This window comes from Methylobacterium sp. W2, from assembly GCF_020662345.1.
Classification (GTDB): Bacteria; Pseudomonadota; Alphaproteobacteria; order Rhizobiales; family Beijerinckiaceae; genus Methylobacterium.
In genome coordinates this window covers 1-45,832 of the sequence record NZ_VMOA01000043.1, presented here as the reverse complement: position 1 = coordinate 45,832, position 45,832 = coordinate 1, and the positions used below count along the sequence as shown (strand labels likewise).

General features: G+C 65.0%; 29 protein-coding genes and 5 pseudogenes. 20 read left to right on the top strand and 14 right to left on the bottom strand.

Annotation, left to right across the window (positions count from 1 at the left end; all coding sequences use genetic code 11):
- Positions 1 to 903 precede the first annotated feature (903 nt).
- On the top strand, positions 904 to 2,352 hold the full coding sequence (locus FPV16_RS20435; RefSeq protein WP_227440190.1) for an IS1182 family transposase: 1,449 nt from the start codon (positions 904 to 906) through the stop codon (positions 2,350 to 2,352).
- 312 nt (positions 2,353 to 2,664) lie between these two features.
- Here the strand turns inward: FPV16_RS20435 and FPV16_RS20430 are convergent, their stop codons facing one another.
- A complete protein-coding gene (locus FPV16_RS20430; RefSeq protein ID WP_227440189.1) occupies positions 2,665 to 4,140 on the bottom strand; it encodes a protein adenylyltransferase SelO in 1,476 nt (491 codons plus the stop codon).
- A 256-nt stretch (positions 4,141 to 4,396) separates the two neighbouring features.
- Here FPV16_RS20430 and FPV16_RS20425 point away from each other — a divergent pair, with 256 nt between their 5' ends.
- Positions 4,397 to 4,966, top strand: a complete 570-nt coding sequence (locus FPV16_RS20425) for a tyrosine-type recombinase/integrase (RefSeq protein WP_227440194.1) — start codon at positions 4,397 to 4,399, stop codon at positions 4,964 to 4,966.
- 149 nt (positions 4,967 to 5,115) lie between these two features.
- Here the strand turns inward: FPV16_RS20425 and FPV16_RS20420 are convergent, their stop codons facing one another.
- The 7 genes from FPV16_RS20420 to FPV16_RS20390 form a co-directional block, all read right to left on the bottom strand.
- Positions 5,116 to 5,802 (bottom strand): zinc metallopeptidase, encoded by a 687-nt coding sequence (locus FPV16_RS20420; RefSeq protein ID WP_227440188.1) that lies wholly within the window; start codon positions 5,800 to 5,802, stop codon positions 5,116 to 5,118.
- Positions 5,803 to 6,376: 574 nt separating this feature from the next.
- Positions 6,377 to 7,783 carry an amidase family protein gene (locus tag FPV16_RS20415; protein WP_227440193.1) on the bottom strand — a complete coding sequence of 469 codons (1,407 nt, stop codon included), beginning with the start codon at positions 7,781 to 7,783 and terminating at the stop codon, positions 6,377 to 6,379.
- Between the two features lie 94 nt (positions 7,784 to 7,877).
- Positions 7,878 to 8,579, bottom strand: coding sequence for a cyclase family protein (locus FPV16_RS20410; protein ID WP_227440187.1), 702 nt, complete (start codon positions 8,577 to 8,579; stop codon positions 7,878 to 7,880).
- Between the two features lie 98 nt (positions 8,580 to 8,677).
- Positions 8,678 to 9,418, bottom strand: coding sequence for an ABC transporter ATP-binding protein (locus tag FPV16_RS20405; RefSeq protein ID WP_227440186.1), 741 nt, complete (start codon positions 9,416 to 9,418; stop codon positions 8,678 to 8,680).
- Positions 9,415 to 11,205 carry an ABC transporter permease subunit gene (locus tag FPV16_RS20400; RefSeq protein ID WP_227440185.1) on the bottom strand — a complete coding sequence of 597 codons (1,791 nt, stop codon included), beginning with the start codon at positions 11,203 to 11,205 and terminating at the stop codon, positions 9,415 to 9,417. The genes FPV16_RS20405 and FPV16_RS20400 overlap by 4 nt, the downstream gene beginning before the upstream one ends.
- The gene (locus FPV16_RS20395) at positions 11,202 to 12,077 is read right to left on the bottom strand and encodes a branched-chain amino acid ABC transporter permease (RefSeq protein ID WP_056452627.1); all 876 of its coding nucleotides are present in this window, start codon (positions 12,075 to 12,077) and stop codon (positions 11,202 to 11,204) included. Before FPV16_RS20395 ends, FPV16_RS20400 begins: the two co-directional genes overlap by 4 nt.
- Positions 12,078 to 12,140: 63 nt before the next feature.
- Positions 12,141 to 13,334: an ABC transporter substrate-binding protein gene (locus FPV16_RS20390; RefSeq protein WP_147831429.1), complete on the bottom strand. Its 1,194-nt coding sequence runs from the start codon at positions 13,332 to 13,334 to the stop codon at positions 12,141 to 12,143.
- A gap of 298 nt (positions 13,335 to 13,632) precedes the next feature.
- Here FPV16_RS20390 and FPV16_RS20385 point away from each other — a divergent pair, with 298 nt between their 5' ends.
- From FPV16_RS20385 to FPV16_RS20375, 3 genes are all read left to right on the top strand, one after another.
- The gene (locus FPV16_RS20385; protein WP_227440184.1) at positions 13,633 to 14,586 is read left to right on the top strand and encodes a LysR family transcriptional regulator; all 954 of its coding nucleotides are present in this window, start codon (positions 13,633 to 13,635) and stop codon (positions 14,584 to 14,586) included.
- A 490-nt stretch (positions 14,587 to 15,076) separates the two neighbouring features.
- Positions 15,077 to 17,266, top strand: coding sequence for a TonB-dependent siderophore receptor (locus FPV16_RS20380; RefSeq protein ID WP_227440183.1), 2,190 nt, complete (start codon positions 15,077 to 15,079; stop codon positions 17,264 to 17,266).
- Positions 17,267 to 17,392: 126 nt separating this feature from the next.
- The gene (locus FPV16_RS20375; protein WP_413629327.1) at positions 17,393 to 18,286 is read left to right on the top strand and encodes an alpha/beta hydrolase; all 894 of its coding nucleotides are present in this window, start codon (positions 17,393 to 17,395) and stop codon (positions 18,284 to 18,286) included.
- 425 nt (positions 18,287 to 18,711) lie between these two features.
- On the opposite strand, the gene FPV16_RS20370 is transcribed toward FPV16_RS20375, so the two are convergent.
- Positions 18,712 to 20,151 (bottom strand): IS1182 family transposase, encoded by a 1,440-nt coding sequence (locus FPV16_RS20370; protein ID WP_227440182.1) that lies wholly within the window; start codon positions 20,149 to 20,151, stop codon positions 18,712 to 18,714.
- A 580-nt stretch (positions 20,152 to 20,731) separates the two neighbouring features.
- Between FPV16_RS20370 and FPV16_RS20365 the strand changes: the two genes are divergently transcribed.
- Both FPV16_RS20365 and FPV16_RS20360 read left to right on the top strand, forming a co-directional pair.
- Positions 20,732 to 21,721, top strand: a complete 990-nt coding sequence (locus tag FPV16_RS20365; protein ID WP_227440181.1) for an SDR family oxidoreductase — start codon at positions 20,732 to 20,734, stop codon at positions 21,719 to 21,721.
- Between the two features lie 551 nt (positions 21,722 to 22,272).
- A complete protein-coding gene (locus FPV16_RS20360; RefSeq protein WP_227440180.1) occupies positions 22,273 to 22,437 on the top strand; it encodes a helix-turn-helix domain-containing protein in 165 nt (54 codons plus the stop codon).
- Positions 22,438 to 23,465: 1,028 nt separating this feature from the next.
- Here FPV16_RS20360 and FPV16_RS20355 read toward each other — a convergent pair.
- A complete protein-coding gene (locus FPV16_RS20355; protein WP_227440179.1) occupies positions 23,466 to 23,765 on the bottom strand; it encodes a hypothetical protein in 300 nt (99 codons plus the stop codon).
- Positions 23,766 to 23,920: 155 nt separating this feature from the next.
- Between FPV16_RS20355 and FPV16_RS20350 the strand changes: the two genes are divergently transcribed.
- The 5 genes and pseudogenes from FPV16_RS20350 to FPV16_RS20330 all read left to right on the top strand — a co-directional run.
- Positions 23,921 to 24,124, top strand: a complete 204-nt coding sequence (locus tag FPV16_RS20350) for a hypothetical protein (RefSeq protein ID WP_227440178.1) — start codon at positions 23,921 to 23,923, stop codon at positions 24,122 to 24,124.
- Between the two features lie 515 nt (positions 24,125 to 24,639).
- Positions 24,640 to 26,121: a DUF2252 domain-containing protein gene (locus FPV16_RS20345; protein ID WP_227440177.1), complete on the top strand. Its 1,482-nt coding sequence runs from the start codon at positions 24,640 to 24,642 to the stop codon at positions 26,119 to 26,121.
- Between the two features lie 347 nt (positions 26,122 to 26,468).
- Positions 26,469 to 26,870: pseudogene (locus FPV16_RS20340) on the top strand (IS21 family transposase); the annotation flags it as partial.
- Between the two features lie 96 nt (positions 26,871 to 26,966).
- Positions 26,967 to 27,191 (top strand): annotated as a pseudogene (locus FPV16_RS20335) (ATP-binding protein); the annotation flags it as partial.
- A 154-nt stretch (positions 27,192 to 27,345) separates the two neighbouring features.
- Positions 27,346 to 27,777 (top strand): annotated as a pseudogene (locus tag FPV16_RS20330) (IS630 family transposase); the annotation flags it as partial.
- A gap of 33 nt (positions 27,778 to 27,810) precedes the next feature.
- Here FPV16_RS20330 and FPV16_RS20325 read toward each other — a convergent pair.
- The 3 genes from FPV16_RS20325 to FPV16_RS20315 all read right to left on the bottom strand — a co-directional run bounded on the left by FPV16_RS20325 (position 27,811) and on the right by FPV16_RS20315 (position 32,282).
- Positions 27,811 to 30,381 carry a TonB-dependent siderophore receptor gene (locus FPV16_RS20325; RefSeq protein WP_227440176.1) on the bottom strand — a complete coding sequence of 857 codons (2,571 nt, stop codon included), beginning with the start codon at positions 30,379 to 30,381 and terminating at the stop codon, positions 27,811 to 27,813.
- Between the two features lie 83 nt (positions 30,382 to 30,464).
- Entirely contained in the window at positions 30,465 to 31,472 is a 1,008-nt protein-coding gene (locus FPV16_RS20320; protein WP_227440175.1) for a FecR family protein, read from the bottom strand.
- 207 nt (positions 31,473 to 31,679) lie between these two features.
- Positions 31,680 to 32,282 (bottom strand): RNA polymerase sigma factor, encoded by a 603-nt coding sequence (locus FPV16_RS20315; RefSeq protein ID WP_227440174.1) that lies wholly within the window; start codon positions 32,280 to 32,282, stop codon positions 31,680 to 31,682.
- Between the two features lie 971 nt (positions 32,283 to 33,253).
- Here FPV16_RS20315 and FPV16_RS20310 point away from each other — a divergent pair.
- Positions 33,254 to 34,780 (top strand): site-specific integrase, encoded by a 1,527-nt coding sequence (locus tag FPV16_RS20310; RefSeq protein WP_227440173.1) that lies wholly within the window; start codon positions 33,254 to 33,256, stop codon positions 34,778 to 34,780.
- A gap of 184 nt (positions 34,781 to 34,964) precedes the next feature.
- On the opposite strand, the gene FPV16_RS20305 is transcribed toward FPV16_RS20310, so the two are convergent.
- A complete protein-coding gene (locus tag FPV16_RS20305; RefSeq protein WP_227440172.1) occupies positions 34,965 to 35,273 on the bottom strand; it encodes an ATP-binding protein in 309 nt (102 codons plus the stop codon).
- On the opposite strand from FPV16_RS20305, the gene istA reads away from it, so the two are divergent.
- The 7 genes and pseudogenes from istA to bcsA form a co-directional block, all read left to right on the top strand.
- The gene (gene istA / locus FPV16_RS20300) at positions 35,223 to 36,554 is read left to right on the top strand and encodes an IS21 family transposase (RefSeq protein ID WP_227440171.1); all 1,332 of its coding nucleotides are present in this window, start codon (positions 35,223 to 35,225) and stop codon (positions 36,552 to 36,554) included. The genes FPV16_RS20305 and istA overlap by 51 nt on opposite strands.
- Positions 36,551 to 37,442 (top strand): annotated as a pseudogene (gene istB / locus FPV16_RS20295) (IS21-like element helper ATPase IstB). Before istA ends, istB begins: the two are co-directional and overlap by 4 nt.
- A 313-nt stretch (positions 37,443 to 37,755) precedes the next feature.
- A pseudogene (locus FPV16_RS20290) lies at positions 37,756 to 38,074 on the top strand (transposase); the annotation flags it as partial.
- A 181-nt stretch (positions 38,075 to 38,255) separates the two neighbouring features.
- Positions 38,256 to 39,314: a zinc ribbon domain-containing protein gene (locus FPV16_RS20285; RefSeq protein WP_227440170.1), complete on the top strand. Its 1,059-nt coding sequence runs from the start codon at positions 38,256 to 38,258 to the stop codon at positions 39,312 to 39,314.
- Between the two features lie 210 nt (positions 39,315 to 39,524).
- Positions 39,525 to 42,086 carry a response regulator gene (locus FPV16_RS20280; RefSeq protein ID WP_227440169.1) on the top strand — a complete coding sequence of 854 codons (2,562 nt, stop codon included), beginning with the start codon at positions 39,525 to 39,527 and terminating at the stop codon, positions 42,084 to 42,086.
- 449 nt (positions 42,087 to 42,535) lie between these two features.
- Positions 42,536 to 43,285 (top strand): cellulose biosynthesis protein BcsS, encoded by a 750-nt coding sequence (gene bcsS / locus FPV16_RS20275; RefSeq protein ID WP_413629326.1) that lies wholly within the window; start codon positions 42,536 to 42,538, stop codon positions 43,283 to 43,285.
- Positions 43,286 to 43,573: 288 nt separating this feature from the next.
- Positions 43,574 to 45,832, top strand: a 2,259-nt coding sequence (gene bcsA, locus FPV16_RS20270) for a UDP-forming cellulose synthase catalytic subunit (RefSeq protein WP_227440168.1), incomplete at its 3' end; no start/stop codon positions are given.

The following is a 45,832-nucleotide window of genomic DNA, read 5'->3' as shown; positions in this document are numbered from 1 at the left end:
CCGAGACAATCACTCTTGTCAGCGCCGTGGGAGAACTAGCGATAATGATTCGGGAACTCTCCAAGGCCGGCTACTCGTACGAGCAAATCGCGACGTGCATCAAGCTCGGCGGCATTCAGATGGACGCACCAAAGCTGAGACGCTACCTCGCCACTTGCGACAAAAAGCTGACAACGAAGGCGAGGGGCAAGAAGGTAGTCCCGACTATGGAGCGGACGCCGAAGCAGACGGAGCAAACGCAACAGACAGTAGTCCAGGGTACCACGCCGACGTCGGCCGCCCCCCAAACTAAACCAACACCCGGCCCATCAGCGGTCCCTACAGCACCGGCTGTCGTACTCCCAACCTTCCGACCAGCGACCGCCGTTAATGCAAATCCTCCAACACCGTCCGCTCTGGCGCTGAACGTGACTTCGACCTATCCACACCGCAACGTTCCACCCGCATCCGCTACAAATCAGACAGTCACTACGCCATCGATAAGCAGGCCCCAGAACGCAGCATCGCCTGGCGCATCTGCATCTTCGTCGGCTCCAAAGACGAGCGATGGGAGTGGACGCTCTGCCTCGGAGGGCCGCGCCAGCGATCCGTCAAGGACAGCACAGAAGCTGGAAGAGATGGTGCTCCAACGGCAAGCCTCAATCGCCTTACGTGAACAAGCTTCAGCATCAGCGTCGGCGGCACAGGCCAAATCACAGACCGAAGGCAGTGCCCCGAAAAATCCCGGCACACTGTTCTGAGCAGATAGGGCTCGTCGATCCGAGCACAGCGCCATAGCGCCGTGCACAAGCCCTATGCCGCAAATAGTGCTCGTTTGCGCCATCGGCGGAAGTCGGTCACCTACCCAGGCTGTGTGAAAACGTGCTGATCTGGTAGAGTAATTTCCGATCTGAGGAGGTTGGGATGAAGCGCTTCATCGCAGGCGAGGATCGTCAGCAGATCACGCTCCTTCCCGACTGCCTGGACGACTACATCACTGCCGACAACCCGGTTCGCCTCGTCGAAGTGTTCGTCGATGAACTCGATCTGAGCGCGCTGGGCTTCTCGGGCGCGGTGCCGGAGGCCACGGGTCGTCCGGCCTACCATCCGGCAACGCTGCTCAAGATCTATCTCTACGGCTACCTCAACCGCGTGCCGTCGAGCCGCCGGCTCGAACGCGAGAGCCAGCGCAACATCGAGCTGATCTGGCTCACCGGCCGGCTGATGCCCGACTTCAAGACGCTGGCCGACTTCCGTAAGGACAACGGCCCGGCCATCCAGGCCGCCTGCGCGCAGTTCGTGGTGCTGTGCCGCCGGCTGAACCTGTTCAGCAAGGCCGTCGTCGCGGTCGACGGCAGCAAGTTCAAGGCGGTCAAAAACCGCGACAAGAACTTCACTGCCGCCAAGGTCGAAGCCCGGCTGGCGCAGGTCGAGGCGAGCATCGGCCGCTACCTCGCGGCACTGGATCGGGCCGACCGCGAGCCGAGCGACATCGCCGAGGCGCGCACGACGCGGCTCAACGAGAAGATCGCGGGCCTGCGCGAGCAGATGCAGGCTCTGCAGGCGATGGGCCGGCAAGTCGAGGCCGCCCCCGACGGCCAGGTCTCGCTGACCGATCCCGACGCACGCTCCATGGCGACCAGCGGCAAGGGCACCGGCATGGTCGGCTACAACGTCCAGGCCGCGGTCGATGCCGAGCATCACCTGATCGTGGCCCACGCCGTGACCAACGTCGGCAGCGACCGGGCGCAACTCGCACCGATGGGACTCCTGGCGCAAGAGGCGACGGGATGCGCCACGCTCACGGTGCTGGCCGACCGGGGCTACCTCAGCGGGGAGCCGGTGCTGGCCTGCGAAGGCACCGGCGTGCTGCCCTGTGTGCCCAAGACCCTGACCTCGGGCCATGCCAAGCGTGGCCTCTTCACGGGACAGGACTTCGTCTACGACGCCAAACAGGATCACTACACTTGTCCCGCCGGCCAGCACCTGACCAAGGGGCCGGCCCGGTCCGATCGCCGGGCCGAGGGCGACGCGATGGATCACTACCGCAACCTGACGGCCTGTCTCGATTGCGCGCTCAGGCCCCGCTGCACGCCGACGGAGACGCGGCGTGTCAAACGCTGGGTGCACGAGGGCGTCCTCGACGCGATGCAGGCACGGCTCGACCGGATGCCGGACGCGATGAAGATCCGTCGCCAGACCGTCGAGCACCCGTTCGGCACGCTGAAGGCCTGGATGGGAGCGACCCACTTCCTGACCCGGACCTTGGCCAAGGTCAGAACAGAGATGAGCCTGCAGGTTCTGGCCTACAACATGAAGCGGATGATCCAGATCTTCGGGGTCGGTCCGCTGATGGAGGCGATCCGGGCCTGAGGCTCGCCAGTTCGACCTGCCCCGCGGCTCCCAACGGACGACTCAAGCCTAAGCGGTCGGCGTTCTCACACGGCCTCTACCCAAAACAGACGTTCCGCATGCGACCCGACTTGATCGTTCAGGCTTCCGACCCTGAATCCCTGAAGCAGACATTCTCACTCGGTCAAGCGGACACATGGCGCGCGGGTAGTGGCGCCGCCGGTCGGCAAAGTCCGTCTTGAGCACCGGGTCCCGCCGGGCTTCCACAGGAGCTGGCTTCCGAAACATAGGGTCGGGTGACGATCGTGGGGTGATTCGGAGGCCGGCGGGCGTTTAGGTGCCGCAGAACGTGCGGTAGTCCGCTCCACCGCTCTCGGGCACCTCAGCGTAGCGGGCGTGGGCGGGCTGGTCGTCGTAGGGTCGCGACAGTACCGCCAACAGCTCCTCGAAGGGGCCGAAGTCGCTTCGCTCGACCGCCGCCGCGATCATTGCCTCGACGTGGTGGTTGCGCGGGATGAACGCCGGGTTGACCGCGCGCATCGCCGTCGCCGTCGCCGCGGGGTTTCGTCCCTCGTTGGCCAGCCGCTCCCGCCAACGCACGGCCCAGGCGTCGTACTTGGTGGGGTCAACGAAAAGGTCACGCACCCCCGCGTCCGCCTGCGGCCGCTCGGCCGCATCGCACAGGCGGCGGAAGGTCAGGGTGAAGTCCGCTCTATTCGCCGCCATCTGCGCGAGCAGATCATCCGTGAGCGCGGCGTCGCCGTCCCGGTATGCGGGAAGCCCCAGCTTGCGCGCGAGACCACCGTGATACGCCGCCTCGAAGCCTGGACCGAACCTGGCGAGCGCCGCCTCGGCCGCCTCGACCGCCGCTTCTTCGTCCTCGGCGAGCAGCGGCAGAAGGGTCTCGGCCAGACGGGTCAGGTTCCACAGGGCGATCCCCGGCTGCTGGCCGTAGGCGTAGCGCCCGTGCGCGTCGATCGAGCTGAAGGTCGTGTGCGGGTCGTAGGCGTCGAGGAAGGCGCAGGGGCCGTAGTCGATCGTCTCGCCGGCCACCGACATGTTGTCGGTGTTCATCACCCCGTGGACGAAGCCGACGAGGAGCCAGGCCGCCACGAGGTCGGCTTGGCGGGCAACGACGCCGTCGAGCAGCGCCCGGTACGGGTGCTCGACGGAGGAGGCCTCAGGATAGTGCCGGGCGAGGACGTGGTCGGCGAGCGCCCGCACCGCCTCGACGTCGCCCCGGGCGGCGAAGTATTGGAAGGTTCCGACCCGGATGTGGCTGGCCGCCACGCGTGCGAGCACGGCCCCGGGCAGCCGGGTCTCGCGCACGACGCGCTCGCCGGTAGCGACCGCCGCCAGCGCCCGGGTGGTGGGGATGCCGAGCGCGGCCATGGCCTCGCTCACGAGATACTCGCGCAGCACCGGCCCGAGCGCCGCCCGGCCGTCGCCGCGGCGGGAGAACGGGGTCGGGCCCGCGCCCTTGAGCTGGATGTCACGGCGCTGCCCGTCACGGTGGATGACCTCTCCGAGCAGGACGGCGCGCCCGTCACCGAGCTTCGGCACGAAGTTTCCGAACTGGTGCCCGGCGTAAGCCGCTGCGATCGGATCGGCGCCTTCCGGGACGCTGTTACCGGCGAGCATTTCCACCCCGGCGGGGCCAGCGAGCCAATCCGGGTCGACGCCGAGGTTCGCCGCCAGATCGCCATTCATGTGGATCAGGCGCGGGGCTGCGACGGGTGTTGGGGCGCGGCGGGCGAAGAAGCGGTCCGGCAAGCGGACGTAGCTGTTGTCGAACGGGATCGCAGTCATGATCAGGAGCTATGGGCGATCGCGCTAGCGGACAAGGGCATTCCGGGGAGCAGTGGGTGACAGTGCGCGAGAAGACGCGCGGTCGCGCCGCCGTGTCTTCTGCCAGGATGTTGCTAGCCTGGTTCGAGCGACAGCTATAGGCGCGAAGCTGCGGTGTAGCCGGATCGCAGTGAGATGCTGATGGCTCCTCAAACGGAGTTCCATCATGCCTTCGACCAACGACACCACCCGCCAACCCTAGAACCTTGGCCGCCTCATCGGTCCCAAACCGCCGTTCAAGCCAAAGCATATCTGGGCGATCCGCACCCGGCTGCAGCACGAGGGCCGCACTCGCGACCTTGCCTTGTTCAATACTGCCATCGACAGCAAGCTACGTGGCTGCGACCTCGTCCGCTTGCGCGTGGCAGACGTCCATCTTGGCGACGGCGTCCGCCTGCGCACCACCATCGTCCAGCAAAAAACTGGACGACCCGTCCCGTTCGAGCTGACCGAAACCACCCGTGAGACGCTGACTGCCTGGCTCAAGCTGCGGGGGCTTCGTGCGAGTGATTGGCTGTTCCCAAGTCGCAGCCGCCCGGGCGAGCACCTGACGACGCGCCAGTATGGTCGGCTCGTCGACGAATGGGTAACCCTGATCGGCCTCGACCCGGCGGGGTACGGTACGCACAGCCTGCGTCGGACGAAGGTCGCGCTAATCTACCGGCGGACGGGCAACCTTCGTGCCTGTCAGCTGCTGCTCGGCCACACCAAGCTGGAGAGCACGGTGCGCTACCTCGGTATCGAGGCAGACGACGCGCTGCTTATGTCCGAGCAGACTGACATCTAACCAACATCGCGGCGGCCTACTGCAGGCCGCCGCACCCAGTTCCCCACCGTCCTATAAGGGCGCCAAGCAGCGGATTGGGTCTGACCGGAAAGAGATGGTGCGCTTCCAAGTAAGCGCGGCAGAGAAATCAGACGCTCGCCTCGGAGGTTTTAGAACGGGAGGAGCCGCCGAAAGCGGGCAATGTTCACGAGCGCAACGAGTGATGAGGCCACGTATGTGAGGGCGGCGGCGCGCAGTACGGTGCGGGCACCAGGCATGTCGCTGGCGTCAAGGAAGCGACCCGTCTCCAGGATGGGCAGGGCCCGGCGGAAGCTCGCATCGAGTTCGACAGGTAGCGTCAGGAAGTGGAAGAGGAGGCGGACGCCAAGGAGCGCCATGCCGATACCCACCTGCAGGACGAGCAGGACAGGCGAATGAACGAAGGCGAGCACCACGGGCGCGGTCATCATCACCACGGCCGCGGCGAACTCGAAGCCCTGCACAACCGGGGCGAACCTCACCCGCGCTGCGAGAAGTCGGTCCCCCGCCGCGTGCTGCAGCGCATGGGCAACCTCGTGTGCCGCGACCGCGACCGCCGTGATCGAGCGGCCATCATGGTTTTCCGGCGATAGCCGCACAACGTTCGCGACCGGATCGTAGTGGTCGGCTGGCGCGATCTCGACGAGGACGTGCTCCAGCCGCGCCAGATCGAGGAGATGGCGGGCGAGTTCGCCGCCGGTTCCAGGCAAATCCGGCCGCTCGGTGGCGTGTTGCTGCATCGCCCGGCGCACCCACCATTGGGGGCCGAATACCAGAACGAACAGGAGGATAGCGCTAAGCGCTAGGAGGACGGGCACAAGGACAATGTAGGCACGCGTTCGTATCCGTGAAAGCGCGGCGCCCGATCCGAGATGTTCCCCCGTCCGACAATCGCACGACAAGCGTCAAAGACCGGACTGGGTGGGAAGCAGGCTTTAGCTCTCTGCCGGGAAGCGGACGGACGGCTCGCGACCCATGCCAGCCATCCGCACCGCCCTCGGAGATTCTCCAAAGCGGCCGTTCCTGAGCCCTCCGCCAACTTCGGCTCGGAGTGGGAAGCAGACCACGACCCATTGTACAGGTGTAGACGTTCCGCCTCCGAACCAACTCAGGATACAGAAGATCGATGTGGCTTACCAAAAATGGTCATTGGTCGGCCGCCGTTCAGAGTTGGCTCGAAATTGGAAACTGACAGGATGCACCAAAGCTGCTGACACCACGGTGCCAACAGCTTCGCTATAAAGGGGGGCACGGAACAACCGGTGGAAGTCGATCGGCTCCATTGCATCAATCCTCGAGGCGTTCGGCGGACAAGGCTGCAGTGCGCACGCAAGATTGCGGGACATTCCGCAGGGAGGCGGCTCCCTGATCGGGGCTACCGACACGGCTTGATCAGACGACCGGCTGCTTGAGGTTGTAGCCCCGAGGCTTGGTACGCTCGATCGCCGCCGCCGCCCGGACCACGTCCATCTCACCGAGGCTGCGGCCGACGATCTGGAGACCCACCGGCATTCCGTCCGCGTCCAGGCCCGCGCAGACCGAGGCGGCCGGCTGTCCCGTGAGATTGAACGGATAGGTATAGAACACCCAGGTGACGAGGCTGCGGTCCGACAACCGTGCCGGCAGATCGCATCCGGCCGCGAGCGACGAGATCGGCACGGTCGGCGAGAGCAGCACGTCGTAGCGGTCGAAGAAGCGAACCATAGCATCGCGAAGCGCGTAGCGCCGGAACACGCTCTCGTAATAGGCCCGCATCTCCTGCGCGAGGGCGGCATCGAGCACGTCCGCCACGGCCGGGTCGAGGAGATCGCGCTGCTTCTCCAGGACGCCGCGCAGGCGCGTGCCGACGCCGGCATAGAACTCAGCCGTCCAAAGATTGCCAGGATCGCCGTCGAACACGGTCTCGACCTCCTCGACGACGGCGCCTTGGTCGGCCAGCGCCATCGCGGCAGCGCGGGCGATCTCGACCACGTTCCGGTCCGGCCGGGCGTAGCCGAGCGTCGGGCTCCAGGCGATGCGAAGGCCGGCGACGGAAGACTGGACCGCTCCGAGGAGATCCGGAACCGGGCCGGCGACTGAGAACGGGTCCCGTGGGTCGTGGCCGGCCACGGCCGTGGTGAGCAGCGCCGCATCCCCGACGGACCGGGCCAGCGCGCCGACATGGGCGAGCGTCGGGGTTGCGGAGGTCGGCCAGACGGGGACGCGTCCGAACTGCGCCTTGAGACCGACGAGACCCGTGAGCGCGGCGGGGATCCGGAGCGAGCCCCCACCGTCGGTGCCGAGCGCGAATGGGGTGATGCCGGCCGCGACCGACGCCGCGGCCCCGGCGCTCGATCCGCCGGGGGTTTTGGCGAGATCCCAGGGGTGACGGGTGATCCCGGTCAGGGGCGAGTCCCCAACCGGCTTGCAGCCGAACTCGCTGGTCGTGGTCTTGCCGATGATGACGGCCCCGTGCCGCCTCAGGCGCTCCACCGAAGGGGCATCGACAGCGGCGACATTGCCCGCCATCGCCCGGGAGCCCGAGGCGAAGGGTTGGCCCGCGATGGCGATCAGGTCCTTCACCGACACCGGCAGACCGTGCAGCAGGCCGAGCGCTCCCCCCTGCATCACCGCCGCCTCCGCCTGCCGGGCGGCGGCGCGGGCTTCCTCCGGCATCAGCACGAAGAAGGCGTTCAGGCTGGACTGGGTGGCCTCGGCCCGGCTCAGGGCCCGCTCGGTCAGCTCGACCGGTGAGACCTGCCGGGTCGCCACGAGGCGCCTCATGTCCAGCGCGCTCATGAAGTCGAAATCGCTCATCACGATTCTCCGGGCGAGGTAGCTGCGGAACGGCGCCTCGGTTCGAAAACCGATGCCGGGGCCGAAGCCCACGAAATTCGTGGCTCCGGCGGCGGGATCAGGCGTCGAGGATCGCGAAGGCCCGCACCGGCGAGCCGGAGCCGCCCTTGAACTTCAGCGGAACCCCGAAGAACTGCACCACGCCCTGTCCGACGAGTTCCTCGAGGTTCACCAGCCATTCCCAATGGCTCATGCCGAGTTCGCGACAGAGCCGGTGCTGGGCGAAGATGTCGTCGCTCGGCTTGTCCGTCGAGGGACCCTCGACGCCGTGCATCTTCGAGCCGCGCGCGTGAAGCCATCGCGTGGCGTCCGCCGTCAGCAGCGGGTTCTTCCAGACGGAATCCAGGCTCGGGTAGTTGCGCGCGTGGAAACCGGTGCAGAGCAGCACGATGTGACCGTCGACCCTGACGCCGCATCGTTCCTCGGCCGCCTCCATGTCGGCCACCGTGATGTCGCCGAGATCCGGGATGTGGCGCAGGTCGAAGCACACCGCCTTGCCCATGAACATTTCGAGCGGCATCTCGTCCACGGCCGCACCGTTCGGGTTCACGTGGCGAAACGCGTCCACGTGGGTGCCGACGTGGTCGAGCATCGCGATGAAGTTGGTCTGGAACGTCATCGCGTCGCCGGGGACGCCGAGGTTGAGCGCCTTCGAACTCTCATGGCTCATATGTGTCGTGATGACCGGCCGCTGAAACAGCTTGTGGGCCGGCATGTTATCCTCGATCAGGAGGCTCAGGTCGACGACGCGTTGGGGCATGGCTTGTCCTCCGAATGGGACGTGGGGGATCTTTCGCGCTCTGATGCGGACCGGAGCGCGTCTCTGTCGACCGTATCGCGGGGCTGGCCGCCCCGGGATCAGGCTGCTTTCTTCTTGCCGAGGAACGCCGCCATGACATCCGGGTCCCGCACCAGGACGGCGCTGGGCCCTTCGCGCTCGACATTCCCATGCGCCACCACGTAGGCGTAGTCCGCGATGGCGAGGGCGTACGAGGCAAGCTGCTCGACGAGAAGAATGCTGAGGCCCTGGCGGTTGAGATCGCGCAGGATGCCGATGAGCTGTTCGACGATCTTCGGCGCGAGGCCGAGGGAGAGTTCGTCGATGACGAGGAGGTCCGGCTCCGTCATCAGGCCGCGGGCGATGGCGAGCATCTGCTGCTCGCCGCCCGACATGCTGCCGGCCGGTTGCTGAAGGCGCTCGCGCAGGCGCGGAAACAGGGTCAGGGACCGTTCCAGGTTGCGTTTGGCCTCGGGCCGCTTCAACCCGCCGTGGACGTAGGCCCCGAGGATCAGATTGTCTTCGACGCTCTGGTCGGGAAACAGCATCCGGCCCTCGGGCACCATCACGAGCCCGCGCGCGACCTTGGCGTGGGCGGCCAGGCGCGTCGTGTCCTCGCCCTTGAACATCACCCGCCCGGCGGCAGGCCGGACGAGGCCGGTGAGGCCACGCATCAGCGAGGTCTTTCCGGCACCGTTGTTGCCGATCACCGCGACGAGCTGGCCGGGCCGGACCGAGAGGCTCGCCGCGCGCAGGGCCGTGGCGGCGCCGTAGCGGACCTCGAGACCCTCGACGGAGAGTAGGGGGTCGGGAATGCTCATGCGGCCTCCGTCACGGATGCTTGCACCAGAGGGCTGCCGAAATAGGCCTCGATCACCCGAGGATCGGCCTGGACGACGGAGGGCGATGCGCTGGCGATGATCTGACCGTAATCCAGCACCGTCACGGTGTCGGCCACCGCCATGATCAGGTCAACGTGATGCTCGATCAGCAGGATCGAGACGTCCAGGACGGCAATCTTCCGGATCATGAGCTCCAGGTCGTCGATCTCCCCGCTGGTGAGGCCGGCGGCCGGCTCGTCCAGCAGAAGCAGGCGGGGCCGGGCGGCGAGGGCCCTGGCGATCTCCAGGCGGCGCTGGTGGCCGAACGGCAGGAAGCGCGCGGCTTCGTTGGCGTATTCGGCCAATCCGACGAGGTCCAAGAGGCCGATTGCGGCACGGCGGCATGCGTCCTCCTCGCGCCGGAAGCCGGGGGTCCGCAGGAGGGCGCCGGCCAAGCCGTAGCGCCGGCGTTGCTCGACCCCGACCATGACGTTCTCAAGCACGCTCATCTCGCCGAACAGCTCGGTGTTCTGGAAGGTGCGGGCGAGGCCGAGCCGGGCGATCCGATGCGGCTTGCGGCCCGCGAGCGGGATGCCATCGAGGCTGAACGAACCTTCGGTCGGACCGTAGAAGCCCGAGATCGTGTTGACGAAGGTCGACTTGCCGGCACCGTTCGGACCGATGAGGGCATGGATCTCACCGGGTCCGACTCGGACCGAGGCCGCCGACAGCGCCGTCAACCCGCCGAAGCGCACGGTCAGACCGTCCGTCACCAGTTCGGCCGATCCACGCGCACCGTCCCGCAGGAACTCGGCTGCCGGGGTTCCCTCACGCGGATCGATGCCGCGCGCCACCGGCCGCAGACGGCCCGACAGCTTGCTCAAGGTGCCGAGAATGCCTCGCGGCAGGCCGAACATCACGAGGAGGAGGAGCGCCCCGTAGGCGAATTTCTGCCACTCGGCGAATTGCTGCAGCAGCTCCGGAAGGTAGGTCAAGACGGCCGCGCCGATGACGGGACCGAACGTCGAGGCTGCACCGCCGAGGATGACCATCAGCAGGAAGCGGATCGAATCCGAGAAGGTGAAGATGTCCGGCGAGATGTAGGCGTTGAGGAACGCATAGAAGCTGCCGGCGATTCCGGCGGTCATGGCTGCCACCACGAAGGCCAGGGTGCGGATCGCCGTCACGTTGACGCCGAGGCTGCGCGCCGCGGTCTCGCTCTGGGAAACCGCCAGCATGGCGCGGCCATAGGCCGACCACTTGAGGTGATGGGCAAGCAGGGTGACGGCGAACAGGGTGACGGCGAGAACCCCGTAGAAGGCGTAGCCCGTCAGCGGGAAACCGAGGATGTTGGGGCCCGGGATGCCGCTCAGGCCCGTGGTGCCGCCGGTCAGCGACTGCCACTCGATCGCGACGTTCTCGACGATGAGGCCGAAGGCGATGGTCACCACCGCGAGATAGACGCCCCGAACCCGGACCGTGGGATAGGCCAGGAGGACACCGAACAGGCCGGACACCACGGCCGCCCCGAGGCTGGCGAACAGGATGTCGAAGCCGAACCGGGTCGCCAGGATGCCGCCTGTGTAGGCGCCGAGCGCGAACAGGCCGGCCTGACCGAGGGAGACGAGGCCGGTGAGCCCGACGAGTACGTTCAGGCCGACGGCGATGATCCCGTAGATCAGGAAGAGCATGAAGAGCCGGAGCTCGTACTCGTTGCCGGCCGTCAGGGGGACGGCGACTAGGGTCAGCGCGAGGAGCGCGAAGCCGAGGCGGAAGAGTGCGTTCATACCTTGAAGATTTCCCGCTTGCCGAACAGGCCCTGAGGAAAGGCGAGAAGGACGACGATCATCGAACCGAAGCCGACGATCTCGCGGGCCGCCGTCGAGACGTATCCTTCGACGAATTTCTCCATGACGCCGAAGATCAGGCCGGCCACGACGACGCCGGGCGCGCTGGTGATGCCGCCGATGATCGCGACCGCGAAGCCCTTCAGGCCGAGCAGCACGCCCATCGTGGCGGAGACCTGGATGACCGGCGCGACCAGCACCCCGGCCCCGGCGCCGAACAGGGCGGCGAGCCCGAACGACAGCATCACGATGCGGTTGACGTCGATGCCCATGAGGGAGGCTGCCTGTCGGTTGTGCGCCACGGCCTGCATGGCGCGCCCGACCAGGGTCCGCTTCTGAAGCAGGCGGAAGCCGATCATCGCCGCCACGGCGACGACCGGGATCAGGAGTTCCTGCGGATAGATGCCCGCCCCCCAGATTGTGATGGGCTTCGCGACCCCCGGCGAGGGCAGCGGGCGCGAGAAGCCGCCGAACTGCATCGTCGCCAGCGCCTCAATCATGATGCCCACCGCGATGGTGGTGAGCATCCAGCCGATCGAGGCGTTCGTGCCCGTGAAGGGCCGCACCGCGAAGCGCTCCAGCACGACACCGAAGACCCCTCCGGCGGCGATGGCGAGCAGACAGGCGAGCGGCAGGGGCAGACCGGCATCGACGCCGAGCACCGCGAGCACGGCGCCCAGCATCAGGGTGTCGCCATGGGCGAAGTTTACGGCCCTGGCGGCGGACCACATGATATGGAAGCCGAGCGCCACCAGGGCGTAGATCCCGCCGATGGCGAGGCCCGAGAGGGTGTATTGCAGCGCCGTCGTCATGATCCGCTTCCCGCCCATCGCAGCGTGGGTCGACCGGCAACGAAGCGCCGGTCCGCCCCCCGCTCAGTTCGCCTTGCCGTACGGAGTTTGCGCGATCGGCAGCAGCTTGCCGTCGGACCAAACGGTGAGCTTGTAGTCGCGCGGCAGAATTGCGTCCTGGCGCTCGGGGTCCGAGGCGTCGAAGGCCGGGGCATACTTGGCGACCAGCCCGTCATGGCTGACGCCGTACAACCCCTCGCGAACCTTTTTCCAATCGTAGGCGCCGGCCTTCTCGATCGCCTTGGCGACGATGAAGACCGCGTCGTAGGCGTTAGCCACGCCAGAGCCCATCTTGATCTGCGCGGGATCCTTCAAGCCGTACTTGGCCTGGATCTTGTGCCAGAGCGCCTGGCCCTTCGGGTCGAGATCGCCCATGAAGCTGTAGGTCTGCACGACCTCGACGCCGTTGGCGAGCGGCCCGGCAAGCTCACCGAGATTACCGGCGATGCCCCAGGCACCGATGATCGTCGGCTTGTACCCGACCTTGTCCATCGAGCGCAGGATCTGGTTGCCCTCGCGGTCGAGGGCCCAGAATAGAGCCACGTCCGCGCCGGCATCCCGCGCGCGGATTGCCTGCGGGGTCATGTCCTGATCGTTCCAGTTGAAGGTTTCTGTCGCAACGAGTTGCTTGCCGGCCTTCGCGACGGCGTCCTTGACGTCGGGCAGTGCGCCGTTGCCCCAGCCGGTATTCTCGTAGAAGAACGCGATCTTGCCGGTTTTCGAGACCTTCGCAGCCTGCTCGACCAGGAATCGAGCGACCCATTTGTCCTTAGCCGAGACCCGAAACATGTAGTTCGGGCTGCGGCCGTTCTCGATTGCCTGCGTGTTCGCGGCAAGCACGCCGACGAACGGGATACCAAGCGCGTGCACCGGCTCGACCTGCGCGACCGATACGGTAGAGTGATAGCCACCGAGGATTACCACGCACTTGTCCGCCAGGGCGATGCGGCGGGTGTTGTCGACGCCGCGGGGCGGTGCCCCGGCATCGTCGTACTGGACGAAACGCAGCGGCTTACCCAGTACGCCGCCCTTGGCGTTGATCTCTTCGATGGCGATTTCGGCGCCCATCCTGATGGCTTGACCGCCGAAGGCTGCGGGACCCGTGATGGCTGCGGAATTCCCGATGCAGGATTCTTGCTGCGCTAGCACGGACGTCGGCACGCCAAGGGCGATCGGAGCAGCCAGGACGAGGCTGCACAAGTATCTCTGCGCCGTCATGCAAAACTCTCCGATTACCAGATATGCGCCGCTGGATAGCGCTCGCTCCACCCCGAACACCTATGAGATTGGTCACTCGAGGCGGCGATGATCAAAGACCGATTTCCGATACTCACTATAGGAAAAAACTATCGGCACTATCGATAGGCAATAGAAATCGAGGTATATTGGAAATAACCTGTTGAATTAAATACGGAAATATCTTATCTATGCCCATAGGATAGGCATATTGCCTCCTGGCATAGCATTTGACGCGCGCCTCAAAATTTGCGGATCTCTTGCGTGAAAGCGAGCATGCATGGATCTTCGTCAGCTTCGGTACTTCGTGCAGATTGCGGAGAGTGGGAATGTCTCCCGCGCGGCCGAAGTTCTGGGCGTGGCCCAGCCGTCGCTCAGTCAGCAGATTCGAAATCTCGAAAACGAACTTGGCGCTGAGTTGCTCTTCCGCCACGCTCGCGGCGTCACGCCAACCGAACAGGGCCTGACATTCTACGAACATGCCCGCCGCATCCTGCACGAAGTCGAACGGGCAAAGGACACCGTACGCTCCCAGGCGACGAGCCCGAGCGGACGCATCTCCATCGGCCTGCCGACGTCCGCCTGCCGTGGTCTGGCGCTGCCGCTCCACGAGGAAACCGCCAAGGTGCTGCCGAACATCACGCTTCATATCGTCGAGGCGATGAGCGGCACCCTCGACGAATGGATACAGGCCGGTCGCCTCGACGTAGCGCTACTCTACGACCACAAAGCTTTTGAGCATGTGGCCTGGACCGAAATGATGATCGAGGACCTGATGCTCATCATGCCCTCGGGCCACCCGATCGCCTGCCAGGATCAGATCGGGTTCCGGGATGTTTTCCGGCTGCCATTACCGCTCGTGTTGCCTGGACGTCCGAACATCCTTCGCGTTGTAATCGAGCAATTGGCCGCACGCCACGAGGTCACGCCGACGGCAATCGATTGCGAGAGCCTGCCAGCCATCGCGGAGCTCGTGCGGTCGAAAAAGTACGCGGCGATTATGCCGCATTTCGCTTTATCTGCGGAGATCGCGCGAGGCGAGATGGTCGCTATCCCAATCGTAGATCCAACACCTTCTTGGCGGCTATCGGTCGTAGTTTCTCAGCGCACGTTAAACGGTCGCGGGAGCGAGGGGGTCGCGAAGGTACTTGCTTCAGTGATCGGGGAACTAGTCGAGAATAATTCATGGCGAGCAAAACTAAAGAATAATGGAAAGCTACATGTTATTCGCTAAGTTTAGTTTGTAAATTTTCGCTTTACTTTTAAGTATAGTAATTAAATCTAAAATATATTAATATGGTCAATTTTCGAGAGTGCCTCCGGCCATAATCTTCATTCTCAAGCGAACGTCCGTTTCGTAGATCTCGTTTCTTCAAAACGGACTGGCAAAATTCCACCCAACAAGGGCATTCATCATCGCTTCTGTGCGCCATGACCAGAATTTGGCGGCCTACCCAGAAGCGGACGTTCCGCATCCGACACGACTTCGCCGTTGAAGCCAGTTGCCCCACCGTTCAGAGGCGGACATTCGATCATTCGCTGAGGTGGAAACGAAGACGTTGTGAAAGCGCTCTTGCCATAGCAGCCATGCATCAACTTAGAATTACTTTAGATTTGAAGTGCTCTAAGTGTGTGATTTCTATCACGTTTTCGCCTTGCCTTGCAGCGCAACAACAGCAATGGAACTGTCACTGCGCCGCTTGAGGCGCCTACCAGCGTGCTCCATGTCCCATCGCCCCCCGCTCTTCGCTCTGCTCCTTGCCACGACCGCCCTCACGGGACCTGTGACGGCACAGGAAGTGAGCGTGCAGCTCAACCAATTGACGGTCGAGGGTACGGCACCTGCGCCCGTGCTGGGGGGCGGGGCCAATCTCAGCGGTGGGGATGGTGGTACGGCGGCGACCAGCGGCGGCGGGGGCGGCCCTTCCGGGGTCACCGGTTACACCGCCCGCATCAGCCCCACGGCGACCAAGACCAACACGCCGCTGCTCGAGACGCCCCAATCGGTCACGGTGCTCACCCGCGAGGCGCTCAACGACCGCAACGTCCAGACCCTCAACGAGGCCATCGGCTACGTGGCCGGCGTCTCCTCGAACGTCTTTGGCTTCGATCCGCGCTTCGACTCGTTCTTCGTGCGCGGCTTCAGTCTGACCTATGACGGCATCTTCCGCGACGGCTTGCGCCAAGTGGCGTCGGGTCTGACGGTGCCCCGCATCGAGCCCTACGGTATCGAGGCGGCCACGATCCTGCGCGGACCGGCCTCCGGACTCTACGGCCTCGGCTCGCCCGGCGGCATCCTCGACGTCACCACGAAACGGCCGGTCTTCACGCCCTTTGGCGAGGTCCAGCTGCAGGTCGGCAACTACGACCGCTACCAGGGCAATTTCGATATCGGCGGCCCGGTCGAAGGCACCGGTGGCACGCTCGCCTACCGCGTCACGGGCATCAAGCGGCAGTCCGACACCTTCATCCCCGGGGGCTCCGACGATCGGGGCTACATCGCGCCTTCCTTTACCTGGAAGCCCTCGGCCGACACGACCTTCACGTTCCTGAGCGAGTACCAGGAAACCAAGCTTCCGGGATCGACGACGTTCTTCAACCAGAACCTGCGACCGACCCGCACCTATTCGGGCGATCCGGCCTTCAACGACTTCAAGCAACAGCAGGGCCGCGTCGGCTACGCGTTCGAGCACCGCTTCGATCCGGATCTGGTCTTCCGGCAGAACTTCCGCTTCTACGACATCAGCAACGATTATCGCTACGCGTCGATTGCCGGCCTCAGCCCCGACGGCCTGAGCGCGAGCCGGTCGACCGGATATTCCAGGCAGTTCCTCAGCCAGTTCACCCTCGACAACCAGATCGAGGCACATGTCACAACCGGGCCGGTCCAGCACACGCTGGTGGCGGGGCTCGACTACGCGCACTCCGATTTCAATTACCGCTTCGGCTTCGGCGCGGCCCCCGATCTCAACCTCGTCACGCGCAATTACGGTCAGCAACCGATCCTGGCGCCGGTGCTGGGGCCCCGCACCGCGCAGAGCCAGGATCAGGTCGGGCTGTACCTGCAGGAGCAGGCCAAGTTCGACCGTTTCGTGCTCACACTGACCGGCCGCTACGACTGGGTGTCCCAGAGTACAACCACAGCCGCCGCTGCGACCGAGCAGAACGACCAGGCCTTCACTGGCCGCGTCGGTCTCAACTATCTCCTGGCCCCTGGGCTGGTGCCCTATGCCAGCTACGCGACCACCTTCGCGCCGCAGCCGGGCGTCGATGTCGCCGGGCGCGCCTTCAAGCCGGCGACCGGCGATCAGATCGAGGCGGGCATCAAGTACCTGATTCCGGGCACGAACATCCAGGCGGGATTTGCCGGCTTCGACATCGTCCAGAGCAGCGTGCTGCGCACGGACCCGAACAACGTCGCCTTCCAGGTGGCGACGGGCGCCGTCGAGTCGCGAGGCTTCGAGATGGAGGCGATCGCCAACTTCGCGCCCGGCACCAACCTGACCCTCGCCTACACCCATCTCGACCTGCGCTATCTCAGCCAGACCTCGTTCGCGGGCCAGTCCCTGGACGGCAACGCCCTCTCCGGCATTCCGGGAGATACGTTCACCGGCTTCCTGACCTACCTGTTCCCACCGGGCTCGGCTTTGCGCGGACTGACGCTCGGAGGCGGCCTCCGCTTCAACGCCAACAGCTTCGCCAATGACGAGAACACGGTCCGTAACCCGACCGTGACGCTGTTCGACGCGCTGCTCGCCTACGACTTTGCCGCCCTCGATCCCAAGTATAAGGGCTTCCGTGCGCAGGTGAACGCCAACAATGTCCTCGACCGCGACTACTTCACCTGCCAAGCCGGCTTCTGCTATCGGGGCGCACCGGCCACGGTCATCGGCAGCCTGATCTACCGGTGGTAGCGTGAGCTTCCGTGACGCCGTTGCAGGACCCGTGTGAATGATGATCGAGGCTTTCCCGGACCATGTCCGGTGACGACGCTCATCTCGCGGCGTACGCTTGCGGGGCTCCTGGCGGCAGCCTCGCTGATGCTTGAGCAGCGTTCGGTGATGGCAGCCGCCAGCCCGGACGAGCCCGCACGGCTCGTCGGCGCTATCAGCTTCGATCTCGGGGGCGACAAAGGGCAGGCCCCGTGGCGGATCACGCTCTACATCCCACCCGGCGAGCCGCCGGCCGCCGGTTGGCCCGTCCTGTATCTCCTCGACGGCAACGCGGTGACGGCCACCGCGATCGATATCGAGCGCGTGCAGGCCCCTTACCCGGATGCGACGGGGATCGGGTCTCGATTCGTCATCGTGGGAATCGGATACCCTGGCGACGATGCCTATGACAGCCTGCGCCGATCCTGGGATTACACACCTCCGCCGGGCCGGTCCTACCCGACGTCCAGACCAGATGGGCCAGCGCTACGGACAGGGGGCGCCGATGGGTTCCTACGTTTCGTCGTCAATGACCTCAAGCCCGTGATCGCGCAGCGCTGCCGGGTCGACCCGGCACGGCAGGGCTTCTTCGGGCATTCCTTCGGCGGGCTCTTCGTCCTCTACGCTTTGGCCCATATGCCCACACTGTTCTCGCACTGGATCGCGGCGAGCCCATCCATCTATTGGGAGGATCTCGTCTTGCTGAAGAGCATCGAGCGCCTCGAAACCGGTCCCCCCGTCCGCGCCCGTACGCTTCTCCTCGCGGGGGCTTTCGAGGAGGAACTCGCCCCGTTTCAGCGCGAGGCGCACGATCGCGAGGCGCGCCTCGACCGCTTGAAGTCGGCGCGGACGGTCGAGCTTACCCGCGCCATGGCAGACCGGCTTAGTCAGATCCCTGGATTAACCAGCCAGTTCCGGTTGATTTCCGGACGAACGCATATGACCGTTTTGCCCGATGCCGTGAACGAGGCCGTCGCCTTCGTTATGCAACGAGATGGATAGGCCGGTGATAAGGAATGCCGCCATAGAAAAAGCGTGGACCTATCTCGCGTTAGCTGGCCGCAGAGCTGCCGATCGTTTCCACTCGCGCGAATGTCTGCCTTCCTTATTCCGTGCTTTGTAAGCGGTCCGTGTGAAAGCCGTTCCACCAGGCCATTCATCATCGCTGCAGTGCGCCAGGAACGGACATCAGCCCACCGCCCGGCAGCGGACATTCAGTTTCCGGTAAGCGACCGTCCGTTGTCGACCCAGGTCGTGTCAAAACTCTGGGATTGGGACTTTTGCGGTCGGGTGACGTCCCGGTCTCTTGAGAGTGGGCTGTTCATCGTGTCGAACGGGTTTTTGCGGTCGGGAGACGACCCGTTTTTGATGGAAAGCGCCTCCTGGACGGTTTCCCGGCCTCTTCGGCGAGCGATCCAAGCCCCCGCTCAGGTGGGGATCGCCGCCAGGAGCTTCCGGCTTCCCAGGATGTTGAGAGCCCGCGTCAGATTGTAGGCGAGGACATGGAACGCCATCTCGGTCGAGACGCGCGGCAGGGTCTTGGTCAGGAAGTGCGTGGCCCCCATCCGCGCCTTCAGCGTGCCGAAGGGATGCTTGACCGTCTCGCGCCGGACCCGCATGGCCAGCGGATCGGCGTCCAATCGGCGCTGCACCGTCTCCAGCACGTCCTCATGTTCCCAACGCGTCACCCGGCGCTCCTTGCCCGTCGTGCATTCCGCTTTCATCGGGCAGGCCGAGCACACGTTCGTCCAGTACCGATGGAGCGTCAGGCCGTTCTCCACCGTGGTGCAACGGTGGGGCAGCGTTTCGCCCGCCGGGCACAGGTAGGCGTTCTGCTGAGGGCGATAGAGAAAATCCTCCTTGCCGAAGCGGTCGGCGGCCTTGGCGCCCGAGGTTATCGGCCGGGGCAGCGTGACGGAGATGCCGGCGCGTTCGCAGGCCAGAATCTGTTCACCGGAATAATAGCCCCGGTCGGCCACCGCATCGAGCGTGTCCGTCTCCAGAGCCTGCTTGGCCCGTACTGCCATGCCACTGAGCTGTGCCCGGTCCGAACCGGCATTGGTCACCGCGTGCGCCACGATCAGATGATGCTCGGTCTCGACCGCCACCTGGACGTTGTAGCCCACCACGCCCGACCCGCGCCCGCTGGTTACCATCGATCGCGCGTCGGGATTGGTCAGCGAGATCTGCCGGTCGGGCGCCGCCTTCATCTGCTCCTCCAGGCCGGCCAACCGCTCCATCTCCTGCCCGAGGCCGGCGATCTTCTCCTTCAGCCGCACCACCGTGGCGGCCAGTTCGGGTGTGGGATCCTGACGATCGGCCGTGTCGAGCTGCGAGAGGTAGCGCGACACGCTCTCCTCGATCTGCTGGCGGCGCCGGTCGAGCTTGCCTTGCGTGAAGTTGCGGTCGCGGGTGTTGACCGCCTTGAACTTCGAGCCGCCGATCGCAACGCGTGTGCCGGTCAGCAGGCCCATCTCGCGGCACAAACCGACGAAACGGGCACAGACGCGCCAGATGGCCGGTCCGTTCTGACGGCGGAACTCAGCAATGGTCTTGTGATCGGGCGACAGCTGACCCGTCAGCCACATGACCTCGACGTTGCGGCCCGCTTCACGCTCCAGACGCCGGCTCGACGGGACCCGGTTGAGGTATCCGTAGACGTAGAGCTTCAGGAGAGCGGCCGGATGGTAGCCCGGTCGTCCCGTCCGTGCCGCATCGACGCCCGCGAAGCCGAGCGGGCCAAGATCTAGCGCATCCACGAAGGCATCGACAACGCGGACCGGGTTGTCCTCGGCGATCCAGTCGTCAAGACACGGCGGAAACAGCGTCGTCTGATCGCGCTCGGCACCGACAACAAACCGTCCCATGCCAGCCTCCGGTCAACCCGAAGAAAGATACCATCATCGGAATTTTGACACAGCCAGGACCCAAAGCTGGCGCTGACAAAGTCCGCTTTCAAGCCATCCTGCGGGATAGAGAGTATGACCGGGTTGGGCGGGGAGCAACAGATTGCTAGTTGCCAAACGAATGTGTGGGTTGAGAGGAGAAAGCAGGATTTGATTGTGGCCTGCCCCCTGAAAAGTGGCTCTTCGCCAAGTTTGGTGGATTAGGGTCAGCGCGCGCCTGGCTGATCCTCTCAATTAGCCTGGTCCAAGGGCAGCCGGCCAGATCAACGGTGGATGGCTGTGAAACGTTTGCTCCATTTCCCTGTTTATCCTCCAGTCACAGAGCATCTTCAGAGGCCGTATCCGAATTTAAGTGGACGTTTCGACCAGACGCTAACTTTGCTCGCATCGGCCGCAATGGCTTCGGAGCAGGTCACCCAGAGCTCGACTGTGGAACAAGGCGTCGCGCCCGTCGCACAGATCCGTCCTGCTACCTTACGGCACATCCGGCAAGCTCGCTCCCGCGCGTTCCCCCGTGGACATAGATATGGGAGAGACGGGCATGGCGCGGGTAGCAGTCGTGACGGGAGGCAGTGCCGGCATCGGTCTTGCCACTGCAGAAGCTCTGGCCCGCAAAGGGTGGTCGCTTGCGATCGTGGCCCGCGACCCCGAACGATTGAATGGAGCCGCCGACCTCCTCCGGCGCTACGGCGGCAGGGTGCTGACGATCAGTGCTGATGTCGCGGACGCGGCCACGGTCGATGCGGCTGCTGATCAGGTCGAGCGGGATCTAGGGCCCATCGCGGCATGGGTAAACAATGCCATGTCGACCGTGGTGGCGCCGGCCGACCAGATTACCGCCGCTGAGTACGCCCGCGTCACCGCTACGACCTATCTCAGTCAGGTCCACGGTACCCTCGCCGCGTTACGCCACATGAAGCCGCGTGGCCGGGGTGCAATCATCCAGGTCTCTTCTGGCCTCGCCATCCGTGCGGCCCCGCTCCAGGCCGCCTATTGCGGTGCCAAATTCGCCGTAAGCGGCTTTACCGACGCCTTGCGCTCTGAGTTGATCGCCGATCGCGTTGCTGTCTCTCTGTCCGTTGTCTACCTGCCGGCGGTGAACACCCCGCAATTTGGCTGGTCACGGAACCACACCGGGCGTCAGCAGGTCGCCCCAGACCCGGTCTTCGATCCTCGCCTCTGCGCCGACGCGATCGTCCACGCAATCGAGCATCCGTCTCGTGAGGTCTGGGTTGGGCGCAGCACGCTGATGATGACCCTCGCCCAGTCCGTTGCCCCGAGCTACGCGGACAGGAAGGCGAGCGAGATGCGTAACGTCCAACTGGGCGAACCGATTTCCGAAAGGATCGGCAATCTTGATGCGCCGGTGCCGGGCCCGGCTACGATCGATGGACGCGCGACGGACCGGGTCGTCTCGACCCGGACCGAGTTCTTCACCAGCCGACAGCGGGACGCTTTTCTACTCGCCGCAACGGGCGGGGTGGTCGCTTTGTCGGCTCTCCTGCCACGGCTAGGTCGGTTTCGGCGGTAGAAACAGCGCGACAAGCCAACTCCTCATTATTCTCTGTCGACCCGCGCGTCGCTTGGTGACACGGCGCAGCGAGGCATCCCGCAGTTCCTTCGCTGAGCAGATTGGCCTCTACGACGACGGCGGCCGAGGTTTCTCTGGGCCGTTTCTGTTTGGGCTTACAAAAACCCGCTCCCTGCGTGCCCCTCGAAGGCGTTCGCCCGGGAATGTAGCCGACGACTGTCCCAGGATCGCTGCGGCTTGATACGCCCATGATGCGGGTCATGTCGGCAGGGGGCCAGCGTGCGGACCGGAGCCAGTCCGACCGCAACGAGTCGAAGACGATCCTTTCGGGGACCGTCTAGGACGATCGTACGGGTGTCGCCATGAAGGTCCGCACCCTCGCACATAGCAGGGCCTGCCAGCTCCAGCCGCTTCGCTTGGACAGGAGAACGACATGACCGCTTTCGGAAAGCGGCTCATCCAGGCCGCACAGGAAGTTCGCGCCATCGCCAGCGGCGAGGCCGATCCAGCGACTTTCCGCGTTCGCACGCCGGCCGCCGGCCGACATCGATGTGAAGGTCATCCGCACGGGCCAGAAGCTCACGCAGGCCGAGTTTACCGCGCGCTACAGCTTTCCCATTGGCACCCTGCGCGACATCGAGCGAGGCCGGGCAAAGCCCGGCGCCTCGACCCGCGCCTATCTCCTCGTCATCAGCAAGGAGCCGGCGGCAGTATAGCGGGTACTTGAGGCGGCATAATCCCGATCCGAGGCGCTGGCCCGACGCCCGAGTTGTTCGCTTGCTAACCAGCCTTAGCCATCCTCCCGTCAAGCCAAGTTGCGTACCGGCTCAGGGTGAGATGATCGACCTACCCCGCCAACCCCGTGAGCAGATCGGGGGCGGCGGGGCTGAGCGCTTTGACGGCTGGATACGTCTCACCTCGGGACTGAACAACTAGCTTGGGGTGATGCCGAACTAGCTCGGCTGCTCCTCGGTCTTTTCGATCTCTGGATCGTCTTCTTCCGGAATCGAGGGCGGCTTTCGCTCAGGCGGTTGGGACGTGGCTGGCGGATTGTCGATGGGCTGCAAATCGGCGCCTGGCTGCGGTGTATCGGCTGCGGTCACGTGTTCGTTCCCTCATCGTTGCAGGAACCAAAGCATCCCATGATCGGAAGCGTTCCAGAGCGTGACCGAAGCTCGGCCCTGCCCGCTGGAGCATCACGCACATCGTCGAGGAAGTGGCCGGCATCAACACTGCCTTCCGACCGGTCTCGGTACTTCGACACGCCGCACCAGTACCGGTTCGCCCTACAAGCCGATTTCAAGAGTGAGATCTTACTCTCCACAATCGGCCTTGAGTTGGATTGCATCAGGCTGCTGCTGACTTTCGCGATCTAGTCCCGCCATGGAGGAACACCTCAAACCCGCTCCCGTTGAATCCGAAACAGGGAGTGAACCAATGGTCGATGACGTCGCGTCAGGTGAACCCAAAACCACGCCACAGCTCCACCCTGCCGAAAAGGCTAAAGGACCGGATGGCCTTACCGACGCCGGTCCAACAGGGCCGCGCTCTGTAGAGCCTTCGACGGATAAGGGGCCTTCGACAGGGGGGTATGACGACCATTCCTCCAGCAATCACTCAACCAACGAAAAGGGTGGCTACGGCGCGGGCTAGCCCCTGTTCCTCGACCCTGTCTCGAACTTAGCCCCGCGGCCATAGGCGTCGCGGGGCTCTCTCCGTCGTGTTGGTTGGAACGACTAGATCATCAGCAGTCGTCGCTGCCGGGCTTCACGACTTGTCCCTCGGCCGGCTTCTTCTCGCCGGCGGCCGGTTGGGTGTTGGCGCCGACATTGTTCATGGCGCCGACCGTACCGGGCGACTCGGCCTTCGCGCCGGGGGACACCTTGGCGTCGGAGCCGCCGTCTACCTTGGAAGTTTTGTCAGCTGCGGCTTGCTTGTCCTCGCTGTTCGACGTCGTGCCGACGGCGCAAGGGGCTGCGATCGTGGTGGCGGCCGTGAGCGTCAGTATGGCAGTGGCAGCGGCGAGCGAACGGATGATCGTCATGTGTCCTCCTGGATCGTTGTCCAGGCGACCAACCATGTAATGGGTTTGCCTGTTTCTCCACGAAGAAGTCGCACCAAGAAAGCCCTCAAATTCGATGGGCGTAGTGACCCTTTTCAGCGCCGATGCGTTGGCTGCTGCCGAACAAGGAGACCCTCATGGCAGCGAACGACAAGGCCACGACCTACACCCTGAAGCAGGCTCTCGCAGCGAAGGTTGGCGACCATGTCGAGATCGCTGTGGAAGCCGAGGACGGTACCAAGTTCAAGATCGTGGCGACCGCCGAGCAGCTCGATGCTCTCACCGGCGATCTGGAGGGCATCCTCGACGAGGACGACGCCAGAGCCGAGGCTGGGGAGTAGCGGATCAGGGCCCGTCATGGATCGTTAACCAAATGATTCTCACATGAGGATCACGCTGATCGCGACCCACATTGTTTGATCAGGAACGGCCACGATGCCAGGATAGGGTGACGCCGGATGTACGCGCACCTTGCCCCAGCATCCGTGGCCGTTGGCTTTGACTGGGCCTGAAAGCTTTTTTTTAGGGCTTGCGATATCCTTCACATTCTCTCGAACTGCTACTTCCATCGGCGGGCGCGAAGGCAAGCGCCACCGAGCGGTCGCCCCCCTTGAATGCACTTCGTTCACAATCGGTGTTCCACGGTATCCCGATATGGCGACGGTTTTCGATTGCGGCAAAATCGGGGCTCCGGCACCGGTACGCTGACGAGCGATGCGTCCGCCCGCAAAGATCTTGAAGCCTGTTCTCGATGATGTGTTTCGCCGATTGCCGAATTTCTGCGCCCGCCGCCGGCATTGCGTTAATCGCGGTTCGTCTCCCGTTCTAATCCACCGCTTTGAGAAGGATCTGCGACTTGGATCGATCGACGGATATCTCGGATGTCACGCATGTCGAGCCGAGCGAGACTGCGCCGGACGCTGTCCTCGAGCCGCTGGCGGACTTCCCTCATATTGATCTTCGCACCGGCGTAGAGCCCTGGGAAAAACGCCGGGCCGCCGGCAAGACCTTGCGGGCAAAAGTGCCTCATGCAGTCCATGCTTCTCTCAACACGGGCTCTGACCGCCCCGATCCGGTCTCGCTGATCGAGGGCGCGCATGAGGGCAGGCAAACCCATCTGATCCCGCTGAGGATCGCCCGGATGGCGAGCTCTCCCTTCGCATTCCTACGCGGTGCAGCGCATGTGATGGCCTGGGACTTGGCACAGGGCGCACGTGGTGCGATCGACGTCGTCATGAACGGTGACGCGCACATCTCGAATTTCGGGTTGTTCGGGACTCCGCAGGGCGAAGTGGTGTTCGATCTCAACGATTTCGACGAGGTGACGATCGGACCTTGGGAATGGGATCTGAAACGGCTCTGCGCCAGTGTCGAAGTGGCGGCGCGTGACGATGGTGTGCGGGCCTTGGAACGGCGGGAGGCCGTGCTCGCGGCCGTGGCCGGGTATCAACATACCATGGACGATCTGGCGCCCCGCGGCTCCCTTGATGTGTGGCAGCGAGCGGCGCGGGCCGACCAGCTCGAATTTTCGGGTATCGAGATCGACGCGCAATCCCAGACGGTAGTGCGCAAAGCCGTCGAGAAGGCGCGCCGCAAGAACAACAAGAGCCTGCTCGACCGGGTTGGCGAGCGGCGCACGGATGGCAGCTGGCGGTTTCGCGAGGAACCGCCAATCCTGATGCGCGTCGATGAGACTACGCGCCAGAACGTAATCTCGGGCCTCGAACGCTACGCCGAGACCTTACCGCGCGAGCGCCGCTTCATGCTCAACCGCTATCACGTGGTGGACGTGGCCCATCGGGTGGTCGGGGTCGGAAGTGTTGGAACCCGCGCCTACGTGGCCCTGCTCTGCGGCAATTCCGATCAGGATGCGCTCTTCCTTCAGGTCAAGGAGGCGGTTCGACCGGCCCATGCGCCCTATCTCGTCGGCATGCCCGAACCTTATGCGAGCCACGAGGGCGAGCGCGTCATCTACGGGCAGAAGCTCCTGCAGGCGGTGGGAGACCCCCTGCTTGGTTGGACGTCGATCGACGACCGGCCCTTCTATGTCCGTCAGATGAAAAACATGAAGGGGGAGATCCCCATCGCCAGGATGGCAGGGCAACCCCTGCTGTATTTTTCCCACGCCTATGGGGCGCTCCTCGCCCGCGCACATGCCCGCACGGGCGATGCGGCGGCGATTGCTGGCTATTGTGGTCATGACGGACGCGCGGATCTGCGCGAAGCGTTCGCGGATTGGGCACACGCTTACGGGGATCAGAACGAAGCGGACTATCATGCATTTCTGTCCGCGATCTCAGCTGGCAGGCTCAAGGTTGCACAGGACGCCTGCCTTTAACCGATGGGACGGCTACTTCAGTGTCGGACGTCTGAAACCGGCAGGCGCAGTGCCGAATGTGCCCCGCATGCCGTGGCGCGGTCGATTCCTGGCGCGGTCGATCCTAACCCCCTATCCCGTCCGGCCCATCACAACCGCTGAGCCTCATGTCAGCGTCACCAGCCCTCCAGATCGAACCCGGTAGCCCGCAGGCGTGGCGTGAGGCCTTCCTCGGCATGAAGCCGAGCGTGGGTCCTTGCGGAGGGCTGACGGCGAAGAGTTCGTCGGCAGGCCGCCAGCCGCAAGCGCCGCAGGCGGGTCGTGTGGCGGTAATTCATCCACGGTAGAGATGCTCTGACGAAACCCGCCACGAAGCGGGGACCGGAAAAGGGCGGGCGAACTTCGGCGCAAGTTGCGCTGAAACTCGGTTGGCCCGCGGTTCGCCGCTCCGGAACGGCGCATCGTTCAAGGACTGGGTGCTGCCGCCCGCCCTCGACCGGGTCCGAAGCAGGCTCGCTGGCAGTCCCGAAGGTGACCGGCAGACGGTGAAGATCCTTACCACCGTGCTCGGCGACGGGTTGTCGGCTGTCGAGGCGGCCTGTGCCGAGGCGCCGCGCGAGGGCGTCCACTCGGCCGATGTCGTCCTTAACATCCTCGCCCAGCAGCGTGAGCCGACCCCGCCCGTCACCATCCTGACGCGCGGGAGCCTGCGGCGGCGCTACGAGCCAGTCGCCGATTGTGCCCGCTACAACAGTCTAAGGAGCCCCCATGATGGAACGCCAGAACATCCTCGCCACCATGGGCGAGTTGAAGCTTTTCGGCATGAAGGCCACCTACGACTAGATCATCAAGGTCACGCTTAAGCGTACCTGCCGTTCGCGCAGTCGGGCGGCCAGCTCCTGTTCCACCTCATTAGCAAGCTCTACGAGACCACCTCGATCGTGGTCACCACCAACCTCGCCTTCGGGGAATGGCCCAGCGTGTTCGCCGGCGATGCCAAGATGACCGCGGCGCTGCTCGACCGGCTCACCCACCACTGCGAGATGGTCGAGACCGGCAATGAGAGCTGGCGCTTCAAGAACCGCGCCTGAGGCCGACGCACACGTCACGCCTGCTGGACCCCTGATCAGCCCAGCTGCGCCACCCCGACCCGCTTCGCAGGGCTGATCAGGGGCGTCCCGCCATACCCATCAAGGGGGTCAAAGTTCGACGCCGATCCAGGGTCGATGTTCAACGCTGTTTGACAGCCGCCCCTCCGCGCCCAAGGACCAGCGTACCGCCTCCGCCTACATCTTCGGCGCGATCTGCCCCGAGAAGGGCAAGGGGGCCGGCTTGGTCATGCCCCGTTGCGACACCCCGGCAATGAACGAGCATCTCGCCGAGATCAGCCGCGCCGTTGATACGGGGGCGCACGCTGTGCTGATCCTCGATGGCGCGGGCTGGCACATCGCCGGCGACCTCATGGTCCCCGCTAACATCACCTTGGTGCCGCTGCCGTCCCATGCGCCCGAACTCAACCTGGTCGAGACTGTCTGGCAGTTCATGCGCGACAAGTGGCTCGGCGACATGATCTTCACCTCCGACGAGGACTATCTCGATCAATGCTGCGCAGCCTGGAGCAAACTCGTTGCCCAGCTTCGGAAAATCATGTCCCTCGGACTGGGCAACTGGGCTTATAGTTTATGGTCTACGCAGATTGGTATTAGATACTTACCAACGGTAGCGCAACGTCGCCAGCACGGTTTGACGATTGCCGTAGAAGCAGCCGGTTGCGGCGATGCAGGTCGATACGTAGGTCTTATCGAACAGATTCGTCGCATTGACGGCGAGATCTACCCCTTTGAGCGCTGGATAGCGGTAGCCGAAATCATACCGAACGGCCGCGTCGACCAGGGTGACGACCGGGATATGATAGAGGTTGGCGTTGTCCCCCACCGATGCCCCGATGTAGCGCACGCCCGCCCCGAGACCGAGCCCGGCCCAATCGCCGGTTCGGACTGTGTAGTCGAGCCAGGCCGCCGCCTGGTGCTGGGGTACGAAGGGGAGTTCGTTCCCGATGATGCTTGCCCCGGCCGCATTCGCATTCGCCTTGGTGATCTCGCTGTTCATGGTGGCGTAGGAGGCGATCAGGTCGAGGCTCTCGGTCAGGCTGGCCTTGACCTCCAGTTCCACGCCGCGGACGCGGGCCTCACCGGTCTGCGTATTGAACCGGAAATCCGACTGGTCCGGTGTCAGAACGTTCTTCTGAGTCAGATCGAACACCGTTCCCGTCATGAGGAGGTTCGTGCCGGGCGGCTGAAACTTGATACCGCCTTCGATCTGCTCACCCTCCGTCGGTGCGAAGGGCTGACCGGCTCGATCCGTTCCGGCCGTGGGTTGGAACGAGGTCGCGTAGCTGATGTAGGGGGCCAAGCCGCCATCCAGGAGGTAGCTCAGCCCGACGCGGCCCGTGAAAGCGGCGTCATCCTGTTTCACTCGCGTGAGCGTACCGTTCGCGGCATTCGTCGTGCGGGTCACCGCGTCGGCCCAGTCCTGACGCCCGCTGACGGTCAGGCGGAAGCCTCCGAAGCGGATCTCGTCCTGCGCGTAGAGTCCGGTCTGGTTTCGTCCCTGGGTGATCCGCGTACCGAGCGGGGGGCGCGTGACCGTGCCGGCATAGACCGGGGCGAACACGTCGACGGATGGCACGATCCGTAGCTGGGACTCGTCGTACCGGGCGTCTTCGCGCAGGTAGTCCGCACCGAGGAGAAGCGTATGCGCGAAGGGGCCGGTGGAGAAGCGGGCTTCGGCCTGGTTGTCGATGTTGAACAGGTCCGACCGCTCCGGGAAGGCCCAGGCGTAGCGGGAGAGCGTGCTGTTATCAGCACCGAGGCCGATCGCCTGCACACGCTGGGTATTGGCGTCGACATGCGAGTAACGCAGATTCTGCCGGACGGTCCAGACGTCGTTGAAGCGATGCTCGAACGCATATCCAATGAAGCCCTGCTGCAGCTTGAACCGGTCGTAATTCGGTTCTCCGATAAAGCGGTTCGTAGGGATGCGGCCCTTCGGGTTCGCGTAGAGCGTGCCGAGGGCGGGCAGGCCCTGCGGCGCTCCGCCTCCGGGCGAGTCGATGTTGAGATACTGCGACAGGATCGTCAGGGACGTATCGGCATCCGGCCGCAGGGTGAGGCTCGGCGCGATGAAGACGCGGTCTTCCTCGAGATAGTCGAGCTGCGTCCCCGTGGTGCGGGCCAGACCAGTCAGTCGATAGAGGATCTTGCCCTCAGGATCGATCGGCCCGGACAGGTCGAAGGCGGCCTGCGCACGCCCGAAACTGCCGGTCTGGAGTTGGATTTCACGCAGCGGCGTCGCCGTCGGGCGCTTGCTCACGAGGTTGAGCAGGCCCCCCGGGGAATTCTGACCATATAGTCCCGATGACGGCCCCTTCAGCAGTTCGACACGCTCGAGACCATAGGATTCGACACGCGGTTGCGAGTAGCCTCGGGCTCCGAAGGGTAGCCGCAATCCATCAAGGTAGCGGCCCGGCACGAAGCCGCGGACATAGAGCCAATCATAGCGCACATCCGTGCCGTACTGGTTCATCACGCCGGGCGTGTAGAGCAGGGCCTGACTGACGCTCTGGGCCTGACGATCCTCGATTTCCTTACGCCCGACCACGTTGATGGCCTGTGGGGTCTCCAGGATCGGCGTTCCGGTTTTGGTCGCGGTGGCGCTGCGGCGGGCGACATAGCCGTGGACGGGACCGATGGCGTTCTCGCCCGTCACCTCCAGCACGTCGAGGGCAACGGCCCCGGCCTGATCCGGGGCGACGACATCGGCCTGTGCTACCACGCGCAGGAGGGTGGCGGAGCGTTCGGCGGTGAACTGGGGTGTCAATCCCGTGCCGGCCAGGAGCCGCCGCAACCCTTCCGCACGGTCGTAGCGTCCGACGACCGCGACCGAGCGCAGATGTCGGGTGGCGCTGCTGTCATAGATCAGCTGAACGCCGCTGGCCGCGCCATAGGCTGCGAGCGCTTCGTCGAGGGGCATGGCGGGAAGAGCGAAGTCGATCGCCGCGTCCTGGACCGGCATGAGCGCCGATGCCTGGACGAGGTGTGGTCGACCCATCGCTGCGGCCGGGCCGGCATGCTCGATCGCCGCCGACGCCGGAGCCGGCATGGCGGCGACCAATGTCGCGAGACCGCTCAATCCAATGGCCATCCGGTACTGGTCCCGTCCCCGGTCTTGTCTGCTACGCCGCACCGTCATCAGCCCCATCGTCTCAAGGCGGCTTGCCACCGCTGTGCAACGGGTCGTGATCGCCCGTCTGATTCCTGAGACGCTGCGGAGCCTGTCACCCCGCAAGAAAAGTCCGTGACGGGTCAGCGCAGGATGACGAGCCGATCGCTGAGCCTGAATTCGGAGAGGGCGAGGGCGGTGCGGATGCCCGTGAGAGCCTCCTCCGGACGGGACAGGTGGAAGATGCCCGTCACCCGCCGGACGGAAGCCGCCGAACTACCCAGCACGATCCGACCGGGGCGATAGCGGTTGAGATCGGCGACCACCTGAGACAACGGAGTGTCACGGAACACGAGAAGGCCGCGCCGCCACGCCGCTGTCGTCGCCGGGTCGATGGAATGAACGTCCCCCGCCCCGCGCTTCGTGTCGACGCCCTGGCCGGCGGCCAGCACGATCAGCGGCGCGCCCGGTTCCGCGACCATTTCGACGGAGCCGGAGAGGCAGAAGAGTTCGGCGTCCCTCCCGCCGGTCCAGCCGGTGAGCCCCTTGGCCGGATGGCAGCGAACGACGAACTCCGTCGCCGTCCGAGGCCGCGTAGCCACATGCGTCGGACCGACCGCGAGGGAGATCGGACGCGCATCGGCGGGGACCGTGACGGCGACAGCTCCCGCACGGAGGATAAGGGTGCCGGGTTCGGCCGTACTGGCATCGAGGGCAGTTTCGGCATCGAGCTCGATCCGGACCCCTCCCGGCAGATAGACCGTCCGCACCTCTCCGGTGCCGGTTCGGAAATCCGCACTCAGTTCGGGCCAGCTTACAAGGAAGGCAGCCCCACTCGCGGCGATGGAGGCCGAGACGATGCCCAGACCCGCGCCCCGGAGAATCCGGCGGCGGGAGATGTCACGCGGTGCCAAACGGACAAGGCCGGGGGCGACCTGCTTCGGGAGCGCGATACCGGCTTGGCGCCACAGCTTCGACGCGGCAACGAAGGCGGCATCGTGCTCGGGCCGCGCGCGCCATGCGGTAAGGGCCTCGGCATCGGCGTGCGTTGCCGTCCCGGACGTCAATCTGACGATCCAGGCACGAGCCTCGCGTTCGACGGCCGCTAGGTCGCCGGACCCATCTTCACGATCGTGATCCCCGGCGATCATAGCCTTCGCGCCTTCTCCTCGTGGGCACGCCGCAAGAGCATTCCGAGATTGCGGCGTGCAAGGGCCACTCTCCCGGGACGACGGCGTGGACAGCCTCTCCAACCAGTTGCTTGGAGCCTTTGCTCGGCATCGGCATGGCTCTGCAACACAGCCCCTCTGTTGCGGGCCGATACGTTGGAAGACGCCACCGCCGGTGCCGCCCCGCAATCAGCGTCCATGGTGATCGATCCGTAGGCGCTCGGCGCAATGGTCCAGTGCCATCCGAACCTCCGATTCGACTGTGCGCAGCGAAACACCGAGATGCGCAGCTATGGCCGCATGGCTCATGCCCTCGATCCGGCTGAGACGGAATGCGGTCGCCCGGCGAGGCGGCAACTCGGACAGCGCCTGCGTCAGAAGGCGGAGATCGGCACGGGCCTTGGCATCCCGGTTCGGTCCCGGTGCGTCGTCCGGCACCGAAAGATGGCTGGCAATGTCCTCCGCGGTGAGCACGCGTGCCCGACGTGCCTCGGCTCGCCGATGATCGATCGCCAAATTCGCCGCGACCTTGAACAGGAATGCGCGTTCGTTCTGCAGCGGGGGATCGTCCAGGGCGATGTGAGCAACGCGAAGAAACGTCTCGTGCGCCAGATCGGAAGCCTCGTGAACGCCCACCTTCCGGCCGAGAAACCGCAACAGCGCCTCGCGATGGGTGCGATAGAGAATGCCGAGCCGGGACTCCTGTTCGGATTGCGTTCGGGAAACGCGGAGCATTTCGAATGCCGAGCTAAAGCATCTCGGAGCAGATGCACATAAAAGATCGGATTGCAAAATTCGGATACACACACAAGAGATAAATTACGCAAAGCAGCAATGTCCTCAACATTAGAATTGATACAATTAAATATTTCTGCAGCTGAAGGTAACCGAACGCCGCCTTATCTAGCATGGGCATGCCAATCCATTGGCACAGTAAGCCGCCTTGGAAAAATAAGACACTGGGATATAAACGCGGTTCAGTTTGTGTGCCGAACTGAAACATTTGAAATTCGCAATATTTAAGTTTTAAAAATTTTCTGACAAGCAAATTATGTGCTAACTATTAAGTTTTTGCGCTAATCAAGCAAACGACCGTTTCCGAATAGTTGGCAACTAATCATTTACAAGCTAAGACAGGTAACGATGCTGGTATTCCAGCCGGGTGACCTCTTCCGTAGATTCCCACCCTGCGCCGGTGCATCGAAATGCTACTTGCCCCCGTTATCTCGAGAATAACGCCTTTCTGGCTCAACAACATGGCCCTCGTGTGCCGAAACCTAGCTACGCTCAGGCGATGTCGCAGTAATAGGCGCGTCCGATATTGCCACACCCGTGACAAAATTGATCTGAAAGACACGCCGGCACACTTCTCAAGAGGTCGCGATCACTGATCTGATTGGCACAAGACACCGGTCAGGTTAGAAACGAACGCAAGAAAAGATCTTGGGTGATTTGAACACGGTTCGAATTCTACGTTATGCCTAGACTTTCGCTTCATGAATGCTGTTAGGCCTGAGCTCACGGGTTCTGCCGCTTGTCAACCATGCCTCCCTGGCACATTCTGGGTTTGACGAGTACACCGAAACGCTGCTACGAAGCTGGCATAGAGCGCCTGAAGAAGCCGTGTGTTTATAGGGCATTAGGGGCGGTGGCGGCGAATCCCCCCCTCTCCGCCATTCAGCCTGAAAAGCCTTTATTTTCAGACGTTCCCAAGGGAAACAGCGACTTCGTGGCCGTCCGGTGGTACACACGTGGTTCTGGCAATGTCGCGTCCCTGGCCCCATCCGAAGACCGGTGTTTTCTGGTTCCGCAAGCGGATCCCGAAGGACCTCATGGCGCTCGTGGGCAAGCGTGAGGAGAAGGCGAGCCTCGGGACGAAGGACGTCGGCGAGGCCAAGCGCCGCCATGTTGCCCATCCGGCAGTCGTCGAGGCCCGGTGGGCGAACCTACGGGCTGGCGTGCGGCAGCTGAGCCTTCTTGAGGTCAACGCCATGGCGGGCGATTTCTACGAGAACCTCATTCCACAGTTTCAAGCCGGCAAATTCTCGCCGTCCTTCAATCTGATGTCTTCGGTGATGATCCACCGGTACGTCGACGATCCAAGCCCGGCACATCGCGCGGAGTTCTTGTGCTACCATGGCAAGGACATTGACGCCTACCTTGCGTGCAAGGGGCTGGTCATCCACCCGGATACGCGGGGCGCGCTGGATCTCGCGATAGCAAAGGCGATCCTCCAGGCCGTCGAGCAGAGCATGAAGTACTTCAGCGGGGATTTCAGTCCCGACCCGATGGCCGGGCGGTTCCCGAAGATTCCGGAAGTCGCCCCCACGGTCGTTCTGCCGCTGGAGGAATGGTTCGGAAAGTACGCCGAAGCTTCGAAGCTCGCGGCGTCCACCCGGAAGCGTTGGGAGCCTGCCTTGGCAACGCTGACCGCCTTCGTCGGGCATGACGACCTCGCTCGCGTCACGCCGGATCATGTCGCCGATTGGGTCGATGGACTTGCCGCGGACAAGCGAGCCGACAAAACCATCCGCGACGTCTACCTCGCTTCGGTGAAGGCACTCTTCGGATGGCTCCAGGGCAAGCGGAAGGTCGCGGCCAACCCTTGTGCGGGCATCAGGGTGAAAGTCGTGGAGGAGGTCGTGCTGCGCGACCGCGGCTTCACCGAGGCGGAGGCCTCGACCATCCTGGCGGCGGCCCTCGCGGACCAAGGCGGGCGCCTGAGCCCCGAGCATGCCGCGGCCCGGCGATGGGTTCCATGGCTGTGCGCATACTCAGGGGCACGGGTCGGAGAGATCACGCAATTGCGCCGCAAGGACGTGCGCCACGAGGGGGGCATACCGGTCTTCCGCATCACCCCCGAGGCGGGGACGGTGAAGACGAAGCGGTTCCGGGACGTCCCGATCCACCCGCATCTCGTCGAGATGGGCTTCCTCGACTACGTCGGCACACGGACGGGCCCCCTGTTCTACGACCCGACCCGGGGACGCGGCGGCTCGTCCGCCAACCCGTTATCGAAGAAAGTTGGCGAGCGGCTAGCGGCTTGGGTCCGGAAGCTCGGGATCGTCGACGTCGGCGTCGACCCCAACCACGGCTGGCGTCACAGCTTCAAGACGCGCGGTCGAAGAGGCGGGATGCGAGACTCGATCCTGGATGCCATCCAGGGACACGCGCCACAGACCGAAGGCCGAAAGTACGGAGGCTTCAAGGTCGACCTGATGGAGCGCGAGATGGAGTTGTTTCCGCGGTACGCCGTCGGCTCGACCGAACGCGAGGCCCTCCCCGTTTAGCCCCTCGAACACCGAGCATGACAGGCTGGTATCGTCATCATTCCGAGGTGAGTACGATGGCTGTAAAGGGCGGACCAATTCCAGGCCGTTGCGGCGGAGTAAAACCAGGCCAATGGCGGCTGGCTGTTTGAACGATGAAGGGGCCCGATCGGGCCCCTTCATCGTTCGTCGCCGATCGTGAAGCTCAAGTTGGCAGGATCTCGCCCGTCTCGGGATCGTGGGGGTCGGCCGTGGCCCGGTTTTGCTCCGCCCTGCCGTCGGCGCGACTGCGCCGGCTGCGGGAGGATTTGAGGCGGTAGCTGTCGCCGTTCAGGCTGAGGAGGCTGACGTGGTGGGTGAGCCGGTCGAGCAGCGCGCCGGTGAGCCGCTCCGCGCCCAGAACCGAGGTCCAGTCCTCGAACGGCAGGTTCGAGGTCACCACGGTGGAGCCGCGCTCGTAGCGTTGCGAGAAGGTCTCAAACAGCAACTCGGCCCCCGTCGGCGACAGCGGCACGTAGCCGACCTCATCCTGAGCCTGTCGAAGGATCGTCGACGATCAGGAGCTTCGCGCAAGCGAGTTCGCGCTGCAGCCGGACGGCTTTGGAAGGACCATGTCCGGATCGCACGCGCGAGCGGGCGAGAGACCTTCGTGCCGTTGGCGCACCCACCCGGCCACGCGCAGGTCGACTTCGGCGAAGCGATCGCCACCATCGGCGGCGTGCGCCGGAAGATCCACTTCTTCTGCATGGACCTGCCGCATTCCGACGCCTGCTTCGTGAAGGCGTATCCGCGGGAGACCACCGAGGCGTTCCTCGACGGGCACGTCGCCGCCGTCGGGTTCTTCGACGGCGTGCCGCTGTCGATCCTCTACGACAACACCAAGATCGCGGTCGCCAAGATCTGCGGCGGGGGTCAACGCGAGCGCACCCGGGCCTTCACCGAGCTGGTGAGCCACTACCTGTTCCGAGACCGCTTCGGGCGTCCAGGCAAGGGCAACGACAAGGGCAAGGTCGAAGGCCTGGTCAAGTACGCCCGGTCCAACTTCATGACCCCGGCCCCGGTAGCGGCGTCCTTCGAGGCGCTGAACGCGGATCTGGAGCGACGCTGTCGGACCCGGCAGGATGAGCGGGCCGGGCAGCATGCCGAGAGCATCGGCACGCGACTGGTCGCCGATGGTGCCGTCCTGCGTGCCCTGCCGGCGGTCCCGTTGGAGCCGTGCGAGAAGCGGGCTGGGCGCGTCTCCTCGACCGCGCTGTTTCGCTACCGCTGCAACGATTACTCGGTGCCAACCGCCTACGGCTTCCGGGACGTGCTGGTGAAGGGCTTCGTCGAGGAGGTCGTGGTCCTGTGTGCGGGGATCGAGATCGCCCGGCACCTGCGTAGCTACGGCACCGGTGTGTTCGTCTTCGATCCGCTGCATTACCTCGCGCTGATCGAGACCAAACCGAACGCTCTCGACCAGGCGGCCGCACTCCAGGGCTGGGATCTGCCCGAGGCGTTCCAGCACCTGCGCCACCTCCTGGAGGCGCGCATGGGCAACCGCAGCAAGCGCGAGTTCATCCAGGTGCTGCGCCTGATGGAGGCGATGCCCAAGGACGTCGTGGCTTCGGGCGTCACCCACGCGATCCGGCTCGGGGCGATCGGCTTCGACGCGGTCAAGCTGATCGCGCTGGCGCGGTTGGAGCGACGACCGCCCCGGCTCGACCTGGCGGCCTATCCGCATCTGCTGAAGGTCATGGTGAGGACGACCGTGGCCGCCGACTACACGGTGCTGGTGCCGGAGGTGGCGGCATGAGTACGACGCGTGACGAGACGATGCCGGGCGGCACCACCGGCGGCACGCCGGGGATCCTGCTCGCCCACCGCCTCAAGCAGCTGAAGCGGCCCACGGTGCTGCGCGAGTACGACAAGGTCGCCCGGGAGTGCGCCCAGGGCGGCATCGACCATCCGCGCTACCTGCTCCGTCTGGTCGAGCTGGAACTGATCGATCGCGAACGGCGCAGGGTCGAACGCCGGATCCGGTCGGCCCGTTTCCCGGCGGTGAAGAGCCTCGACACCTTCGACTTCACCGCGATCCCGAGCCTGAACAAGATGCTCGTGCTGGAGCTGGCGCGCTGCGGCTACATCCTTGGCCGGGAGAACGTCATCGCGCTCGGCAACTCCGGCACCGGAAAGACCCACATCGCCTTGGCTCTCGGCCTGGCGGCCTGTCAGAAGGGCTTCTCGGTCGCGTTCACCACCGCGGCCTCTCTGGTCAACCAGCTTCTGGAGGCCCGTGACGAGCGCCGTCTGCTCCGGCTGCAGCGCGAACTCGCTTGCGCTAAGCTCCTGATCGTCGACGATCCTTCGACAGGCTCAGGATGAGGTCGGCTACGTGCCGCTGTCGCCGACGGGGGCCGAGTTGCTGTTTGAGACCTTCTCGCAACGCTACGAGCGCGGCTCCACCGTGGTGACCTCGAACCTGCCGTTCGAGGACTGGACCTCGGTTCTGGGCGCGGAGCGGCTCACCGGCGCGCTGCTCGACCGGCTCACCCACCACGTCAGCCTCCTCAGCCTGAACGGCGACAGCTACCGCCTCAAATCCTCCCGCAGCCGGCGCAGTCGCGCCGACGGCAGGGCGGAGCAAAACCGGGCCACGGCCGACCCCCACGATCCCGAGACGGGCGAGATCCTGCCAACTTGAGCTTCACGATCGGGCCCCTTCATCGTTCAAACAGCCAGCCGCCATTGGCCTGGTTTTACTCCGCCGCAGCGGCCTGGAATTGGTCCGCCCTTTACAGAAGGACCCTGGCTTCGGCCGGGTGCATCCCGGCGTATGTCTGTGATGAGCGCGGCTATGCCATCTACGAGCGGACGGAAGCGTTGGATGCGGCCATGGCGCCATTTCCGCTTACAAACCGACCGGTGACAGGTTCGTAGGGTCTGAACCGAGCCAAGATATTGCTGAGACTGTGATTTTGTGATTCACGCCGTCCGTTCTCAGCGTGGAGGCGATGATGGCGGACCTGCTCTGGCTCTCAGATGATCAGTGGACGGTGATCAAGCCGTTCATGCCGGTCCACCAGCCCGGCCCCAAGCGCAAGGACGACCGGAAGATCGTCTCGGGCATCCTGCATTTGCTCAACTAGGGTTGCCGCTGGCGGAATTACCCAGTGGACTATGGTCTACAATCGCTTTGACCGGTGGTTTAGGCGGGGCTTCTGGCGGGGACTGCTGGCCGCCTTGGCCAAGGCTAGGTGGTCAGGTGAAGCGGCAGCCATCGACAACACTTACGTCAAAGCACATCGCTCCGCCCACGGCGGTAAAGGGGGGGCAGAGCGCAGGCCATCCCTGACCGGTGGGCGACACGGGACCATTCCCGGCTCGGGCCTGTTCCCGCGGATCGAAGGCGATTACACCCGGCAGCGCCGGATTCCGGCACCGTCACGCACGTGCGGCCAACCAACCCCGATTTCGCGGAGTCGGGAGAGGCGGGGCCTTCGACAGGACTCATCGTATGCGTTCCAGCCGCAGATTGTCCGAACGCTGGCTGACGCTCGGACTCTGGCTCATCGCCGTCCTCTTCGCCTGGTTCCTCATCGGCCTCGGCTCCCTCGTCGTCGGCGACCTGCCGCAGGTGGAGCACCGCCAGACCCTCGAACAGTTCCTCGACGGACCAACGGACGAGGCGGCGGTCGAGTCCCTGAAGCGGATCCGCCGGGAGCAGGACGACAACCGACGCCGGACGGAGCAGGAGCAGCTCGCCCTCGATGCCGCGCGCGCGGCCTCGGAGGCGGCACGCGAGACCTTCGCCAACTGGCTGAGGACCCGCGACGCGACGCAGCGCGTCGATCAGGATCCCGACCTGATCGCCCGGACGCAGGGCCTCGATGCCCTGAAGGGGGCCGAGCGGGCCATCGAGGAGCGGCTTGAAGCGTTGGCCAAGGCCCGCCTCGATCTCTCCGAGCTGGAGGAGCCGCTCACGCGGGCGGAGAGCGAACGGCGCATGGCGGCCCAGGTCAGGCTCGACGCCGCCGAGCGGGAGCAAGAGCTGCGCGTCTTCGGATATCGCCTCGCCCTGACGCTGCCGCTCCTGGCGCTGGCCGGCTGGCTGCTGCTCGAGCGACGGCGGAGCCGCAATTGGCCCTTCGTTTGGGGCTTTGCTTTCGCGGCGACCTTCGCGTTCTTCGTGGAGCTCGTCCCCTACCTGCCGAGCTATGGCGGCTACGTGCAATACGGTGTCGGCGTCCTCGTGACCCTCATCGCAGGCCGCGCCGCGATCGGCGCTCTGCAATCCTACAACGAGCGGCAGAAGCTCGCGGAAACGCGCCCGACCGAGGAGCGCCGGGGCGAGATCGCCACGGATCAGGCGCTGGAGCGCCTCGCCAAGAAATCCTGCCCAGGCTGCGAGCGGCCCATCGCTCTCGACGATCCGAGCCTGAACTTCTGCCCTCATTGCGGCCTTGGCGCTTTCGAGCGCTGCCCCGCCTGCGACCACCGCAAAAGCACCTTCGAGCGCTTCTGCCGGGCGTGCGGCACACCCTCGGCCCTTGAGGTACGCCCGGTCGCCACGTGACGGCCGGGGGAACCCACGGCCCTCGCGGCTTTGGGAAAGGCCGGGGCGCACCGGCAAAAAATCCCGCTCCGTTCGAAACCCCTCAACGATTGCAACCCACTAACCGTCAAGCTTAAATGATTTTTAACGCTGATCGGTGTGTTTGATGGAGGCCTGGCAGTCTGGAACGCTGTCTCGGTGTGATGTCGAGAACGATCAGCGTGAGATGAGATGAAGAAGCTCGGCTTGAGCCTGATGTCGCTGAAGTCGCTCTATGCCCTGGTGGCGGGGGCCTCCGCGCTCGTCGGCATCGCCGTCGTCGCGGGCAGCATGACGATCTCCAGCCTGAACCGGACCGACGCGCGCAAGCCCCTCGATGCCGCCCAGACCTCCCAGCGCTTCGCCGCCGCGGTCGATCGTGGGGTCTATGACGTCGTCCAGGACCTCAAGACCCTCGCGATCACCCTGAAACAGGCGTCTCCGCGCCTCGATGCGGATGAACTGCAGCCGGTCCTGAGCGCCTGGCTCAGGTTGCGCCCCGATTATGCCGAACTCAACCTCGTGGCCCCGAATGGCCGCGTGAAGGTCGCCGGCAACGATCTCGGCTTCGGCCGGGACGTGTCCGGCCGGTCCTGGTTCCTGCGGGCCAGGACCTCCCAGGCCATCGTCGCCGTCCCGTCCCCGGGGGCCAGTGGCCAGACCGTCTTCGACATCGCGCTCCCGATTTCGGCAAGTGTGTCTGCGGGCGAGGATATCCTCGTCGCGCGCCTCAACGAGGCGTGGCTCGGCGACATCCAGGACAAGGTGCTCGGGCCGTCTCGCGTGACGGGCGGTGCCATGGGCCTGTTCGTCCTCGGCGCCGACGCGCGGCCCGGTTCGGGTCTCATGGCGCAACAGGCGGCCGGCGCACGGGAGGTGGTGGAACAGGCGACGCCGAGTGCGGGATTCCGCGATCTCGGCCCATCGGGCTGGCTCGCCGTGGCGCGGGTGCCGAATGCCGGGCTGCCGCGGAGCCTCGAGGCGTCCCTGCCCGACAACGGGAGCGTGGCGCTATGGCTCGCCGTCTGCCTCCTGACGGCCTGCGCCGGCTGGGTCGTCGGCGACCGCATCGTGCGGCGGCTCAAGCTGATCGGGGAGAGCGAGCAGGGCGTCTCGTCGCCCTCGCGCATCGCGGAACTGCTGGAACACGAGGAGCGCCTCGTCGCACGGGAGCGCAGCGGCGTCCGCGCCCTGCAGGAGACGCGCTCGGCCCTCTCGCGCATCCGGGAGCGCTTCCGCACCTTCGAGGCCATGTCGGGCTGGACCTACTGGGAGATCGACATCGATTCCGGCAGCGTCACCTGGTCCGATCCCGCCACGCGTTCGACCCATGCCGTCCCGGACCGCGCCGTCGCCCTCACCGACCTGAAGAGCGGCATCGCCCCGGACGACCGCGACCTCATGGATTTCACGATGCAGGCGGCGCTGGATCAGCCGGGCCCGCACGACGTCGTTCTGCACACCACCGGGAGCATGGCGGAGAATGGCCAGCGTCGCCTCTTCGTTCGCTTCATTCGCGCCGAGGGCGACACGCAGACGGCCAAGCCCACAATCCTGCATGCGCTGAGCCGCGAATTCGTCGGGGAGACCGTCAAGGACGCGGATCTCGTCGGCGGCTCGCAGGCGGATGGCGGCGCGTCTCCGATCGAGCGCCGTCGCCGGGAGAGCGATGCTCCCGCGGAATCCCGCACCGGCACCGTCCTGCGCAAGGTGGTGGATGGGGTGATCCACGACTTCAACAACGTTCTCACCGTCGTCATCGCCAATCTCGCGACCCTTCAACGGCGCCATGATCTTCCCTCGGATCAGGGGCGCCTGATCGATGCCGCCCTGGCGGGCGCGCACCGCGGATCGAGCCTGACCCGACGCCTCGTCAACTTCGTGCGCCGTGACGATACCGGCCTTCAGGAAACCGATGTCGGTGTGACGCTGGCCGCCTTCGGCCCGTTCCTCGGCGCCAACGTGCTGCATCAGACCACGGTCGAGACCCGCGTCCGCCCGGGACTGGCCAAGGTGCTGTGCAGCGAGAAGGTCTTGGAGGCCGTCCTCCTCAACCTCGCTTTCCATGTCCGCGACATCGGGTCGGAAGGGTTCGCCATCGGCGCCGACGAGAAGGTGCTCACGGACGACGAGGGCATCGCCCTCGCCTCCGGCCGCTACGTGCGGATCGTCCTGGCCAGCGGAACGCCGGGCCGCCATGCCGCTGAGATGCCATCGAGCGACAGCGAGGCGACCAAGGCGGTGGCGGCTCTCCTCACCCAGGTCGGCGGTGGCTTTCGGCTGCTCTCGGATGGCAGCGGCGGCACGAGCTTCCTCGCCGAACTCTGGCTCCCGGCCGGGGAGGCGTCCTCCGAAACCGAGGCGTCGGAGGCCGGTGCGCGGATGCCCGCCCTTCGGGTTCTCCTCGTCGACAGCGACAGCCTCGTGCGCCAGAGCTTTGCCGATGCCCTCGTCGATCTCGGTCACGTCGTCGTCCAGGCCGGCTCGGCCGAGCATGCCCTGGCGCTCCTCGACGAGGCGAAGGATTACGACGTCCTGATCGCCGACTGGGCCATGCCCGTGGTGAGCGGGCTCCAACTGGCCGTGACGATGACCAACCGCCATCCCCAGATCCGCGTCATTCTCGCGAGCCCGGGGGGCCAGCTGCCGGCGAGTGCCCGGGCCTTCCTGCATATCGAGAAGCCGTTCCGCTATCCCGCCCTCGCAGCCGTCATGCGCGAGGCTACCCGGAAGGCCCCCTCGGCCGCGGCCTGAGGCGGGCCGGAGCCCATATCGTCCCGTGAGCGCCGGTTGAAGACATCGGCCGGCGTCGCCCCGAGGGACGCTCGCCGAGGGAGAGACGGGCCGATGGCCGGCCTCGTCCGGAGCGCGTCGAGTGGATCGCTCGCGTCGAATACGCCGCCCCCTGCCTACACCATGACGAGCGGCCGTTCCTGGTGACGCGCGCCGTTCGGGGCTGCCGTGAGGCTCCGGCACTCGGTTCGGGGATCGGTTGCCCCGCGACGGATCAGTCTGCGTCCAATTACGGCACGGAAGGCAGTCAAGCCAAGCAAGTTTTGAGTAAGGTTTCGCGGGTCGGCAACTTCTTCGATGCTGTTAGGTCCTAGTTAACGTTGACGCAACATAAAGGAGCCAGCGTCGATGGTAACGATACCCGCTGAGGGATGCATCCGGGCGCATCGGGACAACAGGGTCGTGCCGCTATGAAGCGTTTTGCAGGTCTTACCGCTGTCCTCATCCCGGCCTTCCTCGGCGGGATGCCGGCACAGGCGGCGGATTGGTATACGGGTGCCGAGCCGGTCGCCCGCGACGATGCCTGGACGACGGCCGTGGATGCCTCGGCGTCGGTCACCTCGAACAGCTCGGCCTTCGGCTCGGTCACCGGCACGTTCGCGACGGAGGGCACCCTGCTTCAGAGCGGCCCGCGCGTCCGCGTCGAGGCCGTGGCCGGAACCTACAGCTATCCCGGTCAGGGGGTGGGCCAGCGGGTCGATGGCTACCAGCAGGAAGGCGCTCTCAGCGCCGGCTACGAGTGGATCTGGCGCGATGCCGCCCTGGCCGGCTTCGTCGGCTTCAACGTGCGGAGCAACCAGCTCTCGATCCTCGATCCGGGCAACCCGGTGGTCGGAACTGGCGTCGGCGCCAAGCTCGCCGCAAATTTCTATGCTCGGCCCTCGGAAAACACGATGGTCTCGGCCTTCGGCTCCTACTCGACGCAGTTCAGCGCCTATTACACGCGCTTCCGCGCCGGATACATGGTCGCCGACGGGGTGTATATCGGACCCGAGGTGATGTTCCTGGGCGACAGTTTCTTCAGCCAGTATCGCATCGGCGCCCATGTCACCGGCTTCTCCATCGGCCCGATCAAGATGGCCGTCGGCGTCGGCTACGTGAAGGACCGGATTCAGGGCGGCGGTTACTACTCCAGTGTGGAGGCCCGTGCCGCGTTCTGATGCCATATAGGCAGTGTTCCGTTTTGGTGCACCGCACTATCGTGCAGGGCCGCAGCGTCGCAGACGGCCAATTCTGGCCAAAACGACACATTAAAAACGCGATTTCTCTATTTCGAGCTTGGCAAGATAATCGCAACCGGTTGGCCGCACTCTGTGTGCGCGACCGGACTGGCGCTATCGGGGCGCGAGGATGCGCGAAGTTAAGCATCCTTCCTCACGACAGCTTCATCCAGCCGCGCGATACTTGCCGACGTCGACCCATTGCCCGCCCCCAGAGGGATACTCGTTTTGAGATCTGCATTGCGCTGGACCGTGTGGCTGGTGTCCACGGTCGCCGTACTCGCTCTGCTGAGCCAGCCGATCAGTACGCAGGATCAGCTCGCCATGAGCCTGTGCGCCATGGCGGCGATGATCGTGCTGTGGATCTTCTTCGACAACCCGCCGGCGCGGTTCGTCTTCCTGGCCCTCGGGAGCCTGGTGGTCCTGCGCTACATGTTCTGGCGCGTCACGAACACGCTGCCGTCCCCGTCCGATCCGGTGAGTTTCGGGTTCGGCCTCGTCCTGCTGCTGGGCGAGCTCTACTGCGTCTTCATCCTCTTCATCAGCCTCATCATCAACGCCGATCCGCTGCGCCGCAGCACGCCGCCCATGGGCGCGCCCGAGGACCTGCCCACCGTCGACATCTTCGTGCCGAGCTACAACGAGGATGCGGGGATCCTCTCGACCACCCTGTCCGCCGCCAAGCTCATCGACTACCCGGCCGACAAGCTCCACGTCTGGCTGCTCGACGACGGCGGCACCGACCAGAAATGCGCCGATCCCAACCCGGCCAAGGCGCAGGAGGCGATCCAGCGGCGCAGCGAGCTTCAGGCCCTGTGCATGGCGCTCGGCGTCACCTACCTGACCCGCTCGCGCAACCAGCACGCCAAGGCGGGCAACCTCAACAACGGCCTCAAGCATTCCCAGGGCGAGATCATCGTCGTCCTTGATGCCGACCACGTCCCGTTCCGCTCCTTCCTGCGGGAGACGATCGGGCATTTCGCCGCCGATCCGCGCCTGTTCCTGGTCCAGACCCCGCACGCCTTCCTCAATCCGGACCCGATCGAGCGGAACCTGCGCACCTTCGACCGCATGCCGTCCGAGAACGAGATGTTCTATTCGGTCACGCAGCGCGGCCTCGACAAGTGGAACGGGTCGTTCTTCTGCGGCTCGGCCGCCCTCCTGCGCCGGCGCGCGCTGGACGAGGCCGGCGGCTTCTCCGGCGTGACGATCACCGAGGATTGCGAGACCGCCTTCGAGCTGCATTCCCGCGGCTGGAACAGCATCTACGTGGACACGCCCCTCATCGCCGGCCTGCAGCCCGACACGCTGGTGGCCTTCATCGGCCAGCGCTCGCGCTGGTGCCAGGGCATGTTCCAGATCCTGATGCTCAAGAACCCGCTGTTCAAGCGCGGGCTCCACCCGATCCAGAAGCTCGCCTACCTGTCGAGCATGACGTTCTGGTTCTTCCCGGTGCCGCGCATGATCTTCATGTTCGCGCCCATGCTGCACATCTTCTTCGATCTGAAGATCTTCGTCGCCAGCGTCGACGAGTCGATCGCCTACACGGCGACCTACATCGTCATCAACCTCATGATGCAGAACTACGTCTACGGAAAATTCCGCTGGCCGTTCGTCTCGGAGCTCTACGAATACGTCCAGGGCCTCTATCTCTTCCGGGCCATCATTTCGGTGATCGTTTCGCCGCGCAAGCCGACCTTCAACGTCACGGCCAAGGGCGCCGCCCTCGACCAGGACCATCTCTCGCCGATGGCCTGGCCCTATTTCGCGGTCTACGGCCTTCTCCTCATCGGTTGCGGCACGGCCCTCTACCGCTACCTGTTCGAGCCCGGCGTCACCAACCTGATGCTGGTCGTGGGCCTGTGGAACTTCTTCAACCTCCTCACCGCCGGCGTGGCCCTCGGCGTGGCGGCCGAGCGCCGGACCACCGAGGCGAGCCCTTCGCTGGCGATCAACCGGCACGGGCGCCTCGTCTTCGGCGGTCGCGCCCTCGATGTGGCCATCGAGCGCGCCTCGGCGCTGGGCTGCACGATCCGTTTCGGGGCCGAGGGCCTGCCGCCGGGAGCCGGGAGCACCCACCGCATGGGCCAGCTCTCCGTGGTTCCCATCGACGGCGCGCCCGTGCAGGTGCCGCTGCCGGTGGAGATCGGCGAGATCACGCAATCCGGCGACGAGATGGTGGTCACGCTGCAGTTCCAGCCCCTCGATCCCAAGGGCTACGGAGCGCTAGCGGGGCTGATGTACGGCGATGCCGGCGCGCTCCTGCGCTTCCAGCAGAGCCGCCGCCGGCACAAGAACATCCTCTCCGGCACGCTGCAGCTGATCTGGTGGGGCCTGGTCGAGCCGTTCCGCGCGGCGAGCTATGCCTTCAAGTCCGGGCCCGCCTCGACGGAGGAGACCGTGGCCAAGTCCGCCAAGGCGCCGGCCGTACTGCCGAAGCCGGAGGCGAAGGCCCCCCTCCTGGCCCAGCGCCCGGCGCCCTTCACC

Coding starts and splice junctions, on each gene's coding strand:
- FPV16_RS20385 (WP_227440184.1), top strand. CDS start 13,633: ATGGATCTTCGTCAGCTTCGGTACTTCGTGCAGATTGCGGAGAGTGGG.
- FPV16_RS20400 (WP_227440185.1), bottom strand. CDS start 11,205: ATGAACGCACTCTTCCGCCTCGGCTTCGCGCTCCTCGCGCTGACCCTA.
- FPV16_RS20355 (WP_227440179.1), bottom strand. CDS start 23,765: ATGACGATCATCCGTTCGCTCGCCGCTGCCACTGCCATACTGACGCTC.
- FPV16_RS20435 (WP_227440190.1), top strand. CDS start 904: ATGAAGCGCTTCATCGCAGGCGAGGATCGTCAGCAGATCACGCTCCTT.
- FPV16_RS20375 (WP_413629327.1), top strand. CDS start 17,393: ATGCTTGAGCAGCGTTCGGTGATGGCAGCCGCCAGCCCGGACGAGCCC.
- FPV16_RS20310 (WP_227440173.1), top strand. CDS start 33,254: ATGTCGCGTCCCTGGCCCCATCCGAAGACCGGTGTTTTCTGGTTCCGC.
- FPV16_RS20395 (WP_056452627.1), bottom strand. CDS start 12,077: ATGACGACGGCGCTGCAATACACCCTCTCGGGCCTCGCCATCGGCGGG.
- FPV16_RS20370 (WP_227440182.1), bottom strand. CDS start 20,151: ATGGGACGGTTTGTTGTCGGTGCCGAGCGCGATCAGACGACGCTGTTT.
- FPV16_RS20410 (WP_227440187.1), bottom strand. CDS start 8,579: ATGCCCCAACGCGTCGTCGACCTGAGCCTCCTGATCGAGGATAACATG.
- FPV16_RS20320 (WP_227440175.1), bottom strand. CDS start 31,472: ATGATCGCCGGGGATCACGATCGTGAAGATGGGTCCGGCGACCTAGCG.
- bcsS (WP_413629326.1), top strand. CDS start 42,536: ATGAAGCGTTTTGCAGGTCTTACCGCTGTCCTCATCCCGGCCTTCCTC.
- FPV16_RS20280 (WP_227440169.1), top strand. CDS start 39,525: ATGAAGAAGCTCGGCTTGAGCCTGATGTCGCTGAAGTCGCTCTATGCC.
- FPV16_RS20365 (WP_227440181.1), top strand. CDS start 20,732: ATGGCGCGGGTAGCAGTCGTGACGGGAGGCAGTGCCGGCATCGGTCTT.
- FPV16_RS20390 (WP_147831429.1), bottom strand. CDS start 13,334: ATGACGGCGCAGAGATACTTGTGCAGCCTCGTCCTGGCTGCTCCGATC.
- FPV16_RS20285 (WP_227440170.1), top strand. CDS start 38,256: ATGCGTTCCAGCCGCAGATTGTCCGAACGCTGGCTGACGCTCGGACTC.
- FPV16_RS20430 (WP_227440189.1), bottom strand. CDS start 4,140: ATGACTGCGATCCCGTTCGACAACAGCTACGTCCGCTTGCCGGACCGC.
- FPV16_RS20405 (WP_227440186.1), bottom strand. CDS start 9,418: ATGAGCATTCCCGACCCCCTACTCTCCGTCGAGGGTCTCGAGGTCCGC.
- FPV16_RS20350 (WP_227440178.1), top strand. CDS start 23,921: ATGGCAGCGAACGACAAGGCCACGACCTACACCCTGAAGCAGGCTCTC.
- FPV16_RS20380 (WP_227440183.1), top strand. CDS start 15,077: ATGTCCCATCGCCCCCCGCTCTTCGCTCTGCTCCTTGCCACGACCGCC.